General features: G+C 35.1%; 54 protein-coding genes and 2 riboswitches (2 of these 56 cut by a window edge). Of the genes, 29 read left to right on the top strand and 25 right to left on the bottom strand.

Annotation, left to right across the window (positions count from 1 at the left end):
- Window positions 1-91, top strand: a riboswitch (SAM riboswitch) (it extends 7 nt beyond the left edge of the window).
- A gap of 59 nt (window positions 92-150) precedes the next feature.
- Window positions 151-1,431, top strand: a complete 1,281-nt coding sequence (locus tag HMPREF3031_RS05525) for an O-acetylhomoserine aminocarboxypropyltransferase/cysteine synthase family protein (protein WP_002480873.1) — start codon at window positions 151-153, stop codon at window positions 1,429-1,431.
- Between the two features lies 1 nt (window position 1,432).
- Window positions 1,433-2,347: a homoserine O-acetyltransferase/O-succinyltransferase family protein gene (locus HMPREF3031_RS05530; RefSeq protein ID WP_002480874.1), complete on the top strand. Its 915-nt coding sequence runs from the start codon at window positions 1,433-1,435 to the stop codon at window positions 2,345-2,347.
- 65 nt (window positions 2,348-2,412) lie between these two features.
- Here HMPREF3031_RS05530 and msrA read toward each other — a convergent pair whose 3' ends face one another.
- Complete coding sequence (msrA, locus tag HMPREF3031_RS05535) at window positions 2,413-2,931, bottom strand: peptide-methionine (S)-S-oxide reductase MsrA (RefSeq protein WP_002480875.1); 519 nt, start codon at window positions 2,929-2,931, stop codon at window positions 2,413-2,415.
- 140 nt (window positions 2,932-3,071) lie between these two features.
- Between msrA and HMPREF3031_RS05540 the strand changes: the two genes are divergently transcribed.
- Window positions 3,072-4,088 (top strand): LCP family protein, encoded by a 1,017-nt coding sequence (locus tag HMPREF3031_RS05540; RefSeq protein ID WP_002480876.1) that lies wholly within the window; start codon window positions 3,072-3,074, stop codon window positions 4,086-4,088.
- 285 nt (window positions 4,089-4,373) lie between these two features.
- Here the strand turns inward: HMPREF3031_RS05540 and HMPREF3031_RS05545 are convergent, their stop codons facing one another.
- Window positions 4,374-4,559, bottom strand: coding sequence for a 2-hydroxymuconate tautomerase (locus tag HMPREF3031_RS05545; RefSeq protein ID WP_002480877.1), 186 nt, complete (start codon window positions 4,557-4,559; stop codon window positions 4,374-4,376).
- A 159-nt stretch (window positions 4,560-4,718) separates the two neighbouring features.
- Here HMPREF3031_RS05545 and HMPREF3031_RS05550 point away from each other — a divergent pair, with 159 nt between their 5' ends.
- On the top strand, window positions 4,719-5,981 hold the full coding sequence (locus tag HMPREF3031_RS05550; RefSeq protein WP_002480878.1) for a Y-family DNA polymerase: 1,263 nt from the start codon (window positions 4,719-4,721) through the stop codon (window positions 5,979-5,981).
- Between the two features lie 52 nt (window positions 5,982-6,033).
- On the opposite strand, the gene HMPREF3031_RS05555 is transcribed toward HMPREF3031_RS05550, so the two are convergent.
- On the bottom strand, window positions 6,034-7,128 hold the full coding sequence (locus tag HMPREF3031_RS05555; protein WP_002480879.1) for a prephenate dehydrogenase: 1,095 nt from the start codon (window positions 7,126-7,128) through the stop codon (window positions 6,034-6,036).
- 138 nt (window positions 7,129-7,266) lie between these two features.
- Here HMPREF3031_RS05555 and HMPREF3031_RS05560 point away from each other — a divergent pair, with 138 nt between their 5' ends.
- The 10 genes from HMPREF3031_RS05560 (at window position 7,267) to HMPREF3031_RS05605 (ending at window position 18,057) form a co-directional block, all read left to right on the top strand.
- On the top strand, window positions 7,267-8,307 hold the full coding sequence (locus HMPREF3031_RS05560) for a M42 family metallopeptidase (protein ID WP_002480880.1): 1,041 nt from the start codon (window positions 7,267-7,269) through the stop codon (window positions 8,305-8,307).
- A gap of 543 nt (window positions 8,308-8,850) precedes the next feature.
- The gene (locus HMPREF3031_RS05565; RefSeq protein ID WP_061054732.1) at window positions 8,851-10,260 is read left to right on the top strand and encodes an anthranilate synthase component I; all 1,410 of its coding nucleotides are present in this window, start codon (window positions 8,851-8,853) and stop codon (window positions 10,258-10,260) included.
- A complete protein-coding gene (locus HMPREF3031_RS05570) occupies window positions 10,257-10,880 on the top strand; it encodes an anthranilate synthase component II (RefSeq protein ID WP_070724691.1) in 624 nt (207 codons plus the stop codon). Before HMPREF3031_RS05565 ends, HMPREF3031_RS05570 begins: the two co-directional genes overlap by 4 nt.
- The gene (gene trpD / locus HMPREF3031_RS05575) at window positions 10,825-11,841 is read left to right on the top strand and encodes an anthranilate phosphoribosyltransferase (protein WP_002480884.1); all 1,017 of its coding nucleotides are present in this window, start codon (window positions 10,825-10,827) and stop codon (window positions 11,839-11,841) included. The genes HMPREF3031_RS05570 and trpD overlap by 56 nt, the downstream gene beginning before the upstream one ends.
- Window positions 11,825-12,604 (top strand): indole-3-glycerol phosphate synthase TrpC, encoded by a 780-nt coding sequence (trpC, locus tag HMPREF3031_RS05580; protein WP_070724692.1) that lies wholly within the window; start codon window positions 11,825-11,827, stop codon window positions 12,602-12,604. The genes trpD and trpC overlap by 17 nt, the downstream gene beginning before the upstream one ends.
- 1 nt (window position 12,605) lies before the next feature.
- On the top strand, window positions 12,606-13,265 hold the full coding sequence (locus HMPREF3031_RS05585; protein ID WP_002480886.1) for a phosphoribosylanthranilate isomerase: 660 nt from the start codon (window positions 12,606-12,608) through the stop codon (window positions 13,263-13,265).
- The gene (gene trpB, locus HMPREF3031_RS05590; protein WP_002480887.1) at window positions 13,231-14,460 is read left to right on the top strand and encodes a tryptophan synthase subunit beta; all 1,230 of its coding nucleotides are present in this window, start codon (window positions 13,231-13,233) and stop codon (window positions 14,458-14,460) included. The genes HMPREF3031_RS05585 and trpB overlap by 35 nt, the downstream gene beginning before the upstream one ends.
- On the top strand, window positions 14,453-15,205 hold the full coding sequence (gene trpA, locus HMPREF3031_RS05595; RefSeq protein WP_002480888.1) for a tryptophan synthase subunit alpha: 753 nt from the start codon (window positions 14,453-14,455) through the stop codon (window positions 15,203-15,205). The genes trpB and trpA overlap by 8 nt, the downstream gene beginning before the upstream one ends.
- Window positions 15,206-15,514: 309 nt before the next feature.
- Window positions 15,515-16,771: an aminoacyltransferase gene (locus HMPREF3031_RS05600; RefSeq protein WP_002480889.1), complete on the top strand. Its 1,257-nt coding sequence runs from the start codon at window positions 15,515-15,517 to the stop codon at window positions 16,769-16,771.
- 26 nt (window positions 16,772-16,797) lie between these two features.
- Window positions 16,798-18,057, top strand: a complete 1,260-nt coding sequence (locus tag HMPREF3031_RS05605; protein ID WP_002480890.1) for an aminoacyltransferase — start codon at window positions 16,798-16,800, stop codon at window positions 18,055-18,057.
- An 87-nt stretch (window positions 18,058-18,144) separates the two neighbouring features.
- Here the strand turns inward: HMPREF3031_RS05605 and HMPREF3031_RS05610 are convergent, their stop codons facing one another.
- From HMPREF3031_RS05610 to HMPREF3031_RS05640, 7 genes are all read right to left on the bottom strand, one after another.
- Complete coding sequence (locus HMPREF3031_RS05610) at window positions 18,145-18,666, bottom strand: HdeD family acid-resistance protein (RefSeq protein WP_002480891.1); 522 nt, start codon at window positions 18,664-18,666, stop codon at window positions 18,145-18,147.
- Between the two features lie 1,535 nt (window positions 18,667-20,201).
- Window positions 20,202-20,897, bottom strand: coding sequence for an ABC transporter ATP-binding protein (locus HMPREF3031_RS05615; protein WP_002480892.1), 696 nt, complete (start codon window positions 20,895-20,897; stop codon window positions 20,202-20,204).
- Window positions 20,890-21,675, bottom strand: coding sequence for an ATP-binding cassette domain-containing protein (locus tag HMPREF3031_RS05620; protein WP_061054730.1), 786 nt, complete (start codon window positions 21,673-21,675; stop codon window positions 20,890-20,892). The genes HMPREF3031_RS05615 and HMPREF3031_RS05620 overlap by 8 nt, the downstream gene beginning before the upstream one ends.
- Entirely contained in the window at window positions 21,668-22,486 is an 819-nt protein-coding gene (nikC, locus tag HMPREF3031_RS05625) for a nickel transporter permease (RefSeq protein WP_002480894.1), read from the bottom strand. The genes HMPREF3031_RS05620 and nikC overlap by 8 nt, the downstream gene beginning before the upstream one ends.
- Entirely contained in the window at window positions 22,483-23,466 is a 984-nt protein-coding gene (nikB, locus tag HMPREF3031_RS05630) for a nickel ABC transporter permease (RefSeq protein ID WP_373879096.1), read from the bottom strand. The genes nikC and nikB overlap by 4 nt, the downstream gene beginning before the upstream one ends.
- The gene (gene nikA, locus HMPREF3031_RS05635; protein WP_002480896.1) at window positions 23,466-24,947 is read right to left on the bottom strand and encodes a nickel ABC transporter substrate-binding protein; all 1,482 of its coding nucleotides are present in this window, start codon (window positions 24,945-24,947) and stop codon (window positions 23,466-23,468) included. The genes nikB and nikA overlap by 1 nt, the downstream gene beginning before the upstream one ends.
- A gap of 198 nt (window positions 24,948-25,145) precedes the next feature.
- Window positions 25,146-25,493, bottom strand: coding sequence for a hypothetical protein (locus tag HMPREF3031_RS05640; RefSeq protein ID WP_002480897.1), 348 nt, complete (start codon window positions 25,491-25,493; stop codon window positions 25,146-25,148).
- Between the two features lie 169 nt (window positions 25,494-25,662).
- Here HMPREF3031_RS05640 and pepF point away from each other — a divergent pair, with 169 nt between their 5' ends.
- Window positions 25,663-27,474: an oligoendopeptidase F gene (gene pepF, locus HMPREF3031_RS05645; protein WP_002480898.1), complete on the top strand. Its 1,812-nt coding sequence runs from the start codon at window positions 25,663-25,665 to the stop codon at window positions 27,472-27,474.
- A gap of 92 nt (window positions 27,475-27,566) precedes the next feature.
- Here the strand turns inward: pepF and phoU are convergent, their stop codons facing one another.
- The 6 genes from phoU to cvfB form a co-directional block, all read right to left on the bottom strand.
- Window positions 27,567-28,214: a phosphate signaling complex protein PhoU gene (phoU, locus tag HMPREF3031_RS05650; protein ID WP_002480899.1), complete on the bottom strand. Its 648-nt coding sequence runs from the start codon at window positions 28,212-28,214 to the stop codon at window positions 27,567-27,569.
- Window positions 28,214-29,107: a phosphate ABC transporter ATP-binding protein PstB gene (pstB, locus tag HMPREF3031_RS05655; RefSeq protein WP_002480900.1), complete on the bottom strand. Its 894-nt coding sequence runs from the start codon at window positions 29,105-29,107 to the stop codon at window positions 28,214-28,216. The genes phoU and pstB overlap by 1 nt, the downstream gene beginning before the upstream one ends.
- A 51-nt stretch (window positions 29,108-29,158) precedes the next feature.
- The gene (gene pstA / locus HMPREF3031_RS05660) at window positions 29,159-30,091 is read right to left on the bottom strand and encodes a phosphate ABC transporter permease PstA (protein ID WP_002480901.1); all 933 of its coding nucleotides are present in this window, start codon (window positions 30,089-30,091) and stop codon (window positions 29,159-29,161) included.
- 1 nt (window position 30,092) lies between these two features.
- Window positions 30,093-31,019, bottom strand: a complete 927-nt coding sequence (pstC, locus tag HMPREF3031_RS05665) for a phosphate ABC transporter permease subunit PstC (protein WP_002480902.1) — start codon at window positions 31,017-31,019, stop codon at window positions 30,093-30,095.
- A 176-nt stretch (window positions 31,020-31,195) separates the two neighbouring features.
- The gene (locus HMPREF3031_RS05670; RefSeq protein WP_070724694.1) at window positions 31,196-32,140 is read right to left on the bottom strand and encodes a phosphate ABC transporter substrate-binding protein PstS family protein; all 945 of its coding nucleotides are present in this window, start codon (window positions 32,138-32,140) and stop codon (window positions 31,196-31,198) included.
- 420 nt (window positions 32,141-32,560) lie between these two features.
- A complete protein-coding gene (gene cvfB / locus HMPREF3031_RS05675; protein ID WP_002480904.1) occupies window positions 32,561-33,472 on the bottom strand; it encodes an RNA-binding virulence regulatory protein CvfB in 912 nt (303 codons plus the stop codon).
- A gap of 185 nt (window positions 33,473-33,657) precedes the next feature.
- Between cvfB and HMPREF3031_RS05680 the strand changes: the two genes are divergently transcribed.
- From HMPREF3031_RS05680 to lysA, 9 genes are all read left to right on the top strand, one after another.
- Entirely contained in the window at window positions 33,658-35,259 is a 1,602-nt protein-coding gene (locus HMPREF3031_RS05680; protein ID WP_002480905.1) for an ABC-F family ATP-binding cassette domain-containing protein, read from the top strand.
- Window positions 35,260-35,511: 252 nt separating this feature from the next.
- A riboswitch (Lysine riboswitch) is annotated at window positions 35,512-35,688 on the top strand.
- Window positions 35,689-35,775: 87 nt separating this feature from the next.
- On the top strand, window positions 35,776-36,978 hold the full coding sequence (locus HMPREF3031_RS05685) for an aspartate kinase (protein WP_002480906.1): 1,203 nt from the start codon (window positions 35,776-35,778) through the stop codon (window positions 36,976-36,978).
- 79 nt (window positions 36,979-37,057) lie between these two features.
- Window positions 37,058-38,047, top strand: coding sequence for an aspartate-semialdehyde dehydrogenase (locus HMPREF3031_RS05690; protein ID WP_002480907.1), 990 nt, complete (start codon window positions 37,058-37,060; stop codon window positions 38,045-38,047).
- A gap of 1 nt (window position 38,048) precedes the next feature.
- A complete protein-coding gene (dapA, locus tag HMPREF3031_RS05695) occupies window positions 38,049-38,933 on the top strand; it encodes a 4-hydroxy-tetrahydrodipicolinate synthase (RefSeq protein WP_002480908.1) in 885 nt (294 codons plus the stop codon).
- A complete protein-coding gene (gene dapB / locus HMPREF3031_RS05700) occupies window positions 38,933-39,658 on the top strand; it encodes a 4-hydroxy-tetrahydrodipicolinate reductase (protein WP_002480909.1) in 726 nt (241 codons plus the stop codon). The genes dapA and dapB overlap by 1 nt, the downstream gene beginning before the upstream one ends.
- 24 nt (window positions 39,659-39,682) lie before the next feature.
- Entirely contained in the window at window positions 39,683-40,402 is a 720-nt protein-coding gene (dapD, locus tag HMPREF3031_RS05705; protein WP_002480910.1) for a 2,3,4,5-tetrahydropyridine-2,6-dicarboxylate N-acetyltransferase, read from the top strand.
- Between the two features lie 119 nt (window positions 40,403-40,521).
- Window positions 40,522-41,685 carry a M20 metallopeptidase family protein gene (locus HMPREF3031_RS05710; protein ID WP_002480911.1) on the top strand — a complete coding sequence of 388 codons (1,164 nt, stop codon included), beginning with the start codon at window positions 40,522-40,524 and terminating at the stop codon, window positions 41,683-41,685.
- Window positions 41,682-42,758: an alanine racemase gene (locus HMPREF3031_RS05715; RefSeq protein WP_002480912.1), complete on the top strand. Its 1,077-nt coding sequence runs from the start codon at window positions 41,682-41,684 to the stop codon at window positions 42,756-42,758. The genes HMPREF3031_RS05710 and HMPREF3031_RS05715 overlap by 4 nt, the downstream gene beginning before the upstream one ends.
- Before the next feature lies 1 nt (window position 42,759).
- On the top strand, window positions 42,760-44,028 hold the full coding sequence (gene lysA / locus HMPREF3031_RS05720; RefSeq protein ID WP_070724696.1) for a diaminopimelate decarboxylase: 1,269 nt from the start codon (window positions 42,760-42,762) through the stop codon (window positions 44,026-44,028).
- 62 nt (window positions 44,029-44,090) lie between these two features.
- Here lysA and HMPREF3031_RS05725 read toward each other — a convergent pair whose 3' ends face one another.
- The 3 genes from HMPREF3031_RS05725 to msaA form a co-directional block, all read right to left on the bottom strand.
- The gene (locus tag HMPREF3031_RS05725; protein WP_070724698.1) at window positions 44,091-46,163 is read right to left on the bottom strand and encodes an SdrD B-like domain-containing protein; all 2,073 of its coding nucleotides are present in this window, start codon (window positions 46,161-46,163) and stop codon (window positions 44,091-44,093) included.
- 225 nt (window positions 46,164-46,388) lie between these two features.
- On the bottom strand, window positions 46,389-46,589 hold the full coding sequence (cspA, locus tag HMPREF3031_RS05730; protein WP_001831260.1) for a cold shock protein CspA: 201 nt from the start codon (window positions 46,587-46,589) through the stop codon (window positions 46,389-46,391).
- Window positions 46,590-46,940: 351 nt separating this feature from the next.
- The gene (gene msaA / locus HMPREF3031_RS05735; protein WP_023015218.1) at window positions 46,941-47,249 is read right to left on the bottom strand and encodes a regulatory protein MsaA; all 309 of its coding nucleotides are present in this window, start codon (window positions 47,247-47,249) and stop codon (window positions 46,941-46,943) included.
- Window positions 47,250-47,407: 158 nt separating this feature from the next.
- On the opposite strand from msaA, the gene HMPREF3031_RS05740 reads away from it, so the two are divergent.
- From HMPREF3031_RS05740 to HMPREF3031_RS05755, 4 genes are all read left to right on the top strand, one after another.
- Entirely contained in the window at window positions 47,408-47,677 is a 270-nt protein-coding gene (locus tag HMPREF3031_RS05740) for an acylphosphatase (RefSeq protein ID WP_002480918.1), read from the top strand.
- 15 nt (window positions 47,678-47,692) lie between these two features.
- Entirely contained in the window at window positions 47,693-48,331 is a 639-nt protein-coding gene (locus HMPREF3031_RS05745; RefSeq protein ID WP_002480919.1) for a 5-bromo-4-chloroindolyl phosphate hydrolysis family protein, read from the top strand.
- Window positions 48,331-49,458 carry a toxic anion resistance protein gene (locus HMPREF3031_RS05750; RefSeq protein WP_002480920.1) on the top strand — a complete coding sequence of 376 codons (1,128 nt, stop codon included), beginning with the start codon at window positions 48,331-48,333 and terminating at the stop codon, window positions 49,456-49,458. Before HMPREF3031_RS05745 ends, HMPREF3031_RS05750 begins: the two co-directional genes overlap by 1 nt.
- Window positions 49,459-49,583: 125 nt before the next feature.
- Window positions 49,584-50,504 (top strand): diacylglycerol/lipid kinase family protein, encoded by a 921-nt coding sequence (locus HMPREF3031_RS05755; protein WP_002480921.1) that lies wholly within the window; start codon window positions 49,584-49,586, stop codon window positions 50,502-50,504.
- 57 nt (window positions 50,505-50,561) lie between these two features.
- On the opposite strand, the gene brnQ is transcribed toward HMPREF3031_RS05755, so the two are convergent.
- From brnQ to HMPREF3031_RS05780, 5 genes are all read right to left on the bottom strand, one after another.
- Window positions 50,562-51,905, bottom strand: coding sequence for a branched-chain amino acid-like transporter carrier protein BrnQ3 (brnQ, locus tag HMPREF3031_RS05760; protein WP_002480922.1), 1,344 nt, complete (start codon window positions 51,903-51,905; stop codon window positions 50,562-50,564).
- Between the two features lie 225 nt (window positions 51,906-52,130).
- On the bottom strand, window positions 52,131-54,023 hold the full coding sequence (locus HMPREF3031_RS05765; protein WP_070724700.1) for a vWA domain-containing protein: 1,893 nt from the start codon (window positions 54,021-54,023) through the stop codon (window positions 52,131-52,133).
- Window positions 54,024-54,035: 12 nt separating this feature from the next.
- Complete coding sequence (locus HMPREF3031_RS05770; RefSeq protein WP_002480924.1) at window positions 54,036-54,827, bottom strand: ATP-binding protein; 792 nt, start codon at window positions 54,825-54,827, stop codon at window positions 54,036-54,038.
- Between the two features lie 91 nt (window positions 54,828-54,918).
- Window positions 54,919-55,122: a DUF6501 family protein gene (locus HMPREF3031_RS05775; RefSeq protein WP_002480925.1), complete on the bottom strand. Its 204-nt coding sequence runs from the start codon at window positions 55,120-55,122 to the stop codon at window positions 54,919-54,921.
- Between the two features lie 25 nt (window positions 55,123-55,147).
- Entirely contained in the window at window positions 55,148-55,963 is an 816-nt protein-coding gene (locus tag HMPREF3031_RS05780; protein WP_002480926.1) for a VOC family protein, read from the bottom strand.
- 173 nt (window positions 55,964-56,136) lie between these two features.
- Between HMPREF3031_RS05780 and HMPREF3031_RS05785 the strand changes: the two genes are divergently transcribed.
- Entirely contained in the window at window positions 56,137-56,316 is a 180-nt protein-coding gene (locus HMPREF3031_RS05785; protein WP_002480927.1) for a hypothetical protein, read from the top strand.
- Between the two features lie 142 nt (window positions 56,317-56,458).
- Here HMPREF3031_RS05785 and sucB read toward each other — a convergent pair whose 3' ends face one another.
- On the bottom strand, window positions 56,459-57,671 hold the 3' portion of the coding sequence (gene sucB, locus HMPREF3031_RS05790; protein ID WP_002480928.1) for a dihydrolipoyllysine-residue succinyltransferase. 65 nt of this gene lie beyond the right edge of the window; the window shows 1,213 of its 1,278 coding nt (coding positions 66-1,278); the start codon falls outside the window, past its right edge — the gene reads right to left on this strand; its stop codon occupies window positions 56,459-56,461.

Here is a 57,671-nt window from a genome sequence, read left to right on the forward strand (position 1 = left end):
CAAGAATGGTGGAGGGACTGGCCCTACGATACCAGGCAACCTATTTAAGTTAGGTGCTAATTCCAGCAGGTGAAGACCTGAAAGATAAGCCCGTAGCGAGTCTATCTTTTTCAGGTAGGCTCGTTTTTTACATTTAAGGAGGAAATGAACATGACAAATGATTTTAAATTCGAAACGTTACAATTACACGCAGGACAAGAGGTAGATGAAGCATCGCATTCGAGAGCAGTACCGATTTATCAAACAACATCTTTCACATTTGATGATACACAACATGCGGCGAACTTATTCGGCTTAAAAGAATTAGGTAATATTTACTCACGTTTAACAAACCCGACAGTAGCAGTGTTTGAAACACGTGTAGCAGAACTTGAAGGCGGTGTCGCTGGGGTTGCGGTAGCTTCAGGTATGGCTGCAATCACATATGCGATTCAAACTGTTGCAGATGCAGGTGATCACATTGTCGCAAGCTCTACGTTATACGGTGGTACACATACATTATTTGCACATACGTTACCTAAATTCGGTATTGATGTTTCAATCGTAGACAGTAAAAACTTTGATGAAGTTAAAAATGCGATTAAAGAGAATACAAAAGCACTTTATATCGAAACAATCGGTAACCCTGAAGGTAATGTTGAAGATATCGAAAAATTAGCAGAAATTGCACATGAAGCGGGTATTCCATTAATTGTTGATAATACATTTGCTTCTCCATACTTAATCCAACCAATCAAATACGGTGCGAACATTGTGGTACATTCAGCGACTAAATTTATTGGTGGTCATGGTACTTCAATGGGTGGTGTTGTCGTTGATGGCGGTAACTTCGATTGGACACAAAACGATAAATTCCCAAGCTTAACAGAACCTGATCCATCTTATCATGATTTAGTGTTCACTGAAGCGTTCGGACCAGCTGCTTTAGCATTCAAAGTCAGAACAACATTATTACGTGATACAGGTGCAGCACTTTCTCCATTTAATGCTTTCTTATTACTACAAGGTTTAGAAACATTATCATTACGTGTTGAACGTCATGTTGAAAACGCAGAAAAAGTTGCGAAATTCTTAGAAAACCATGACAAAGTTGAATGGGTTAAATATGCAGGCTTACCATCAAGCGAATACTATGATTTAAAAGAAAAATATTTACCTAAAGGTGCAAGCTCTATTTTCACTTTCGGTGTCAAAGGCGGTTATGACGCAGGCATTAAATTTATCGAATCTTTAGAACTCTTCTCTTTACTTGCGAACGTCGGCGATGCGAAATCATTAGTGATTCATCCGGCTTCTACAACACACGCACAATTAAATGAAGAAGATCAATTGAAAGCAGGTATTACACCTGAAACAATCCGTGTGTCTATCGGTCTTGAACATATTGATGATATTATCGCTGACTTAGAAAAAGGATTAGACGCGATTTAAGATGTTGTTTATTGATAGCGTTCCGATTCTGCCTGTACTAAAAACAGAGCAAATCGAATTTAAAGAGAAGCGTATACCTGAAGGTTTGAATTTATTGATTGTTAATTTGATGCCGGTGAAACAAGATGCTGAAAGACAGTTGCTGAGACTGCTTGGTTTGACGAGCCACGCAATTAATGTTGACTTCATCTATCCGGTTACTCACAAATCGCAGTCTGCTTCTTATAATCATGCAGAACAGTATTATAAAACGTTTGAAGCTGTCAAACATCGCCATTACGATGGCATGATTATGACAGGGGCTCCTGTAGAACATCTTGATTTCTCTGAAGTCTATTACATCGAGGAATTAAGAAAGATTTTTGATTGGTCGAATACACATGTGAAACAACGTTTGTTTATTTGCTGGGGTGCGCAATTTGCTTTGAATTATCGCTACGGTATTCATAAGCGAATGTTTAAAAAGAAACTCACTGGAATTTATCGCTATCATATTTTACAAGCACATCCTGCGTTATCTGAAATACCAGAATACATTATTCCGCAATCTAGAGGTTCTTATATGGATCCAGGAGAAGTCATGGAAGAAGAAGACTTAAATGTGATTACGTATAGTCCGTATACGGGTATAGACTTTATCTCTAATCGCAATCAAACAGATTTATTTATCGGCGGTCATTTTGAATATGAGAATGATACGTTGTTAAATGAATTTAAACGTGATAGTGATAAGTCTAAAGAAACCGCAGTTAAACCTAAAAACTACTTCAGAGGAGATTCTCTAGACTTGTTGCCAGCCCATTGGATTTCTTATGCGCAACAATTATTCCAAAACTGGACGGATATGATGTATGCATCGCGTTGGTCAAATGCAGAGCAAACAGCAGAATCAATTCTAAAACAAAATAAAGCATAGAAAAAATGCGCAAGTCTGTCATCAATCATTATGATGAGCTTGCGCATTTTTATATGATAATCAGCTTATGAGTCTTTTCGTTGTTGTTTGATGGCTTCACGTTGTGCTTGTTCTTCTTGATAACGTTCTGGATTCTTTTTATAGAAGTCTTGATGATATGTTTCTGCTTCATAGAATGTCGCAACAGGTAAAACCTTCGTCGCAACAGCTTTATCTTTGTTGATAGTTGATTTTAATGACTCGATATATTGTTCAGCGGTTTCTTGTTGGTCTTCATTAGTATAGAATATAGCTGTACGGTACTGTGAGCCTCGATCTTGATATTGACCTTCAGCGTCGGTAGGATCGATGACTGAAAAGAAAATCTCAAGTAATTTATTGTATGAAATTAAGGCAACGTCGTACTCTATTTTAACGGTTTCTAAATGACCGGTTTGACCTGTTTTAACTTGTTCATACGTGGGATGATCAACAGTGCCTCCCATGTAGCCGGATGTAACTTTTTCAACACCATCAAAGGTATCGAAAGGTTTAGTCATGCACCAAAAGCATCCCCCGGCAAAATAAGCTGTATTGATATTCATTCAATCTATCCTTTCTTTTTATGGGACCTTAGTACCATTTGCTTAGAAAATACTTGATTTTTAAAAGAAAATTATATAACTTTAGTATGTATTAATTATATTACATAGGCTGTTAATTTTGAAGTATAAGGTTGGTTAAAATGACAAATGAAACGAATAATGACAATTATAAACGAAGCAGTGGCGAACAACCGCTTCCGAAACGCACCAAGAAACGCATGCGCAAACTTCCGTTTGTGATTTTAGGTATCTTAATTGTATTTATTATTATGGTTGTATATGCGGTGTCTGGGTATAGAAGCGGTATTAATTATGCGAAAAAACATAATTCAAATATGAAAGTAGAGAAGTTTAACGGTCCTGTTAAAAACGACGGTAAGATTTCTATTTTACTCTTAGGGGCAGACAAATCAGATGGCGGTAAATCTAGAACAGACTCTATCATGGTAGCACAATATGACTATATTCATAAAAAAATGAAAGTAGTCTCTGTGATGCGTGATACATACGCAAAAATTCCAGGATATAGAGACTATAAAATTAATGCAGCCTATTCATTAGGCGGTGCTGAGCTTTTAAGAAAAGCTTTGGTTGAAAACTATGGTATTAACCCTGAATACTATGCGGTCGTGGATTTCGAAGGTTTCGAGAAAATGGTCGATGAGTTAGCTCCTGATGGTGTTCCGATTGATGTAGAGAAAGATATGTCAGAATTAATTGGTGTCTCACTGAAAAAAGGGCATCATAATTTAAATGGTAAAGAGCTGTTAGGTTATGCACGTTTTCGTCATGACCCTGAAGGTGACTTTGGTCGTGTCAGACGACAACAACAAGTGATTCAAGCGTTAAAACAAGAAATGACAAAACCAGGTGCGATTTTCAAATTACCTAAAGTCGCAGGTATTTTACGTGGTTATTTGAATACAGATATTCCAGACTCTGCGTTAATTCAAACAGGTATGAACTTCGGTATCCGCGGTGATAAAGACGTGAAGACATTAACGGTTCCGATGAAAGGGACTTATCAAGATATTCAAACACCTGAAAGCGGCAGTGCGTTAGAAGTAGATAAGCCTGCGAATAAAAAGGCAATTGAAGAATTTTTAAATGACAATAGCAATGATAACAGCAACAAGAAAAAAGAAGGACAAAATTAACAGCGCAGTACTTTGGTTCATATTGATGGAATATATGGATTGAGTAGAAAGCAGTCGGCATATAGATGTCGGCTGTTTTTTACGTTTAAAGCGGTGTGGGTGGTCTGTATGTGTGTGTAAAGTGGATAGAGATGTGAAACGAAGGAAGTTAAGGTGAAGGAGAGGTAAGTAGTAAAGAGGATAGAAATAGATGAGAGGTAAAGGTGAAAGAGGAGATAGAGAGGTAAAATAAGAAAGGTGAGAAGCGGTTAGTGTTAATGATTAACTGCTGCTCACCTTTTTTTATTATTGGTCTGATTTTCTAACGCCGCCGACACCGTAATGTGTTGGTTTCATTTCTTCTAATACTACACTGATAGCGTTGCGATCAGCATTTGTAGTTTTTTCTACAGCATCTGTTACTTCTTTCACTAATGCTTTTAATTGTTCGTCTGTACGACCTTCGATTAATTTAATGTTTACTAATGGCATGAGAACGCCTCCCTTGTTTGATGTAAGTTTATTATACCACTAATGTATCGAAGAGATTAGGAATATAATAATTTTTAAAATAGAACATTTGTTCTCTTTAGTATTGAATAAGAACAAGTGTTCGTATATACTAAAAGTATCAGAAGCGGGGGTGTTACAATGTATGATTACCATTTATTAGAGGATAGAGATATTTTATGTATTGACCAAAAAAGCTTCTTTGCGAGTGTATCGTGTATCTCAAAAGGTTTAGATCCTTTAAAGACAAAGCTTGCGGTGGTCGCTGATACAAAACGACAAGGTTCTGTTGTATTAGCAGCAACACCACCATTAAAAGCCATCGGTATAACCACAGGTTCAAGATTGTTTGAAATTCCGCACCGCAATGATATTTATATTATTAATCCCAGTATGCGTAAATATCTGGACGTTTCGATTATGATTTCTAAAATTGCTTTGCAGTATGTACCACCTGAAGATTTGCATCAGTATAGTATTGATGAATTTTTTATGGATGTGACAGACAGTTATCATCGCTTCAGTAGTACCGTCCATTCATTTTGTATCAAATTGATGAAAGAAATTTATGAACAGACACAGATATACTGTACAATCGGTATCGGTTCAAATATGTTGCTGAGTAAACTTGCGATGGATATTGAAGCAAAACATAATGATAACCGTATTGCGGAATGGCGTTATCAAAATGTGCCAGAGAAGTTATGGAATATCCAACCGTTGCATAAGTTTTGGGGGATCAATACACGTACCGAAAAGAAATTGAATAAGCGTGGGATATTTACGATTGGTGATTTAGCACATTATCCTTATCAATACTTAAAACGAGATTTCGGAATTAAAGGGATTGATTTACATCTGCATGCACATGGGATTGATCAAAGTAAAATACGGGAGAAACATAAAATTACCAATCCATCGATTTGTAAGAGTCAGATATTAATGCACGACTATACGTATGAAGATGCGAAAGTCGTCATGCAAGAGTTAATTGAAGATGTAGCAATGCGCGTTAGATTACGTAAAATGCGTGCACGTACTATTCATTTTTCTTTTGGTTATAAAGATGGTGGAGGCGTGCATAAACAGTTCACATTAGACGAACCGACAAATTTGGAAAAAGAGATTTGGAAAGGCGTAGAAAAGTGGGCAAATCAATTATGCGAAAAAGAGCTGCTTTATCGCACGCTCAGTGTTTCATTAACACAATTTGTGCCTGAAGGTATCCAACAATTAAATCTGTTTGTAGATGAGTATGAAAGAAAACGAAGTGAAGCTTTAGCGAAAGCAATTGATCAACTACAAGAAAAATATGGTAAAGGTATTGTTTCAAAAGCCATATCTTATACAGATGCTGGTACGAAATACGGACGCTTAGGTCTTATGGCAGGCCATAAAATGTAAAGAAAGCTCCCTATAAAGCTTGATGTATGCTTTGAAGGGAGCTTTTAATGATTTATAGACTGTAAGTATCGAATTCATTTAAGGCTTTAATGCCAAGTTCACGATCTTCAGGTGTTTTGAAACTGATGCGTAATGCACCATAGATATCTTCTCTGACTTCCACAATATTAATGTTACTTATAGAAATATTATGTAAACTTAGGATGGATGTTACTTTGCTGATCATACCAGGTTCGTCAGGAATGTCGACGTATAATTCGTAGGAACTAGACACAGCACCTGGTTTTTTCGCTGGTAACTGATTACGGTACTCACGTGCTTGTTCGAAAAATTGATAAATACCTTCGTTATCGTCATTTTTGATTTGTGAAGCAAGTAGGGCGAGTTGTGTTTGCCATTCTTCGATACCAGATAAGATATATGCTTTATTCTCATGCATAATATCGCTCCACATTTCAGGACTGCTGCTGGCAATACGTGTGATATCTCGGAAACCACCAGCTGCTAACTGTTTAATTAACGGGGAATCTTGATCATGATTTAAACTTAAATTGACTAAAGATGCTGCAGCGATATGAGGAATATGACTGACAATACTCGTCACAAAATCATGTTCTTCAGGTGATGTAGCAATGACTTTTGCGCGTGTGGCTTGGAGTAACTGTTTAATTTCTTCTGAAGCTGCATCGTTGTCTTTTTCTGAATGCACCAGCATGTAGTAAGCATTTTCGAATAAATTCTTTTTAGCGTTTAAGATGCCTGATTTGTGGCTGCCGGCCATTGGATGTCCTCCGATCAAGTGAATGTTCTCTGCTAGTAATTGTTTTTCAAAGGCTTGAATTGTCCCTTTAGTGCTTCCAGTATCTGTAATGATCAACCCAGGTTTTGTAGACAAATTTGTAAGAGTCTTTAGATATTGAACGGTTTGTTGGACAGGTGTTGCATAAATGATAATGTCTGCTTTTGCTACTGCTGCTTCATAATCTAATACTTTTTCATCAATAATCCCAATAGATAGGGCTTTATCAAGTTGACTTGGATTAGAATCATAGGCGATGATATTGACATCATCATGAAAGTACTTGAAATTGGTAGCTAAACTGCCTCCGATTAAACCTAAACCAACAAATAAAATATTTTTAGTCAAAAGACTCACCTCTGTCTAAATTTTCAGAATAGCGATATTATAGTGTATATTTTCAAATGGTGCAAGGTCTTTCACTTATCTATTTCGATTTCTATTTGGAAAATTAATCGGTACAATAAGAGTAAGGAGGGGTCTTTTATGTCAAAAAATATTTTTGAAACTATTAAAACATTAACCGAAATTCCAAGCCCATCAGGTGATGCTTATCAAGCTATAGAGTATGTGCAATCTTTTGCGGAGGATTTAGGGTATCCGACTTATGTGACAAATAAAGGTGCATTGATGATTACAGTTAAAGGTGAAAATGATGTAGATCATCGTTGTATTACTGCACATGTAGATACTTTAGGCGCAATGGTCAAAGAAATTAAAGAAGATGGTCGCTTAGGTATTGAGTTGATTGGCGGTTATGCGTTCAACGCAATTGAAGGTGAATACTGTACGATTCATACAGATTCAGGTAAAAACTATACAGGCACTATTTGTTTACATGAAACTTCAGTTCATGTTTATAAAGACAACCATAATATTCCACGAGATAAAGAACATATGGAAATCAGAATTGATGCGGTAACACATAATGAAGAAAATACACGCCAATTAGGTATTGAAGTAGGGGACTTTGTAAGTTTAGATCCTAGAACAATCATTACAGAGAATGACTTTATTAAATCCCGTCACTTAGATGACAAGGCAAGTGTTGCGATGATTATGGATTTCTTAGAAGACTATAGCAACAATGATAAAACATTGCCTTATACGACACACTTCTTTATTTCAAATAATGAAGAAATTGGTTATGGTGCGAATGCGTCAATTCCAGGTAAAGTGAATGAATACATTGCATTTGATATGGGTGCGTTAGGTGATGGTCAAACGTCAGACGAATATACAGTGTCGATTTGTGCTAAAGATGCATCAGGACCATATCATAAAAAATTACGCCAACATCTTACACAATTGGCGAAAGAAAATAATATTCCATACAAAGTTGATATTTATCCTTACTATGGCTCAGATGCTTCAGCTGCGTTACGCGCAGGAGCAGATATAAAACACGGTTTATTTGGTGCGGGTATCGAATCTTCACATGCGTTAGAGCGTACGCATCTTGATTCAATCAAAGCGACACAACGTTTACTTGAAGTCTATCTTTATTCAGAAATGGTTGAAGATTAATTCGAAATAGTTAGAATTTTTGAATTTATGTGTTGACAACCCAAAAAAGAGCGTGTATTATTCAAAGTACATTGCAAACGACGTTAGAAGTAAACGTAGCTTATATGATTTGTAGCACACAGAAAACTGATGGTTGATGTAAATCAGTACAACATATAATGTGAATTGGGCTTTTAATGTGCAAGATCAACAATTTAAATAATGAATAAGAACATGAAAATGTTGAACTAAGGTGGCACCACGGTAACGCGTCCTTATCGGAAGAGCGTTATTGTGGTGTTTTTATATTGAGTTAAAAAGAAAAAGAGAAATACAGTGAAGAGATAAAATGAAGTAGTTAAGCAGTTAGAGTAAATTCAGAAAGTTAGTGGTTGATGCAAACTAACCTCGATGCCTAATGAATTGGGTTTTGTTGGAAGCTGACAATTCAATCAAGTATGAGTGGGTCATCAAACTGATGGCTAATAAAGGTGGTACCGCGCCAAAAGCGTCCTTGTTACAACAAACAAGGACGCTTTTTATTATGGGAGGAGAATTAACATAATGGATGTAGTATACAAGAGATTAAATGCTGATATTACCCCTGAAGCATTAGCACAATTAGCAAAGCGAAAAATTATTTTAGAAAGTGCAAGTCAAAATAAAACTAAAGGTCGTTATTCAGTCGTTGCCTTTGATATATACGGTGAGGTGATATTGACTGAAGATGAACTTACAATAAAAACACCAGAACAAACAATCACAGAAACGAAACAACCTTATCAAAGACTTAAAGATTATGTTCAAAGCTATTACGCAGAGATTGAAGAGGACTTATTAAAAGATCTACCATTTATTTCAGGATTTATCGGCTCATGTAGTTTTGATTTAGTCAGACATGAATTTCCAGTACTAAAGAAAAGACAAGTTGCTGATAAACCAAATCAAACTGATGTTCATTTATACATGATTGAAAATGTATATGTATTTGATCATTATAAAGAATACTTGTATGTGATATCTACAAACTTATTCTCGAATGAGCCGCCTGAAGCGATTGAAAAAAGAGTAAGCCAACAAATAGATGCTTTACAAAATGTTAAATTGTATCAGCCGGATACTTCTTTTGTGCCAAGTCAAAAAGATATTATTCCTAATATTCAAGATAATCAATTTATTCAAAATATTTCGAAATTTAAACAGTTGATTACTGAGGGGGATATGTTCCAAGTTGTTCCTTCAAGAATTTATCGTTATAAACATGAGTTCGGCGATAAATTACATGACTTATCTTATCAACTGTATCGTAAGTTGAAACGTCAAAATCCAAGTCCATATATGTATTACTTAAATATCGATGAACCGATTATCGTCGGAAGTTCACCTGAAAGTTTCGTCAAAGTTAAAGGTAATGAAGTTGTAACTAATCCAATTGCCGGAACAATCAAAAGGGGACAAACACCTGAAGAAGACGAAGCTAATGCACAGCAATTGTTAAGTGATGAAAAAGAGTTAAGTGAACATCGTATGTTAGTAGATTTAGGAAGAAATGATATTCATCGTGTCAGTAAGACAGGAACATCTAAAATTGAACGTTTAATGGAAATTGAAAAATATGAACACGTGATGCATATCGTCAGTGTCGTAACTGGGCAGCTAAATGAAAAAATGTCACCTATGGACATTATCGCAAGCTTATTACCAACAGGCACGGTATCAGGTGCACCAAAACTCAGAGCAATTGAACGTATCTATGAAGCACATCCGTATAAACGTGGCGTTTACAGCGGTGGTGTCGGTTATATCAACTGCAATCACGATTTAGATTTCGCTTTAGCGATTCGTACGATGTTAATTGATGAGACGTATGTAGATGTAGAGGCAGGATGTGGTGTTGTATATGATTCAATACCTGAAAAAGAATTAGAAGAAACGAAACTTAAAGCGAAAAGCTTATTGGAGGTTACACCATGATATTAATCGTAGATAATTATGACTCATTTACTTATAACTTAGTGAATATCGTAGCAGGTTACACAGATGTCGTGGTGAAATACCCTGATGATCCGACAGTCTTTGACTTACAACCAGATGCGGTGATTATTTCACCGGGACCTGGTCATCCTGAAGATACAGACGACTTAAATCGTATTATTAAACATTTTGAAGACTTGCCGATTTTAGGTATCTGCTTAGGTGCACAGGCTTTGACATGTTACTACAAAGGCCATGTTATCCAAGGTGCCAGTGTCTTGCATGGCAAGATTGATACGATGCACCAATTAAAACCGACAGTCTTATACGAAGGGTTGCCTGAAGCATTTAAAATCATGCGTTACCATTCGCTCATCAGCGATCCAGAAACATCCCCAGAATCATTAGTTATTACAGGAGAAACAACGGATTGTATTCAATCTTTCGAACATCAAGATAAACCACATTATGGTATCCAGTATCATCCAGAATCTTTTGCGACTGAACATGGAACTGAGATTATTCATAACTTTATTAAACTCGTTGAGAAAGGGGCTAGCAGCCATGACACTTATTCAAAAAATCCAAACACAACCGAACTTAACGCAACAAGACATTAATATATTTATCCAAACGTTAATAAACCCGGATATTGATAATGAAACAAAAGCAGAATTGTTACGTGATTATACTGCTCGCCCATTAAATCAAACAGAAGTCACTTATTTAGTAGCAGCAATGATTCAAACGATGTATCCTGTACAACCGGTTTACCCTGGTGCTATGTGTGTATGTGGTACAGGTGGCGATAAATCAAATAGCTTCAATATTTCAACAACCGCTTCTTTCATCGTCGCTGCAGCAGGTGTCAACGTACTAAAACACGGCAACCGCAGTATCACATCCGCTTCAGGCAGCAGTGACTTACTCAATAAAATGGGAATCGCTAGTTCGCAAGTTGCTGATGTTGAAACAAGAATGCAAGAAACAGGTTTAGCCTTTTTAAATGCGACAGACACGTATCCGGTCATGAAATATATCCAACCGATTCGCAAAATGTTAGAAGGTCCAACCATCTTTAACATCTTAGGACCTATGATTCATCCATTCAAATTAGAGTATCAAGTCGTAGGGGTTTACAATCCAGAGTTTGTGAAACCAATGGCTGAAACACTCTATGACTTAGGTCGAAAACGTGCCATCGTGTTACACGGCGCAAACGGAATGGACGAAGCGACATTGTCTGGAGAAAACATTATTTATGAAGTGAACCAAGAAACAGGTATTACGTCTTATCATTTAAATGCTGAAGATGTGGGCTTAACACCAGCAAGTAATGAAACATTAAAAGGCGGGACACCTGCAGAAAACTTAGAAATTACCTTAAATATTTTAACTGGCAAAGATCATTCAAGTAAACGTGATGTCGTGGTATTAAATGCTGGTATCGCATTGTATGTCGCAGAAAAAGCAGATTCGATTCAAGAAGGTGTGACATTAGCACAACAATTAATCGATGAAGGTAAAGCTTTTGCTCAATATAAAAAAACAGGAGGGCAAGTGTATGACTATATTGGATGACATTGTTGAATATAAGAAATCGTTATTAGAAGAAGGGTACTATGATCGTTTATTACGTACACTTCCAGTAACCAATGTTAAATATAAAAAGAAATTAAGTGAACGTTTAAAAGAACGCAGTCATTTATCAGTCATCGCAGAAATTAAATCTAAAAGTCCTTCAGTTAAGAAATTACCTGATCGAGATTTGACACAACAAGTTAAAGATTATGAAGCATACGGTGCACAAGCAATTTCTATCCTGACTGATGAATATTATTTCGGCGGCAGTTATGAACGCTTAAATAAACTTACAAAAGAAACGACATTACCTGTATTATGTAAAGACTTTATGATAGAACCGATTCAAATTGATGTGGCATATCGTGCAGGTGCATCCATCATTTTACTCATCGTCAATATTTTAGATGATCAACAAATGCATGAACTTTATCAATATGCGAAGTCTTTAGATTTAGATGTGTTAGTAGAAGTACACAGTAAGCAAGAATTAGCGAGAGCTTATCAACTTGCGCCAGATATTATTGGTGTAAACAACCGTGATTTAACACGTTTTGTGACGAATGTCAAACACACTAATGAAATACTAGAGAATAAAAAAGATGGTTATTACTATATTTCAGAAAGCGGCATTCATACACAAGAAGACGTCGAAAAAATTGTGGGTTCAGGTATAGATGGCATCTTAGTTGGTGAATCACTTATGAAGTGTGATGATTTATCCCAATTCTTACCAAGCTTACAGCTAAAAAAGGAGCAGTAAGATGTTCTTAAAATATTGCGGCTTTCAATCAGAAGACGATGTTACACGAGCCATAGAGAATGATATAGATGCGATAGGCTTTATCCACTATCCCAAAAGTAAACGTCATCAAAGTATAGAAGACATTGCACAATTAACAAAACTTGTACCAGAAAAGATTCATAAAGTAGTAGTGGTCGTTAATCCAACAAAGGAAATTGTTGCAAAACTTATAGAAGAAACAAATATTGATACGATTCAATTTCACGGAGATGAAGATGTTGCACTATTACGATGGTGCAACTCACAATATCCTGACATTCAAATATACAAAGCACTTCCAGCAAGTTCTGAACTAGTTGAAGCCATTGAAACTTATCGAAACGAAGTAGATTTATTTATTATCGATACACCTTCCATCCATTATGGCGGCACTGGTCAATCATTTGATTGGCAATTACTGAAACAACTCTCAGATGTTCCGTATTTAGTGGCAGGCGGTATGGATTTAGAGAAGATTCAACAATTCGAACAACTCGATATTCAAACAACAGGATTCGACATCGCAAGTGGCATTGAAGTAGAAGGTCGAAAAGATCCACAAGCAATGAAACAAATTTCAAATTATATTAAGGAGAGAGATAAAAATGACGAACGAAACAACACAACCCATTCAAACTGAAGTAGATGAACTTGGATTCTTTGGTAATTATGGCGGACGCTATGTCCCAGAAACATTAATGCCAGCGATTCAAGAATTAAAACAGGCTTATGATGAAGCTAAAAATGATCCCGAATTCCAACAAGAATTAGATTACTATTTAAAAGATTATGTAGGACGTGAAACACCTTTAACTTATGCGAAATCCTATACAGAAGAGTTAGGTGGCGCAAAAATTTATTTAAAACGCGAAGACTTAAACCATACAGGCGCACATAAAATTAATAATGCTTTAGGTCAAGCCTTACTAGCTAAACGTATGGGCAAACGTAAATTGGTTGCTGAAACAGGTGCAGGCCAACATGGTGTAGCCAGTGCAACCGTAGCAGCACTCTTTGATATGGAACTTGTGGTTTTCATGGGTGAAGAAGATATCCAACGTCAAGCATTGAACGTATTCAGAATGGAATTATTAGGTGCCAAAGTAGTGTCTGTGACAGATGGTCAAGGTACATTATCGGATGCGGTAAACAAGGCGTTACAATATTGGGTCAGCCACGTTGACGATACACACTATTTATTAGGTTCAGCATTAGGACCAGATCCGTTCCCAACAATGGTTCGTGATTTCCAAAGTGTTATCGGCAATGAAATCAAATCACAAATTTTAGAAAAAGAAGGTCGTTTACCTGACGCAGTAGTTGCATGTGTAGGCGGCGGTTCTAACTCAATTGGTACGTTCTATCCTTTTGTACAAGATAAAGACGTAAAATTGTATGGTGTAGAAGCTGCAGGTGAAGGTGAAGACACAGAAAAACATGCTTTAGCAATCGGTAAAGGCTCTGTTGGTGTCTTACATGGTACGAAAATGTATCTATTACAAGATGACAACGGTCAAATCGGTTTAGCACACTCTATTTCAGCGGGTCTAGATTATCCAGGTATTGGACCTGAGCATAGTTACTACCATGATATTGGTCGTGCGGAATACCCAAGTGCATCAGATGAAGAAGCGATGGAAGCTTTAATCAGATTTACGAAAGCAGAAGGCATTATTCCAGCAATTGAAAGTGCACATGCCTTAAGTTATGTAGAAAAATTAGCACCGACAATGGGCAAAGATGAAATTATTGTTGTTACTGTTTCAGGTCGAGGAGATAAAGACATGGATACAATTCGTAAATATACACAAGAACGAGGTGAAGGTCATGAGTAAACTATTTATTCCTTATATTATGGGTAATAAAAAATTTATTGATAATTTAAAAGTCTTACAAGAAGAAGGGGCTGATATTGTTGAAATCGGCCTACCATTCTCAGATCCTGTCGCAGATGGTCCAACAATTATGGATGCAGGCAGTAAGGCGATTAAAGAAGGTATGAGTGCACGCGTGATTTTAGATGAGCTTAAAGCACATAAAAATGAATTACAAGGGTCTAAATATGTCTTAATGACTTACTATAATGTGATTTTACATTATGGAGAAGCAGCATTTCTAGAAGACTGTGAGGCAGCAGGTGTATACGGTTTAATTATTCCGGATTTACCATTTGAACTTGCAGAACAACTCAAAGCACGTTTCCCTGATCGCAAAGTCAATATCATCTCATTAATTGCTATGACCGCTTCAAACGAACGTATTGAACACATCGCAGCACATGCTGAAGGTTTTATCTATACTGTAACAATGAATGCGACAACTGGAGATAATGGAGCGTTCCACCCAGAATTACAACAAAAAATTGCATTCATTCAAGAAAAAGCAAATGTTCCTGTTGTAGCAGGATTCGGTATCAGAACACCAGAACAAGTCGCAGAAGTGACACGTTTCGCTGATGGTGCAGTCATTGGCAGTGAAATCGTCAAACGTTTCGCAAATGACGAAGAAGCAACAACAAGAGGTTACTTACAAAGTATTCGTAAAGCATTAGATGAAAATAAAACAACTGCACAATCATAAAATGTTTTTTTAAATCAGGGTCTGTCTCAGACTCTGATTTTCGCTTTATATATAGTGGTTTTGATAACGGTTTGACACGTGTGCGTGTTATGATAGATAAGCAAGGTTATTACACAAGGTACTTACTTAAAGGCGAACCAGAATAGTTGTAAGAAGTTGAATTCTTGCTTAACATACATAATAAAACAACAGAAATGAAAGGTTTCAATTTTAGTTTTCCTTTTGGGTATTGTATAATAATGAAGATTGAAAATTGATACCAATAAGAAATTAAAAGATAGAGAATACGAATTAGGAGTTATTGAAATTATGAAGTTTACCAATTTAACTACAGCTGAATTTGGAGATTTTACAGATAAAATGCCGTATAGCCATTTTACACAAATGGTAGGCAACTATGAGTTGAAAGTTGCAGAAGGTACAGAAACACATCTTGTCGGGGTGAAAGACAAAGATGACAATGTCATTGCAGCATGTTTACTTACAGCTGTGCCAGTAATGAAATTCTTTAAATATTTCTATTCAAACCGTGGGCCGGTCATTGATTATGATAATAAAGAATTAGTCCATTACTTCTTTAGAGAATTAAAGGCATATGTTAAACAATACAATGCATTATACTTAAGAGTAGATCCATATTTACCATATCAATACCGTAACCATGATGGTGAGATTACAGGAAATGCCGGTCATGATTGGATATTTGATAAAATGGAACAACTGGGTTATATCCATCAAGGCTTTACAACTGGCTTTGATCCGATTATTCAAATTCGTTTCCATTCAGTATTAGATTTAAAAGATAAAACACCACAAGATGTTTTAAAAGGGATGGATAGTCTACGTAAACGTAATACGAAAAAAGTAAAACGTAATGGTGTAAAAGTCCGCTTCTTAGGTGAAGATGAAATGCATATTTTCCGTAAATTTATGGAAGATACTGCAGAAGCGAAAGACTTTGATGATCGTGAAGACGACTTCTATTATCACAGACTAAAACACTATAAAGATCGTGTCTTAGTACCGATGGCTTACATTGATTTTGAAGATTATATTAATGAATTGAACGCTGAACAAAAGAATTTAGAAAAAGAAATCAATAAAGCTGAGAAAGACTTGAATAAGAATCCTGAGAACCAAAAAGCTGCACGCAAAAAAGAAAACCTTGAACAACAATTAGAAGCACATCATCAAAAAGTTGCTGAAGCACGCGACTTACAACAAAAACATGGTAATGAACTACCGATTTCAGCTGGATTCTTTATTATTAATCCATTTGAAGTTGTTTATTATGCAGGTGGTACTGCGAATGAATACCGTCACTTTGCGGGAAGTTATGCAGTGCAATGGGAAATGATCAACTATGCGATCAACCATGGTATCGATCGTTATAACTTCTATGGTATCAGCGGCCACTTTACTGAAGACGCTGAGGATGCAGGCGTTGTGAAGTTCAAAAAAGGATTTAACGCAGATGTAATTGAATATGTTGTAGACTTTATTGCACCGATTAATAAGCCGATGTATAAACTTTATACAACGCTTAAGAAAATCAAAGATAGATAAACATAAGGTAGAAGGGAAATAAAGAAATGAAATTTACAGAGTTGACAGTTAAAGAATATGACAATTTTGTGCAGAATCCATCGCTAGAAAGCCATTATTTTCAAACGAAAGAAAATATCGGCACAAGAGAAGCAGACGGTTTTGAAGTTGTATTATTAGGGATTAAAGACATCGACAACCGTGTGATTGCAGCAAGTTTATTCTCTAAAATTCCTACAATGGGAAGTTATGTTTATTATTCAAACCGTGGTCCGGTCATGGACTATAGCGATTTAGGTCTTGTAGAGTTTTATTTACGTGAGTTAGAGAAATACTTACGTCAGCATAATTGCTTATATGTGAAATTAGATCCATATTGGATTTACCAAATTTATGATAAAGACGTAAACCCATTCCCAAGTCGTGAACAAAATGATGCGCTTGTGAACTTATTTAAATCACACGGTTACCATCACCATGGCTTCACAACAAAATACGACACTTCAAGCCAAGTGCGTTGGATGGGTGTCTTAGATCTTAAAGACGAAACACCAGCCTCTCTTAAAAAACAATTTGATAGCCAACGTAAACGTAATATCAATAAGTCAATTAATTATGGGGTAAAAGTTCGTTTCTTAGGTGAAGACGAACTAGATAAATTCTTCAAGTTATATCGTGAAACTGAAGAACGTGCTGGTTTCGTTTCAAAAACAGATGAGTACTTCAAAAACTTCATTGAGCACTATGGTGATAAAGTATTAATCCCATTAGCTTATATTGATTTAGATGAGTACATCACATCGCTACAAGAGTCATTAAATGATAAAGAAGGCCGTCGTGATCAAATGATGGCGAAAGAAAATAAATCTGATAAACAATTGAAGAAAATCTCAGAGTTGGATAAACAAATTGAACATGACCAAAAAGAATTGCTGAAAGCGAGCGAATTGCGTCAAACAGATGGTTCAATTTTAGATTTAGCTGCAGGGGTTTATTTCGCAAATGCCTATGAAGTGAACTACTTCTCTGGTGGTTCTTCAGAGAAATATAATCAATACATGGGACCTTATATGATGCATTGGTTCATGATTAACTATTGCTTCGAACATGGTTATGATCGTTATAATTTCTATGGTTTATCAGGTGATTTCACTGAAGATAGTGAAGACTACGGTGTGTACCGCTTCAAACGCGGCTTCAATGTACAAATTGAAGAATTAATCGGAGATTTCTATAAACCAATTCAAAAAGTGAAATATTGGATTTTCAATACGTTGAATAACATCCGTCAAAAAGTAAAAAAATAAAGGTTATGCTTTTAAGAAGTAACTTAACATAATAAAAAACGTGCTTTCCTCATCAAATTTTGAAGAAAGCACGTTTTTTTGATTTAATTAGTGCGCAAATGCGTCAAATACATAGTTTAAACCGATTAATAGGAAAGTGAAACCAACAAAGAAAGCGATTAAAAATGCACCTATTAATGGATTGAACAATAAAATGATACCTGCGATAATACCAATGATATTAACAAGTAATGAGAAAAAGTGATATACCTTATTCGTACGCTCTACTGGTGTCACAGTAAAGACACCTAATGCAGATGAAAAGATAAACCAAAATGCAAGCATATAAATAATTGCGACTTGGCCTACATTAGTAAAAACAATAAATAAAATACCGAAAATAATATTAAGAATACCAAGTATCATTAACCAGCCGCTAGAAACGCCGACAAAGGCTTTCGTTAAACGTCTGAAGAATAATTCAGCAATACCATTAAATATGAAGAAAATCCCGAATAACCAAGTGATGACTGTTAAGTTTTCGACAGGGAAGCTCACGCTTAAAATTCCAATCAATGCGAATAATAAACCGATGATTAAACTTGACCATCTAATGTGATTAGTAGACAATTTTAACACCTCTTTCATGAAATATATACATTAGTATATACCCTTTAATGAAAAATTACATGTTAAAAAATTCATAAACAGTTAAAATAAGATGATAATCAACAAAAGAAGTAAATTGTATAATTAAATGGTGTTTAAAGTGAAGTTAAATAGAATACTCTTTACTTAAATTGGTAAGAAGGTATGCAAATATACATAAATGCATAAGGAGAGGAGTTATAAATAAGTAATACCAGGGGATTAAAAGACTTAAAATAAGCCTCAAAATACAAAAAGATGTTATATAAAGTAAGTCGATACACCAAAAACTATTAGAATCATGCTGAGCATAGTTGTCATTAACCATTGAACTGAGTATTTGAGCTTTTTTGGAAACCGTCAAACTTTGTATCAAGTTTAACAATTCTACCATCTAATGCACTAAATTTATCATCAATTTTTTGATCCAGCATGTTAAACCGTTTATCGATTTTAGCATCAAGTGATTAATGTATACAGTTATTTAGCGATAAATAGCTAAAAATTAAGAGGTTTAGTTGTTTGGAAAGCTAAATGACTGTAAAAGATAGAATTAAATATATTTATGTTATGTAAACTAGTTAGTGTTATTGTATTTAAAATATTGCATATAAGGATTGACTGAGTATGTTTAGATATTGGTGTTTAAGCATTATAAATACTGTTATTAGAAAATTTGAATGCTGAGAGAGCTTCTGTATTGCATCGAGAATTAACATTACGGATAATCATACAGATGACGCAAAGTAGTTATAATTAAAATGGTATGATTAACGATGTTTAAACTGGATTGATTTAAGTAATGTCAAAGATGGATATTGTGAACATAAATAAGGTATTTATCATAAAATAAGATGCTGAGAGACGCTCTGAGCTGCAATGAGAATTAGATATGATGGATAAATACCAATGGCGTTTCATAATAGCAATTAGAAATGACTAAGCTGATTTATAATAATGAGATATGCGATTTGAACTTAGATTTGTAGTTTGAATAAATTAATATGAAGATCCACGGTAATTAAGATAAGTCAGTTCAGCTGACTGTATGCAGAAAATAACATAAGTTAGCAAAACTGAATATATGGTAAATATGACCATAAAAGCGAGGTAGCTGTATGTAACTATTCTTTTTGTTCTTTTAGTTTACATAATATATATTATAGGAAGTTATGTATTGAGCAGAAGAAGTGGTTTTACCTATACTCTATTGTGTATGTATTGATACTTTTGTTGTTATGTTTATGTTGCTTGGTCATGATTTGTAACTTGTGTTTGAGTCTTTGTTTGCTTTAGTTTGAACTTCCTCAAATTCTAAACCAAAAAAGCTGTTTTTATGTATTTTAATTTAGGTAAATTCGTACATATAGCAAGTTATGGATTTAAGTATGTAAAAAGCTTTGATTAAGCATTGGTCATTAATTGAATCAGCTGATCTATCTCTAGTTTACATAATCTAAGATATTACATAAATAGTATCCAGATACCTTTTTGTACCTGGATACTATATGAGTAATTTAATCTTCATTATAAGCAGCTATGAGTTCTTTAGTATATGAATGACGTGATTCATCAAATAATTGTTTTGTTTTGAAGTCATCTACAATTTGACCGTTTTGAATGACAATCATTCGTTCAACAATTTGATTTAACATTGCTATATCATGAGAAATAATGATCATTGTTGTTTGTTGTTGATTATGGATGGCTTTAAGCTTTTCGACTAATTTTTGTTCAGCAACAACATCTAAACTTGATGTGATTTCATCGCAAATTAAAACATCAGGCTGCAACATAACCGTTCTTAATACATTAAATCGTTGTAATTGCCCCCCACTGACTTGATCTGGATAACGCGTTAAGAGTTGGCTATCTAAGTCTAATTGTGACATTAAAGGTAATACAACTTGGTCAAATGAGTGTTCAGCATTCGCATAGTATTTTAAAGGTTCTATTAATGATGCTTTAATCGTTAACTTTGGATTGAAACTCTGTGTCGCTTGTTGAAAAATTGGCAAGATACGAGGCGAATTAATATCTATTGTGCCTTGAACAGGCGTTAATTCACCTAGAATCAAGTTCATTAATGTCGTTTTACCAGAGCCTGATTCACCGATAATCCCTACTAATTCGCCCTTTTGAATATTGAGGTTAATGTTATGAAGAATATCTGCTTTGTCATACGCAAAACTGAGATGTTTAATTTTAATCATGCGTATCTTCCTTTCGTATTAAGCGACTTCTCGCATTTAACAAGTGCTTTGTATATCCAGCAATATTACCTTCTTTAAATTGCGATATAGGTCCACTTTCAATGATGGTTCCATCTTTAATAACATTAATTTCATCCGCATATTGAATCACATGTGTTAAGTTATGTGTGATTAACAGTAAAGTTGTATTGTGAGCTTCAGCTAAGTGCTTAATCAGCTTCATAATACGTTGGCCATTTAATACATCTAACGATGCGACAGGTTCATCCGCAATAATTAAATCGGGTTCTAACATTAAAACACTCGCGATGTACAATCGTTCTAACTGTCCACCTGATAACATGAAACGATATTTAGATAAGATATTATTGCTGTCTAAATTCACCCAATTCAAGGCGCGTTCAATATGTTCTAATGCTTCTTGTTTAGAAACAGCATAATGCGTACGATATATGGCACTTAATTGTTTGCCAAGACGGGTGTGATTATTAAAACTATGCGCATAATCTTGTGAGATATACCCAATTTGTTTACCTAATAATGGTTTAATAGATTGAATGGGTTGGTTCTCAAAATAGAATTGATTATAAGATACTTTTAATTCTCTAGGCGTTTGACCGATTAATGCACTTGCGGTTAAGCTTTTGCCTGAACCACTTTCACCGATTAATACATTCACTTTACCTTCTATAATAGACAAGTTTAAGTCCTTTATTAGGGGACGTTTCTGTTGATCAGTGATATTCAAATTATTCAATTGCATCAAGGTTTTAGTCATGAATATCCCTTCTTTCTGAGATACGGTCTCGCAATGCATCCCCTGCCAAATTAAAGAGCAAAATAGTAATGGAAATCAATGTTGCAGGTGCTAATAACATAATCGGATGTTCAGTAAAGAAATCTCTACCAGCCGCTAACATCGCACCCCATTCTGGTGAAGGTGGTTGTGCGCCTAACCCTAAGAATGAAAGTGATGAAATATATAGGATGATTTTACCAATATCTACAATCATCAAGACGATTAATGAAGGAAGCACTTGCGGTAATAAGTGCTTAAAGATAATTACATAGCCTGGCACATGGAAATAACGAGCTAGTTTAATATAATTTTTGTCCATCTCTGTATTTACAATCGTACGCGTTACTCTCGTATAAGTCATCCAGTTAATGATTGTAATGGCAATGACTAAATTCCAAATACTTGGTTTAAAGAAACTCGCAAATGCAATCATTAAGACAAAGTCAGGGATACCTAAACCAATATCAATGATTCTCATAATAATGGTGTCTAAGATACCTTTGCGATAACCCGCAATCAAACCTAGCGGTACACCTATTATTACGATTAAAGCAATTGTTAGCAGTGTAATCGCAAGTGTATAACGTGCACCTATCACGAGTCGCGCAAATAAATCTCTGCCATAATCATCAGTCCCAAGCCAGTGTTGTAGGCTTGGATTTTGTAATGCATCGTTTAAATGTACCGTTAATGCTTGGTTACTTGTTACTGTAAATTGAAGAAGAATGAGTAAAAGCAAATAGATAGCGAAAATATAAAAAATGATATTATGTTTCGTCAGTTTCATCATTGTTTCACTCGCCCTTCTCTTCTGCGTGACCATAAAGATTTAGGTTTCAAATGTTTATAGCGTTGTGTCGGGTCTAAGAATAAGATAATGATATCCGCAATCGCATTTCCAATCACCACAAAGGCGCCTATCATTAATACAGCGCCTTGAACGACAGGATAATCTCTCGAACGAATGCTTTCAACTAAGAAATAACCGATACCCGGTATATCGAATAAATTCTCGATTACAACAGTACTTCCGATTAAACCGCTAATAGACATACCGATAATAGAAATCACGGGTATCAAAGCAGGTTTGAAGATGTCTTTAAATAGAATATAACTTTCTGACATGCCACGTGCACGTGACGCTTTCACTTCCCTGCTTCGATATAAATCGATTAAAGTCGAACGCATTAAGCGAATGTGATACGCACTTAAACCGATACTTAACGCGATAATAGGCAAAATATAACCAGCAGGCGTATCAATACCAGCTGCTGGTAATAGCTCTAATTTTTGTGCTACGAAATAAATCAGTAACATTCCTAAAAAGAATGAAGGAATTGAAACAAAAGCTGAAGTTAACACACGAATGGTACGATCAATCCAAGTGTGATAATAAACAGCAGCTAACGTTCCAAGTGTTAAAGATAATAACAACGTAATCAGTAATGTACCAAATGCGATAGTGAGTGTGGGTGGTGTGAAGAATAATAGTTCATTCAGTACTGGCTCCTGTGTTTGAATACTCGTGCCGAAGTCCAAACGTAACATATGTGTAAACCACTCCCACCACTGCACAATTATCGGTTGATTTAATCCTAATTGTGCTCTGGCTTGTTCAATTTTGTCATGAGATACATTTGCAACATCTAAATGCAGCATTTTATTGACTGGATCACCAGGCGAAAGTTTCATCAATATAAATGTAATAGTAGAAAGGACAAATAATACTAAGATCATTTGTCCTATTCTAGAGAGTAAGTGTTTAATTATCATTTTCGTTTATCTACCTTTTCATCAATCAGGTAAATACCTTCTGGTGTCGTTTGAACATTTTCGACGTTTTGGTTCATCGCATTGATTTGGTCATTATAAAGGATATAACTATTTGGAATATCTTGCTTTGATACTTCTAATATTTCATTTGTTAAGTGATGACGCTCATTTTTATCTACAGTATGATTCAATTGTTCAATCAATTGATCTACTTTGTGATTATGATAAGCGCCCTTATTCACTGCACCATCTTTTTTATATGCCATATTAAAGAAGTAACCTGTATCTCCTCTAGGAATCGTACCGAAACTATACATAGAGGCATCCCAATCTTTTTTGTTTTTCAAGAAGCCTTCAATATCATCTACGTTTTGAATTTTAATTTGAATATGTGCTTTTTTCGCATCAGATTGAATGACTTGTAAGATTTTAGTCAGTTCAGGTCTGCCTGAATAAGATGAAACATTCAATTTTAATGGATGTTTCTCTGAATAGCCTGCTTTTTCCATTAGTGCTTTGGCTTTAGAGATATCTTGTTTCGGAATGGCTTTATCTTTAATAAAATCTAGTTTTGTATTGAACGGACCATTGGCTGGTGCTGCATAATGATCAGCGACTTTATCACTGATTTGTTGGCGATTAATCACAGCATCTAATGCTTCTCGCACGTCTTTAGTCATTTTAGGACTTGTGTGGTTGTAAAGTAATAGTGATGTTCTGAAACCTGAAGTATTTTCTAATTTTGCTTTATCTGATTTTTTGACGCTGTTGATTTTATCTACAGGTACATTAGTAGTGACATCCGTACGGCCAGAGAGTACATGTTCTGTTCTTGAACTGCCATCTTCATTAAAGGTAACTTTCATAGATTTTAATTCTGGTTTACCATGCCAATAATCTTTATTTTGACTTAAATTGATTTGTTGTGTTCGTTTGAAATCTTTAATGGCATATGGGCCTGTACCGACAGGTGTTTGTTTGATATCTGTTTTGGATTTTGTATCATAAATAGCGGTAAAAGGACTCGCAAGTTCGGAAATCAACTCTGGATACGCACCTTTAGTCTTAATCGTTACTTTTTGGCCTTCAGCTTTAATAGATTCAATAGGTAATGTTGCTTTCAGCAGGTCACTTTTTTTCAAACCTTGCTCTAAGCTATCTTTGACAGCTTGTCCTGTTAAGGCATGTCCATTTTGGAATTTAATGCCGTCTTTTAAGGTGAAAGTTAATGTATCATCAGATGGTTGGTCGTATGATTTAACGAGGTGTGGTTTAATTTCACCTTTCGTTGTTGTTTTAAATAATGTTTCAGCCGCTCCAATTGTTACAGGAACATCTGTATCATACGGTGCAAGTGTTGTCGTTTTTAGAGGGAGTTCGACTTTTAATTGATTATCAGCTGATGAGGAACCTCCGTTATTACTGCATCCAGCAAGTATGACTGCACCTGCAGCAAGTGATGTAAGTAATCGTTTCATGAAAGACATCTCAGTTAAAGTTATGTAAGTTTAAACATCATCTTTTGAGATGCTGTTCACTTCCTTTCTATCTATAGGCATTATTGTTTAATTATAATACGTAAATATTCATTTTAAAAGAAGAGTGCGTTGGCGCTATAGTATAAACAAAATAAAACAAGACTGCTTAGAAAACAGCCTTGTTTGTTATAAATATATTTATTTATTTCTGCGGAAACCATGTATGCGTGAACGTCTGCCTTCATGTTCATGCAGCTCTTTTTGAAGACGTTTTTCTAAACGGCGACGTCTGAAGTCGCGTGTGAAATACCAGACTAAGAAACTTTCAATTAAACTGATAATTGCCATAAACGCAGCATACCCTAATAATGGCTGATAGGTGATATCAAAAAAGTTTGGCAAGAAGAATGCAAGCACGCCTAGTACTACAAATGTTAATACTGCAGGTGCTACCCATTTACTTAAAGCGAGTCCGAAAAAGACAGTTACGATTAATACTGCTACAATCGTAATCCATAAATAATTCGGCATATCAAAAATCGTCATATACTTACTCCTCTCATTTCTATGAGAATTTAATCGTTTGCTTTATACATATTGTACAGTAAAGTGATTAAAACATGAAATAAATCAAAGCTTGTGCTAGATGCTTTCATGAATCGCTTGATGTATAATTTACTCATAACAATTATTAAGATTGCAGGAGGAATTCTATATGAGCCAAGGATTACCATTAAGAAAAGATATTCCTAAGCAAGAGAAATGGGACTTATCGGATTTATTTGAAAGTGATGAAGCATTTTATCAAACATTAGAAGAAGTATTAAGTGATACACTTGCGTTCAATAAGACGTTTGAAAATCATTTAGATTCAGTAGAACAAGTGAAAGCAGCATTACCTCGATTTGTAGATTTATTAGTTCAAATTGATCGTTTAGGTAATTACGCGGAAATGTATCACAGCGTAGATACTACTGACCCAAATCGTCAAAAATTGAGTGCTAAACTTAGTACATCATACGGAAAAATTGCGAGTCAACTTGCTTTTGTTGAGTCAGAAATTCTCGCATTATCTGATGCTCAAATCGACGAATTGATTGCTGATACACCTTATCCACATTATTTAAAACAATTGAAACGTCGTAAACCACACCAATTGTCATTCGAGGTGGAAAAAACATTAGCAGCTTTATCACCGACATTCAGTGCAGCTTATGATATGTACGGTATCACTAAAATGTTGGATATTCATTTTGAGCCATTTGAAGTAGATGGTAAAACATATCCATTAGACTACCCTACTTTCGAAAATGAATATGAAGATAATCCTGATACAACATTCAGACGTAAAAGTTTTAAACATTTCAGTGAAGCTTTACGTAAATATCAACATACGACAGCTGCGATTTATAATACGCATGTACAACAAGAGAAAATTGAAGCGGATTTAAGAGGCTATGATTCAGTCATTGACTACTTGTTGGAAGAACAAGAAGTGACAAGGGAAATGTATGACCGTCAAATTGATGTCATTATGAGTGAATTAGCACCTGTCATGCAACGATATGCGAAATTACTTCAAAAAGTACATGGTTTTGATCATATGAAATTTGAAGACTTGAAAGTCTCTATTGATCCATCATACGATCCAGAAATCTCAATTGAAGATTCTAAAAACTATATCTATAATGCATTAGGTATTTTAGGCGATGACTACTTGAACATGGTACAAGCTGCTTATGATGATCGTTGGATAGATTTTGCGCAAAATAAAGGTAAAGAAACAGGTGCTTATTGTGCAAGTCCATATGCTTCTCATAGCTATGTCTTTATCTCATGGACTGGTAAAATGAATGAAGCCTTTGTATTAGCACATGAATTAGGACATGCAGGTCATTTCAATCTTGCACAAAGTCATCAAAACTTCTTAGAATCAGAAGCGTCTATGTACTTTGTAGAAGCACCATCTACTACCAATGAAATGTTAATGTCGAACTATCTCTTTGAAAGCAGTAATGACCCTAAATTTAAACGTTGGGTAATCGGTTCTATTATTTCAAGAACATACTATCACAATATGGTGACGCACTTATTAGAAGCAACGTATCAAAGAGAAGTTTATCGCTTAGTAGATGCAGGTGAAACATTAACAGCCTCTACACTTAATGATATTACACGCAAAGTTTATCAAGACTTCTTTGGTGATGCAGTTGAAATTTCTGAAGGAGCAGAGTTGACTTGGATGCGTCAACCACACTACTATATGGGACTCTATTCTTATACGTATTCTGCTGGTTTAACAATAGGTACAGTGATGTCACAACGTATTAAAAACGAAGGACAACCTGCAGTAGAAGATTGGTTGAATACCTTGAAAGCTGGCGGCAGTTTATCACCTGTAGACTTAGCAAAAACAGCAGGTATTGATATTACAACAGATGCCCCACTGCGTGAGACAATCAGTTATATCAGCAGTCTTGTAGATGAACTTGAAGAATTAACAGAAGAAATTAACCAACAATCATAAGAAAAGTTCATATCAAGCTTTATATATTGTTGAAATACACAAATAAAACAGGGAGAACGCTCGCATTGAGTGTTCTCCCTGTTTTTATATTTTTAGACCATTGATTCGTAAGCTTCGCCAGTAATATAGTAGTAAATATTTTCAGCGATATTTGCGATATGGTCTCCCATACGTTCTAAATGTCTTGCGGCTAAATGGGCTTGCCCTGCCACAAATGGATCATTATCGATTAAATAAGTTGTATTTACGATGTCTTTATATAAATCGTCAATATCTTTATCTCGTTCGATAATTTCAAGAATTAAAGTTACGTCTTTATTTTTAAATGCTGTATCTAAATCTTTCAGCATAAGCAACCCTAAATCACCCATTGTTTTTAAACGCGTTAAAATGTAATGATCAGTGATTTTTACACGTTTACGGATTTTCGCAATGCTTGCGGCATTATCACCGATTCGTTCAAATTCTGATGCGATTTTTAATGCAGCAATCATCATACGTAAATCTGTCGCAATCGGTTGTTGTTTTGTGATTAACATCACAACTTTTTCATTGATTTCATCTTCTAATTGGTTAATATCCAAATCACCTTTAATGATTTGGCGAGCGAAATTTCGATCTTCTTTATTTAAAGATTGAACCGCTTTTTCGATACTGAAGTAGACTTTAATACCCAAAGCACGTAAATCTTTGATTAAGTCTTTTAGTTGCTCTTCATAATGCTGACGGATAACAGTCATTAACCGAAACGTCCTGAAATGTAGTCTTCTGTTTGTTTGTCAGAAGGATTAGAGAAGAGCTTATCAGTATCATCGTACTCGTTTACGTAACCATTTAAGAAGAATGCTGTTTTGTCTGAAATACGTGCTGCCTGTTGCATGTTATGCGTTACCATGATGATAGAATATTTTTGTTTTAATTCTTGAACCAATTCTTCAACTTTTAATGTTGAAATCGGGTCAAGTGCTGATGTAGGTTCATCCATTAAGATTACATCAGGTTCGATTGCTAAACATCTAGCGATACATACACGCTGTTGCTGTCCACCTGATAAACCATATGCGTTTTGGTTTAATCTGTCTTTTAATTCATCCCAGATTGCTGCGCCGCGTAATGATTTTTCAACGATTTCATCTAAGACTTTCTTGTCTTTGATGCCGTGGATTTTTGGACCATATGTGATGTTATCATAAATTGATTTCGGGAATGGGTTCGGTTGTTGGAACACCATACCTACGTTTGTACGTAATTTTTCAACAGATTGTTTATTGCTGAAAATATCGTTGCCGCGGTAAAGAATTTTACCTGCTGTTTTAACACTTGGTACAAGTTCTACCATTCTGTTTAATGTTTTGATATACGTTGATTTACCGCAACCTGAAGGTCCGATAATCGCTGTGACATTGTTTTCTAAAATATCTAAGTTAATATTTTTTAATGCGTGGTTTTCACCGTACCATAAGTCTAAATTTTGAGTTGAGTAAACAATTTCTTTGTTTGTATCTGTTTCAATTTTAGACGATTCATTAGAGTATGATTCTACTTTAATTGTACGTTCTGACGCGTGGCTTTGTAACTCTTCATTTAGCTTTGCCTTGTCTTGTCCTTGTTTTCTGTCTTGAACTTTTTCCATTCTGTCAAAACTCCTTTGATCAATTATTATTCGTGAGCTTCAATTTATCAATTAGTATTTTTTACTGAATTTATTTCTTAAGAATATCGCTAAACCATTCATCGCTAGTAACAATACAAGTAAAACGATGATGCCGGCTGATGCGACATGTTGGAATGCTTCTTGCGGCATTTTTGCCCAGTTGTAAATTTGAATCGGCATTGCTTGGAACATATCGAAGATACCAGTTGGTAAGCGTAATAAGATTGTTGGGATACCGATTAAGATTAATGGTGCTGTTTCACCTAATGCACGTGATAACGATAAGATGAATCCTGTTAAGATACCAGGTAATGCAGCTGGTAAAACAATTTTGTAAATTGTTTGCCATTTGTTGCCGCCTAATCCATAACTTGCTTCTCGTACTGATTTAGGTACAGCACGAATTGCTTCTTGGCTTGATACAATGATTACTGGCAAAATCAGTAATGACATTGTTAAAGCGGCTGCAATGACTGATTTACCTAGTGATAAAGATTCAATTCCCATACCACGAACGAAAATCGTAAGTCCTAATAAACCGAATACAACTGAAGGTACACCAGCTAAGTTTGAAATACTGATTTTAACGAAACTTGTGAATGCATTATCTTTCGCATATTCTTCAAGATAAATCGCTGTACCTACACCTAAAATAATTGAGATAGGAATGATTGTAATCATTAACCATAATGTACCAACTAATGCACCTTTAATCCCTGCCATTGAAGGCATTGAAGATGAGAAGTTCGTAAAGAATGATGGTTTTAAATAAGGAACCCCTTTGATTAATGTATCGATTAATAATGCTGCTAGCACAATAAGTCCGATTAAAGTACAAGCGAAGAATACCCACTTCAACACTTTGTTTTTAGTTAAACGAGATGATAATTTCTTTTCAACTTGTTGTTGGTTAACCAGCGCTCTGCTGCTGCCACTTTGGTTTGTAGTTGTTGTAGTCGCCATCTTAATACTCCTCTCTGAAACGTTTTGCAATCCATTGAGAGATTAAATTCATTACAAGTGTGAAAAGGAAAAGCGTAAATCCTACAGCGTAAATACTGTAATACGTATCAGATCCGAATGTTGCATCACCTGTTGCAACTTGTACGATATAACCTGTCATAGTCTGAATTGAACCAGTTAAATTAAATGTTGCATCTGGTGTACTACCTGCTGCTAAAGATACAATCATTGTTTCACCGATGGCTCTTGAGATTGCTAAAACAATTGAAGCAACAATCCCTGAAATGGCTGCTGGTAAAACAACTTTTGTCGCAACTTCAAATTTTGTTGCGCCTAATCCTAATGCACCTTCACGAATTTTGTTCGGTACTGATGCCATCGCATCTTCACTTAAACTTGTGATTAATGGGATGATCATAACCCCTACGACTAAACCTGGTGAAATTGAGTTGAAGCTTCCTAATTCAGGGAAGATACTACGTAACATTGGTGTTACGAATGTTAATGCGAAGAAACCAAACACAATTGTTGGGATCCCTGCTAAAATTTCAAGTACAGGTTTAATAATTTTACGCATTCTGTCTGATGCATATTCGCTCAAATAAATCGCTGCGCCTAATCCGATAGGTACCGCAAAGAGTGTCGCAATGACAGTAACTTTCAACGTACCAAATATTAATGCCCAAATACCGTATTTCGGGTCGCTAGAGAATGGGTTCCACTCTCTTGTAAACAAGAATTCTACGATAGATACACGTGTGAAGAATGTAATAGTTTCTGTTAATAGAGTAAATAAGATACCAATTGTTGTAAGAATCGATATCACTGCGATAACCGCTAAAACAATAGGAACAAGTTTGTCACTGACACCTTTTTTGTTTCTTTGGTTATGAGCAATCATTTCTCTAACGTTGTGTTGAGATTTCATAATTCCCTTCTTCCTTCCCTTGGAAAAATAATAAGTGTTAAACAATTTGATTGTGTGAATAAGTCTTAAAACAAGCGCACCCGAGACACAGCTCGGGTGGACAAGTGCTTATGAGATGCGAAACTTAAGTTGAAGGTTTCACTGCTAATGGAAGTTTAACTTGAGTACTGCTGTGATTATTTAGTTGAATCTTCTAGTTTTTTAAGTTGATCTTTGTAGTCTTTTTCAGGTAATGCTACATAGCCAGCTTTTTCTGCTGATTTACCTTTATCTTCTAAGATAAATTTGATGAATGTGTTAAGACCTTTATTGTCTTTAAGTTTTTTGTCGTTAGTGTATACATATAAGTCACGGCTTAATGCGTAAGAACCATCTTGGATAGATTTCTTAGTTGGTTCGATTGCTTTACCGTCTTTACCTTTGATTTTAACTTCTTTTAATGAATCTTTGTTTTGCTCGTAGAAGTTGTAACCAAAGTAACCTACACCGTTTTTGTTATTTTTAACTGATTGTACGATAACGTTTGTATCTGCGTTTTTCTCAGCTTTGATATCTTCTTTGTTCATAACTTCTTCACTGAAGAAATCGTAAGTACCATGTGATTGGTCTGGTGAGAATGCTTTGATTTCTTTAGCTGGGAATTTAGGGTTAACATCTTTCCAAGTTTTAGCTTGACCAGAGTAGATTTTTTTCAACTCATCAACTGTTAACTCTTTAACGAAATCGTTGTCTTTGTTGACTGCGATTGTTACACCGTCTTTAGCGATCTTCCATTCAGAGTATTTGATGCCTTTTTCTTCTAATTTCTTTTTCTCTTCATCTTTGATTGGACGTGAAGCGTTTGAGAAATCAGTTTCGTTATTGATGAATTTTTCAAAACCGCCACCTGTACCAGAAGTACCTGATGAAACCGTAACGTTCGGATATTTTTGAGCAAATTTCTCATTTAAAATTTCAATAATTGGTCCTACAGTTGAAGAACCGTCACCTTTAACTTCGCCTTTGACTTCTTTATCCTTGCTATCTCCGCTGTCGTTGCTACCGCCGCCGCTGTTTCCACATGCGCCTAATAATAATGAAGCACCAATTACTGTAGTTCCTAAAACTTGCCATTTTTTCATGATAAGAAATCCTCCTAAAATAAACATTTGAGCGTTATGATTTTTTTGTTTGCTCAAGCTGTATGTAATTACTTTCAACACCTATATTACAGACGGATTGTTAATTACAAATAGAGGAATTGTAAATATACAGTGAATGAGAAATCAGATTAAATTTACAATCTTTACAAAGTTTACAAACGCACAATAAACCGCGTCATATCAACGTTTTAATATTGCGTTAATATGATCTTCATAATTGCTCAATGGAAATTAGATTGAAAATTTCTGTAAAAAAATTTGAAAAAAGGAGAAATAAATTGCGTGGCTTTGATTTTGAATGTAAAAATCGCTCTTTTAGGTGCTTTTTTTACAGTGAGATTACAAAAAATAGAAAAAACTAGGATGCAGTGCACCCTAGTTTCAATGTTTTTCATATTATTAAGATTGGTTTTCTGATTCAGCAATCGCTTCCCCTTTTTTGGTTAAGCTGATTTTGCCTGTTTCAATGTTAATGATTTTCTTCTTATATAAATGACCGATTGCACGTTTGAATGACCCTTTACTCATATTGAACACTTCTTTGATTGCTTCTGGACTTGATTTATCCCAAAACGGCAGTTCTCCATCATATTCTACAAGTAAATCAAAAATTACTTGGCCATCATCATCAAGACGTTCATGAGCCAATGGTAAGAATGTACCATTCAACTCGCCTTTTTCATTATGACCAATAATTCTCACATTGACTGCTTCCCCTAGTCTAGGTTCTGATTTTCTTTCGCTTTCATGTACAAAGATTTTATAACCATCTTTAGATAGTAAGAAACTTCCAATCTTTAATACACGATAGGCACGTGCTTCGATAATATTGTTTTGAAGTGAATCATCATGTACAGGTGTGTACATTTGACTGACGATCGTTTCTGAAGCGAGACGCGCAAACATTTGTCTCTCACTATCGATTCTTAATGTCGCAAGCACTTCATCGCCGTTTTGCGGCCATAATGATTTAACTTTTGGTAAATCTTCCCATGGGATTAAAACTTCACGAGGAAGTCCTGCATCTACTTTCGCACCATCGCGATCTGTTTTTAGTACTTTAACATAGTCATATTTGGTTGTTGTGATGTCTGGCATATTTTGAGTCGCAAATAATTCGCCAGAACGGTTTGGGTAAATAAAGAAACTATATTCTTCACCTATTTCCAGGTCATCCTCTTCATTTACTTCTGATTGATTGAGTTTCACTTCTTCGCCATTTGGGCCTGCTAATTGGTATGTTGAACCATTCAAACCGACTACTTTGAGAAATTCAATTGTACCGATAATATCGTTATCTTTTAAAGCCATAATAACTCCTTCCACTTTCTGTATTAGGCATATTATAACACGGTTAACATTTTTATAGACATAACTTCTATTGATTCTTTCTATAATATAGGTGAATTATGTTTGTTTAACCGCCATATATCGAAAGAAACGTATTTGTGTGGTATAATTCATGCGTTAGAAATATCAATTAATGGAGGAAATTCATGTTACAAGTTACTGATGTAAGTTTGCGATTTGGCGATCGTAAATTGTTTGAAGATGTAAATATCAAATTTACAGAAGGTAATTGCTATGGTTTGATTGGCGCAAACGGTGCAGGTAAATCTACTTTCTTAAAAATACTTTCTGGTGAATTAGATTCACAAACAGGTCATGTTTCAATGGGTAAAAACGAAAGACTTGCGATTTTAAAACAGGATCACTTTGCTTATGAAGACGAGCGCGTATTAGATGTTGTGATTCAAGGTCACGAGCGTTTATATGAAGTGATGAAAGAAAAAGACGAAATCTATATGAAACCAGACTTCAGTGATGAAGATGGTATTCGTGCTGCAGAATTAGAAGGCGAATTCGCAGAAATGAATGGTTGGAATGCTGAAGCAGATGCAGCAACATTATTATCAGGTCTAGGCATCCCTGCTGATTTACATGATAAAAAGATGTCTGAATTAGAAAACAACCAAAAAGTAAAAGTATTATTAGCTCAAAGTTTATTCGGTGAACCTGATGTTCTTTTACTTGATGAGCCTACCAACGGTTTAGATATCCCTGCAATCAGCTGGTTAGAAGATTTCTTAATCAACTTTGAAAATACAGTTATTGTAGTTTCCCACGACCGTCACTTCTTAAATAACGTATGTACACATATTGCTGATTTAGACTTCGGTAAAATCAAAGTGTATGTCGGAAACTATGACTTCTGGTATCAATCAAGTCAACTTGCTCAAAAAATGGCGCAAGAACAAAACAAGAAAAAAGAAGAAAAAATTAAAGAATTACAAGACTTCATTGCACGTTTCTCTGCGAACGCTTCTAAATCTAAACAAGCAACAAGCCGTAAGAAACAATTGGAAAAAATCGAGTTAGATGATATTCAACCATCATCTCGTCGTTATCCTTTCGTGAAGTTTTCACCAGAACGTGAAATCGGTAATGACTTATTATTTGTAGAAAACGTATCAAAAACAATTGACGGTGAAAAAGTCTTAGATAACATTTCATTTACAATGTTCCCTAACGATAAAGCTGTACTTGTTGGAGATAGCGAAATTGCGAAAACAACATTACTTAAAATTTTAGCTGGAGAAATGGAACCAGATGAAGGTACAGTTAAATGGGGTGTGACAACTTCACGTACGTACTTCCCTAAAGATAACTCAGAATTCTTCGATGGTGTGAATATGACATTAGTCGACTGGTTAAGACAATATGCACCTGAAGATGAACAAACTGAGACATTCTTACGTGGTTTCTTAGGTCGTATGTTATTCAGCGGTGAAGAAGTGAAGAAGAAAGCAAGTGTCCTTTCAGGTGGAGAGAAAGTACGTTGCATGTTAAGTAAAATGATGCTTTCAAGTGCGAATGTTCTCTTAATGGATGAACCAACAAACCACTTAGACTTAGAAAGTATTACTGCAGTCAACGATGGTTTGAAATCATTCAAAGGTTCAATCATCTTCACATCACATGACTTTGAGTTTATTAACACAATCGCAAACCGTGTGATCGACTTAAATCCACAAGGTGCCCTTTCTAAAGAAATCAGTTACGAAGAGTACCTAAAAGAAACTGGTGTATTAAGCTAGAAATTATGCAGAGGTTAGGTGAAAAATCCTAACCTCTTTTTCTATGTTTAATCCCTACAGTTCAGTCTATATAGAGTATATAGCTAAAAAATTGATAATAGACGATGAAAAAAACAAAGTATAAATTACACTTAATTAGTAAATACTTTCGGAATTTAGGCTTTTTTCAGTAAATTTCCAAAAATCATATATTTCTGGTTTACATCTCAATGGTAACTATGTATAATGTGATACATACTAATTAATTGAATAGTTTTTTGATGAGGCGCATCAATCATAAGTACTTGCCACGCCTACTGTCTGTTGCAGTTGGTAAGGAAAGGGTGAGATGCCGAAATAATCATAAATGCAGAGTTATGATTGTTGGACTTTCAGGTTAAGAGCTAAGGGTCTGTCATTATTATCAAATAATGGAGTGCATCACTTGTATATAAATTTACGAGCAAGTTCGCATTCCGGACTTGCTCTTTTTATATATGTGATTCTCCCCTACTATCGAGGAGGATATGTAAAGCAATGAAGAGAAGTGTTTTAAAATTCGGCGGTTCGTCTGTCAGCGATTTTACGAAAATTAGGAATATTGCTGAAATGCTGAAAAATAGAATTGAAAATGACGAACAACTTATTGTCGTGGTCAGTGCAATGGGAAAAACAACTGACCAATTAATGGAAAATGTAGCTGCGCTGACCAGCGAACCAAAACAACAAGAGCTTGCCCTCTTATTAACAACTGGTGAACAGCAAACTGTTTCCTACTTGTCTATGGTGCTAAACGATATAGGCGTTCAAGCAAGAGCCATGACAGGATATCAAGCCGGAATTAAAACAGTTGGACATCATCTCAAAAGCAGGATTGCAGAAATCAACCCTGATACTTTTGATAAAGCATTTGAAACGCATGATGTACTTGTTGTAGCCGGGTTCCAAGGTATCAATGATGAACTTGAATTGACTACGCTTGGCCGAGGTGGTTCGGATACGACAGCAGTTGCATTAGCAGCAGCCAATCAAACACCATGTGAAATTTATACAGACGTTGACGGTGTCTATGCGACTGACCCTCGTATTTATAAAGATGCCAAACGTTTAAGTGTAGTTTCTTACGAAGAAATGATGGAAATGAGCGCACTGGGTGCTGGGGTTTTAGAAACACGCAGTGTCGAACTCGCAAATAACTATAACATTCCATTGTATTTAGGAAGAACGTTATCAAATGTGGAAGGAACGTGGATTATGTCACAAACAGAAATACTAGAGAAAAAAGCAGTAACGGGCGTAGCTTTAGATAGCAAAATGATGCATGTCACTATCAGCTATCCCCTATCTGATAATAAACTCTTAACAGATTTATTTACTTTACTTGAAGAAGGACAAGTCAATGTTGATATGATTTCTCAAATCGTCAACCTTGAAGGGTTACAGCTCTCATTTACAATTAAAGATACTGATTTGACACAAATCAAAGGTATTTTTAACAAATTGTCAGAAAGTTATCAAGCTTTAGATTATAATTTAAATGATGCCTACGCAAAGATTTCCTTGATTGGATCAGGTATGAGAGATATGTCAGGTGTCGCATCGAAAGCTTTCATCAGTTTAATTAATGCAGGTATTCCGTTCTATCAAACAACGACATCTGAAATCAGTATCTCTTATGTTATCGATGCTGATAACGGAGAACGTGCAGTCAAACAACTTTATGAAACATTTGATATTTAAAAGTTGGAAAGCAGCAAGAATCAGAAACTCAAGAAAGAATTAACGACTTTCTTAAATAATAATATGGAGTGAATTGAATATGACAAAATTAGCAATCGCAGGTGCAACAGGTTTAGTAGGAAGCAAAATGTTAGAGACAATCGATCGTAAAAATATTCCATTTGATGAGCTTGTAATATTTTCTTCAGCAAGATCAGCAGGAAAAGAAATCGAGTTTCAAGGTAAAACATATACAGTTCAAGAACTAACAGAAGACGCTGCAAGCGAACATTTTGATTATGTATTGATGAGTGCTGGGGGCGCTACAAGTGAACACTTCTCACCTATTTTTGAAGAAGCGGGAGCCATTGTTATCGACAACTCAAGTCAATGGAGAATGCACGATGATATCGATTTAGTCGTACCAGAAGTCAATGAACCTATATTTACAAGAGGTATCATCGCAAACCCTAACTGTTCAACAATCCAATCAGTGGTACCTTTAAAACCATTACAAGATAAATATGGTTTAAAACGTGTTGCTTATACAACATATCAAGCAGTATCAGGTTCAGGTTACGCTGGCCGTGAAGATTTATTAAATGGAGAAAAAGGAGAAGAACCAAAAACTTATCCTCATCCTATTTATAACAACGTGTTACCTCACATTGATGTCTTCTTAGAAAATGGTTATACAAAAGAAGAACAAAAAATGATTGATGAGACACGTAAAATTTTAAACTTACCAGACTTAAAAGTAACAGCAACTTGTGTGCGTGTACCTGTACAAGACAGCCACAGTGTTGAAATGGACGTTACTTTAGATAAACCAGCGACAGTAAAAGAAATTCAAGAACTATTTGAAAACGATGATCGTGTTGTCTTAGTAGACAATCCAGAAAATAATGAATATCCATTGGCTGTTTATTCTACTGGTAAAGATGAAGTCTTTGTCGGTCGTATCCGTAAAGACGATTCATTAGATAATACATTCCATATTTGGGTAACATCAGATAACTTACTTAAAGGCGCAGCATTGAATACAGTCCAAATTTTAGAACAAGTTTTATCAATGAAAGGAGTTTCTTAATATGAGTTGTTTATTTGAAGGAGTTGGGGTAGCTCTTACGACCCCATTCACAAATAATGAAGTCGATTATCAAGCATTAGAGAAACATGTTAATTATTTATTAGACAATAATATCCAAGCGATTATTGTAAATGGTACAACTGCAGAGAACCCTACTTTAACTGAAGATGAAAAAGAAAAAGTATTAGAAGCAGTTATTAAACAAGTGAATGGCAGAGCAACTGTTATTGCTGGTACAGGTACAAACTCAACTAAAAAATCTTTAGATGCTTCATTACGTGCTAAAGAATTAGGTGCAGATGCAATTATGCTGATTACACCTTACTACAATAAAACAAGCCAACGTGGTTTAATCGCCCACTTCACTACAGTGGCAGATGCAGTAGAACTACCTGTTGTTTTATATGATGTACCATCAAGAACAAATATGAGAATTGATGTAGAAACAATGGTTGAGTTAGCGAAAAATCCTTATATTGTAGCATTGAAAGATGCGACTAATGATTTTGAACATCACCGTGCGTTAAAAGAACGCTTAGACTTATCTGAGTTCTCATTATATAGCGGTAACGATGATAATGTTGTACGTTATTACGCTGAAGGCGGCCATGGTGTAATTTCAGTTGTCGCAAACGCGATTCCTGGTGATTTCCAAGCACTTTATGAAAAAGCAAAACGTGGCGAATCTATTGATAAAGATTTCGAACCAATTAACCGTTTGTTAAATGCGTTATCAGTAGATGTTAACCCTATCCCAATCAAAGCACTTACTGCTGTTGAAGGATTCGGTAACTACGAAGTACGTTTACCGTTAGTGACTTTAGAAGAATCAGACCGTAAACAACTTGAAGAAGCATATGCCAAATATAAAGCAGGTGAACTTTAATGAAAATTTTGTTAATCGGATATGGTGCAATGAACAAACGTGTGGCACGTTTGGCTGAAGAGCAAGGACATGAAATTGTAGGTGTTATCGTTCCAGATCCTGAAAATGACTATCCCTACCCTACTTATTCACAAATCAGTGAAGCAAAAGATGCTGAAGTAGCGATTGATTTCTCTAATCCGGAATTATTATTACCGTTATTAGACCAAGATTTCAAATTACCAGTTGTTGTAGCTACAACGGGTGAAAAAGAAAAAATTCAAGAAAAACTACAAGCATTAAGTAAAGACATGCCAGTCTTCTTTAGTGCAAATATGAGTTATGGTATCCATGTCATGACAAAATTATTAGAAGTTGCCGTACCACTTTTACAAGGTTACGATATCGAATTAATCGAAGCACATCATAATAAAAAAGTAGATGCACCAAGCGGTACATTGATTAAATTGTTAGATGTTATCAAAGATATTAAAGAAGTAAATCCTGTCTATGATCGCTCACAAACAACTGAACGTAGAAAACCTGAAGATATCGGAATTAGTGCTGTTCGTGGCGGTACAATTGTTGGTGAACATGAAGTATTGTTTGCTGGTGTCGATGAAACGATTGAATTAACACATCGTGCACAATCAAAAGATATCTTTGCGAACGGTGCAATTACAGCCGCTGAGCGATTGGTTTCTAAACCAAATGGGTATTATACATTTGATAATTTAAATAATTAATTAAACAAAGGAGAGGTTTTTACCATGGCAAAAGATTTAACAGCTGAGGAGATTATTCAATATATTAGTGATGCGAAAAAATCAACACCACTAAAAGTTTATATTAACGGAGCGTTCAAAAACGTAGAATTCCCTGAATCATTTAAAGTATTCGGCGGAGAAGATTCTAAAGTGATTTTCTGTGAAGCAGATGACTGGGATAAATTCTATGACGAATATCAAAACTACATTGAAGATGTAGAAATTGAAATGGATCGTCGCAACTCTGCGATTCCACTAAAAGATTTACGTCATACAAACGCGCGTATTGAACCAGGTTCATTCATTCGTGAACAAGCGATTATCGAAGATGGTGCAGTTGTGATGATGGGCGCAACAATCAATATCGGTGCGGTAGTCGGCGAAGGTACAATGATCGACATGGGTGCGACATTAGGTGGTCGTGCAACAACAGGTAAAAATGTACATGTCGGTGCAGGTGCTGTATTAGCAGGTGTTATCGAACCACCAAGTGCATCCCCTGTTGTAATTGAAGATGATGTATTAATCGGTGCCAATGCAGTTATCTTAGAAGGCGTTCGTGTTGGTAAAGGCGCAATTGTTGCTGCAGGTGCAATTGTGACACAAGACGTTCCAGCCGGTACTGTAGTTGCAGGTACACCAGCGAAAGTAATCAAACAAACTTCTGAAGTTGAAGATTCTAAACGCGAAATCGTATCTGCTTTACGTAAATTAAATGACTAATCAAAAACCAGACGTTAACAACTATTAAATAAATCAAAAAAGGCGTATCGTGTGCGTTTTGCAGAGCCTCACATACGCCTTTTATACATATTATTAAGTAAGACAAAAGGAAGGATATTATGACACAAACTGAATTAGAATTTGTAACACAACATCGTCGCCATTTACATCAAAACCCAGAACTAAGTTTGGAAGAATACGAAACAACGAATCATATCATTGCTTTTTTAGAATCTATCGGCGTACCTTATGAACGTCCTTTAGAAACAGGTGTCGTTGCACACTTAAAAGGTAACGGTAATCATACAATTGCGTTTAGAGCCGATATTGATGCTTTACCGATTGATGAAGAAAATGACATCGACTTTAAAAGTTCAAAAGCAAATGTGATGCATGCGTGTGGACATGATGGCCATACAACTGCCCTACTCTTATTTGTCAGACGATGCAAAGCTTTATTTGACAAAGGCGAATTACCGCAAAATGTAGTGTTTATTTTTCAACCTGCTGAAGAAACAGGCGCAGGTGCTAACCGTTTGATCAAAGCTGGTTCATTTGATCATCATCCAATCGAAGCGGTTTTTGGTATCCATGTTATGCCATTTAATGATGAAGGCACTGTAACAATTATGAATGAAGAAATTACTGCGAGTGCCACAGAATATCGATTCTTCTTAAAAGGACAATCTAGCCATGTTGCGAATAAAGAACAAGGACGCTCATGTGGTGAAGGTTTAATCCATGTATTAAACCAAGTGAGTCAAATTCAACAATATCATTTGAATGGTTTACAAAGAAATATAGTTCATATTGGTCGTTTTAATGCTGGTGAAGCGATTAACACAGTTCCTAGTCAAGGTTACTTAGAAGGTACAATTCGTACGTATGACACAAATGATCTACAAGCAGTAAAAGATCAAATGTCTAAAATTGCGCAAAGTGTACAATTATTATTTGGTGTTAATTGCGAAGTGAAGTTTGAAGAAGGTTACCCACCTACTTTTAATGACCCTACTTTACATGATGGTGTCGTTAAAGCTTTAAAAGATGCGGACTTTAATGTAGTAGAATTAGAAAAACCTTATTTATTCGGTGAAGATTTCAGTTTCTATAGCCAAATTGCGCCAAGTTACTTTGCTTTTGTCGGTATTCGTAATGAAGCAAATGACTGGGTACATGGTTTGCATACACCGAAACTTAACTTCGACGAAGCACAATTAATCCGTATTGCGGATTATTATGAAAATCTATTATTCCAATATGGCAAGGAGGTTTCTTCATGACAGCGATTTGGTCGGTAAACCGTCAACAATTTATAGATAATGCGAAAAAAGTACGTCATAACCAAAATTTAATGGCCGTTGTGAAGAACAATGCTTATAACTATGGGTTAGAATTTTCTGTAGAAGCCTTTTTAGAAGCTGGCATTGATACATTCAGCACAACTTCACTTGCTGAAGCTATTCGTGTCAGAAAAATTGCACCAAATGCGACGATTTTTTTAATGAACGCTGTTTATGATTTTGATGCGGTAAGAGATAATCATATTCACATGACCCTGCCCTCTTTAACTTATTACTATCAATATAAAGAAGAGTTACAAGGTATCCATGTTCACTTAGAATTTGAGAACTTACTTCATCGTTCTGGGCTTAAAACCATACAAGAAATTAAAGAAGTACTTGAAGATCATGCGAATAACCAAAATGAAGATCAGATGATTATCAGTGGTTTATGGACACATTTTGGTTACGCAGATGAATTTGATGTTCCTGAATATGGTATTGAAAAACAAGCGTGGGTTGACGTTGTCGATGCATTACTTTCTGAGGGGTATCATTTTGATTTAATTCATGCACAAAACAGTGCTTCATTTTATCGAGAAGAACAACAACTTTTACCGCATCACACGCATGCACGTGTCGGTATTGCTTTATATGGCTCAAGACCTTACAGCAGCTTATCAGAAGACGTTATCAGTCAATCACTTACTGTTAAAGGTAATGTGATTCAAGTCAGAGATGTAAATAAAGGTGACTATTGCGGTTATAGCTTTGCGTATGAAGTCGAACAAGATCATACAAAACTTGCGGTTGTTGATATGGGTTACGGTGACGGTATTTTAAGAACCAGAGCTAAACACGAAGCCATTATTAATGGTAAACGTTACCCTATCAAAGCTTTGATGATGAGTCATATGTTCGTTGCGGTTGATGAAACCGTTACTGCACAAGATGAAGTGATACTATATAATGAAGATATGCGTATTGATGAATATACGTTTAAAGGTGTCGGCGCGAACTCTGAACAATTAAGTGCGCTAAACCATGATTCTTTGATAAAGGAGATTCGATAAAATGGTTGTAGAATATAAAAATGGTAAATTAACAATGGGTGGCACAAGTTTAGAAATGATTGCTCAAAGCTTCGGTACCCCACTGATTGTTTATGATGAGGACCAAATCCGTAATCAAATGCACAGATATAAAGAAGCATTTGAAGCTAGCGGCCTTGATTATAATATTTCATATGCTTCAAAAGCATTTACTTGCCTACAAATGGTTAAGCTTGTACAAGAAGAAGGATTAAGCTTAGATGTTGTATCTGAAGGTGAACTTTATACTGCTTTAGAAGCCGGTTACGACCCAGCAAACATCCACTTCCATGGTAATAACAAAACAAAACACGAAATTCGTTATGCATTAGAAAGTAAAATCGGTTATTTCGTGATTGATTCTTTAGATGAAATCGAATTAATTAATAGATATGCATCAGAAACAGCTGATGTTGTACTACGTGTAAATCCTGGTGTAGAAGCACATACCCATGTATTTATTCAAACGGGCCAAGAAGATAGTAAATTTGGTTTATCTATTCGCTATGGTTTAGCAGATCAAGCGATTGAAAAAATTCAAAATAGCGATAAATTAAACTTAAAAGGTATTCATTTCCATATTGGTTCTCAAATTGAAGGCACAGAAGCAATGATTGAAACAGCTAAAATTGTGATTAAATGGTTAAAAGATTTGAATTTAGAAGTGGATTTACTAAATATTGGTGGCGGCTTCGGTATCCGTTATGTTGAAGGTGATGTCAGCTTCCCTATCGAGTCAGGTATCAAAGAAATTACAGATGCTTTAAAAGATATTGCGAAAGAAGCAGATTATCCACTACCAACAATTGGTATTGAACCAGGACGTTCTATTGTGGGAGAAGCTGGTGTAACGCTTTATGAAGTCGGTACAATTAAAGAAATTCCTGGTATTAACAAATATGTATCTATTGACGGTGGTATGAGTGATCACATCCGTACAGCATTATATGGTGCGAAGTATGATGCCTTATTAGTTAATCGTGATGAAGAAGCGGACGATACAGTCACTATCTCTGGTAAATTATGTGAGTCTGGCGATATTATTGCGCGAGATGTGAAATTACCTTCATCTGTTCATCGTGGCGATTACCTTGCGATATTATCAACAGGTGCATATCACTACTCTATGTCATCTAACTATAACCAAATGCAGAAACCTGCAGTGTTATTTGTGAAAGATGGTAAAGCAAGAGAAGTTATCAAACGTCAATCACTACGTCAATTAATTATTAATGATACAAAAGTAAAATAAATCATAAATGTAAAAAACGAACTGAGATGAGATCAGTTCGTTTTTTTGTTTCGAATTATATTTTAAAGATTGTAAGCAGTATTGCCCTGTTCTAGCAGTAATGTGGAATAATCCGTGTAATCTTCAGTACTTGTTTCTTTATAAGTAGCATTTGTTTTTTCTAATAATAATGAAGAATAATCTGTGTAATCCTCTTCGTAATTGATATTACTTAGTTGTTCTAGGATTAATGTAGAAACGTCCATATCATATTCAGATTCCTGATCTGCTTTGTTACTTTGCTCTAATAACAAAGTTGAGTAGTCTGTGTAGTCTTCATATTCTGGTGTTACTTTTTCTAAAAGAGTAACTTCATTCATATTGTCATCCATATATTGATTTGGTTGTTCAAGTAGTTGAGTTGAATAATCAATTTCTTCTTCAGTAATTTGAGGCGGGTTGTTATTTATTTCATCTACTTTAGATTCATCTTTTTTCGGTTGTTCAACTTCTTTTTTATAGAAACCACTATCTACAAATTCATTATAAGCATCAGCGATTTCTACATCAGTTGTAACCCCATTAGAATCGACATCTAAGTCGCCTTGACCAGTTAAAGTCGGTTCAAAGCCAACAGGCGTTGCGAAAGCAACTTTATATTTACCATTAGGCAAATCTTTAAATTCATAGTTACCGTTATCGTTCGTAGTTGTAGTTTGAGTTGAAGTATCAGGTTTTGTAAGTGTGACTTGTATATCTTTTAAACCAGGTTCACCTTTATCTTGAATACCATTATGATTCAAGTCGTTCCATACAAAGTTTCCTAGATTATATTTTGCGACAGGTGCTGGTATATCTACTAAATAACCGATATCTACTGTTAAATCATCCGCATTATTAATTGTGACATCTACAGGTGTACCATTAGAATCTTTTGTTACATCATCTTCAGCTTGAACTTGTGTAGGTGAGTAACCATCAGGCACACTGAAAGCAACTTGATATGTTCCGTTTGCGACGTTATCAAATTGATAATGTCCTTTTTCATCTGTTTGAGTTGATGCGATGATTTGATCGTTTTGTATTAATTCTACTGTAACACCAGCAAGGCCTTTTTCCAATTCTCCTTGTACACCATCACCATCTGCGTCAATCCACGCTAAATCGCCTAATTTAAATGAAGTAGGCTTTTTATAGAAACCACTATCTACAAATTCATTATAAGCATCAGCGATTTCTACATCAGTTGTAACCCCATTAGAATCGACATCTAAGTCGCCTTGACCAGTTAAAGTCGGTTCAAAGCCAACAGGCGTTGCGAAAGCAACTTTATATTTACCATTAGGCAAATCTTTAAATTCATAGTTACCGTTATCGTTCGTAGTTGTAGTTTGAGTTGAAGTATCAGGTTTTGTAAGTGTGACTTGTACATCTTTTAAACCAGGTTCGTCTTGGTCTTGAATACCGTTACGATTCAGATCGTTCCACACAAAGTTTCCTAAATTATATTTTGCGACCGGTGTCAGTTCATCTTGTAAATAACCGACATCTACTGTTAAATCGTCCTCATTATTAATTATGACTTCATCAGGAATATTATTTGAGTCAACAGTAATGTCTTCACCGGCTTGAGATTGTGTAGGTGTATAGCCTTCTGGGCTTTCATAATTAAGTTCGTATGCACCATTCGCTACATTAGTGAATAGGTATTTACCATTGGCATCAGTCGTAGTAGTAGCAATAGTTTTACCATTTTGAGACAACTCAATTTTTACATTTGCTAAAGGTTGTTCTTGCTCACCTTGAATACCATCCGCATCTGCGTCGACCCATGCATAATCACCAATTTTATAACAGTTGCTTGTTGCATTTATTACGGGGGCAGTCACTGGTTCGGACGATGCAGTTGGAGTGATAGTTGTCGGCGTAGTTGGATTTGAAGCAGATAGTGCTTGACTTTGCTCTGCTGTAAGGGGTGATGATGGACTAGGTGTTTGTGCTTTTTCAGTAACTCCTTGGTAAGATGTTGTAGTTTCTGCAGCATCTGCATTGTGGGAGATACTAAAGAATATACCAGTACCCAATAAAATAGAGGCGGTTCCTATTGTGAATTTACGAATTGAATAGTTTTGATTGATATGTGCTTTCTTGTGCATTGATGATGCTCCTCTCTAAGGTGTCAGGCTCTCTGTCTATCATGCCATTTGAATAAATAAAATATAGCATAATATCAATCAAATGATATTTAATTTACAAGAAATTCAAGTTAATTTTACAAAATCTTTTCATTATATGGATGAAATATTTAACGGAAAAACGCAAAGAAAAAAACACTTTACAAAGTGTAAAGTGTTTAATAATCAATAAAAGCCATCTATTAATTATAGTTTAACAACGTTTGCAGCTTGAGGACCGCGGTCGCCTTCAACTACTTCAAATTCTACTGATTGACCTTCTTCTAATGATTTGTAACCTTCTTGGTTAATTGCTGAGAAGTGTACGAATACATCGTTTTCTCCTTCAACTTCGATAAAACCGAATCCTTTTTCAGCGTTGAACCATTTAACTGTACCTTGTTTCATAATTTGTGAAACCTCCAAGACTAAAATTCAATATGCTTATTCGCATATTACAAAAAATACTTACGATAATTAGAGTATTGTAAAACCACAAAAGTAAATCTTGATATCTATATCATTCTAATCACTTTTCAACAGTCTTATGTATATGCTGCAGGTGGGTTAATAACTGTTCATGACTCAATATAAATCTTACGATACCACCCTTAGTTGCAGATCACGCAAAAGCAATGTTATCGGTATGTTCTATATGTGTTTGAGCTAAATATTCTTTGCAATATGGAATAAAACTATTGCTTAAAACCCATTATAGTGCATTCCCCATATCATTGCAATACAAATAGTAAAAAATAATTAGTCAATAATTGGGAGGTCGTAATATACTTCGTTATTATATAATACGATAAAGCTATAAAATATTTGCATATCTTCATCGCAATCTTCACAAAACCCCATATCACAATTATTGTAGAATGCATAAATGTTGTACTTACCTTTTATGAAATTATCAAACTTCATTTTAGACAAACAAATCAGTTCTCTGTATTTTTTAAGCATATCCTCATATTGTTCAAATTGAAATTGTTCATAGATATTATCGCGCCAATCATCGAACAACCACCATCCCTCATAGTCAGCTCTGATTATATTGACTGTCCACACTTTAAAATCCCCTTTTTAGAAAATCATTTCTCTTTATATTCTTAACTATTGAAGAGATAATTTCAAGAAATGTGTTTGTATTTTTAGATATTGGGTTGTGTAGTAAATATTAGTTTTTTGCCCTGAAAATTCGTATAATAAAACAAAGAGGTGATCTTATGCAACGTAGAAAAATTCAAGTATTTGGACAAGTACAAGGTGTCGGATTCCGTTATTTTACTGAACGCCTTGCACAAAAATATCATATTACAGGAACAGTACAAAATGTTGAGCAATATGTAGAAATATATGCCCAAGGTGAAGAACAAGAACTCGAACAATTCACACAAGCGATAATCGAGGGTGCTTCCCCTGCTTCCAATGTCACAGACTACAACATTGAACATCTAGATACAGATTCATCTTTAGAAAGATTTAGAACTATTTAAAAAGGAAGATGTAAATTGAGATATTATATTTCTCGAATTTATGGAACACTTGTAGGTGTTCCAGCTGCTATTGTCGCTTGGCTCACAAGTATTTATGCATTCGATATATTATTTGTATATGATTTAGGAATCGGTATTGCAGCATTCTTTGCTTTTTACCTTCCTACTCAATTTTTCACATCCAAAAAATATTTAAATGAAATAGGATTAACACGAAGAGACTTTAGATTTGTGCGTCACCATTTAAATAATGCGCAAACAAAAGTTAGAAAACTACTAAAATCCTTTATCAACGTGCGATCAATAAAAGATTTCAAGCAAGTTAACGAAATTCATAGGTTAGCACGAACGATATATTTTACGGTGAGACAGCAACCACAAAAGTTCTTTATTGTTGATAGCTTTTTCTATTCGCACTTAGACAATGCGTTGAACTTGATTGAAAGCTATACAAGATTGGCAAAAATGCCAGCAAAATCTAAAGAAGAAAAACAAAAGTTAGAACAAACACGTATTACCTTAGATGAAGTTAAAAGAACTCTAGTTGCAGATTTAAAGCGATTAAATGAAGAAGACTATACACGTCTTGATGTTGAAATGGAAATGAATAAAATAGAGCAACAACGTCACTTACAAAGAAAGGAGCATGATTAATGGCTAACGAAAATGAAATGCCGACACATCCAGAGTTACAGAGCCAGATTTCAAATGACCAGACACTCATGGAGGCTAATAAAGATTTCACGCCAGAACAACAAAAGAAAATTCAAGAATTGGCAAATCAGATTGAACCGATGAATTATGACTCACTGATGAAATTCGGTTCTAATGCACAATCTAGTATGTCGACTTTCGCACATAAAATGCTGACTGAAGTAAAGTCTAAAGATACAGGCCCTATCGGAGATACATTAAATCAATTAATGGTAAAACTTAAAGAAGTACAACCCGATGACTTTAAACAAGAAAAAGATTCTTTCATAAAGAAAATTTTTAAACGCGCTAAAGCTTCTGCGAATGAAATTTTCTCAAGAATGCAATCAGTTGGCTCTCAAGTAGACCGTATTTCTGTTGAATTAAAAAATCATAAAGATGGATTGAACAGAGATATTCAATTATTAAACGGTCTATATGATCAAAATAAAGACTACTTTGAAGAACTTAATCTTTATATTGCAGCGGCACAAGAAAAGAAACAAGCAATCTTAGAACAAGAATTACCTGAGAAAAGACAAAAGGCATATGAATCAGGCAATCAAATGGATATTCAAGAAGTAGCTGATTTAGAACAATTTGCGGATCGTTTAGATAAACGTATCTACGATTTACAGTTATCTAGACAAATATCACTACAAACTGCACCACAAATTCGTATGATTCAAAATGTGAACCAAACACTTGCCGAAAAAATTCAAAGCTCCATTTTGACAAGTATTCCATTGTGGAAAAACCAAATGGCTATTGCGTTAACATTGATGCGTCAACGACAAGCAATGTCAGCACAACGTGCAGTTACTGATACTACCAATGACCTGTTAACTGCGAACTCAGAGTTGTTAAAACAAAATGCAGTGGATACAGCTGTTGAAAATGAACGTGGAATTGTTGATATTGAAACATTAAAATCAACACACGAGAATATTATTGAAACAGTTGAACAAACATTGCAAATTCAAGCTGAAGGTCGTGAAAAACGTCAACAAGCTGAACAAGAATTGCAACATTTAGAAGCGGATATGAAAGAACGCTTATTAACAATGAAAGAAAATAAAGTACAATAACAAACAAAAACGATTATCTCCCCTACCGTTTTGGTGAAAGATAATCGTTTTTTCTTTTGTATGATTGAACAATATTAATTTTTGGGTAAGTATAACGAGATAAGTTCAAAGGAGTCTGGTAACTAATGACACAACACTTCAATAAAGGTGTTTTGTTTTATCATCAAGCTGCAGGTCAAGGCAATCTGTATAAATCTATTGGACAAGTAACAGAAAGCTTAGTTCAAATGTGTGATGATTTAACAATTAAATTAAGTAAAGAAGAAGGAGATATTAAAAAGTTTTGTGATACTGTAGCTCAAAATGATGACCATTCATATGATATCTTCTTTATCTTAGGCGGCGATGGTACAGTTAATGAGTTAGTAAACGGCGTCGTAAAAAATGAGTTGAATATTCCTATCGGCATTATTCCAGGCGGAACGTTTAATGATTTTGCTAAAACATTAAATTTGGCTGCTAGACCTGTACAAGCAGCACAACAATTGCTTGAAGCTAAAGTGAAATCTTTTGATGTATTAGATATTAATGGTCATATTGCGTTAAACTTTGCCGGAATCGGTATGATGGTAGAAAATGCAGAAAATGTAGATTCAAACAGTAAGAAAGTTTTTGGTAAGTTAAGTTATATCTTTACTACTTTAAAAGTAATTGCTGATCCTGAAACCTATAAATATGAAGTTAAAGCAAATGGTGAAAGTTATTCAGGAGAAACATCCATGATCCTCATCGCTAATGGTAATTTTGTCGGTGGAAGCAGAATTCCTTTAGAAGACTTATCCCCTTGCGATGGTAAAATGAATATCTTCCTATTCAAAAATCATAATATGAGTTTAATTAAGGATTTCTTCCACGTGAAAGACAGTATGAATTGGAATGATATCACTGAGAATATCACATTAGTATCCACTGATGAAGCAACTTTAGAAACGACTCCAAATACTAAAATGGACATTGATGGAGAAATATTATTTGATACGCCTGCAGAAATTAAATTGTTAAAAGACAAAGTAAAACTATTGTATGTAGATATAGAAAACGAATAAGAATAGAAAACGGGAGTGTACGTATGATTTGTACACTCCCGTTCTAGATTTATAGAATTATTCTTTTTCGTAAACGATTGGTTTTTGATTTTTTGCGCCTAAGCTGATTAAGTACCCGATAATTACAGCTGCAATCGCAATTGGGAACCATTCTAGGCTGTTGCTAGCAAGTGGTAATTTGCTCCAAGCTCCAAAATGAATCCATTCTTTAGCAACCGCTACACTAATTAATGATGTAATTGTAATCACAATAATTGTAAATTGTTGGACGATTGGTTTCATTGGAACAAATCGTGCCATCAAAATTAATAATACAGTTGTAATTCCGATTGGATATAAAATCATCAATACTGGAATTGAAAGTTGAATAACTTGGTTTAAACCTAAGTTAGCAAGTACTAAACTGATACCAGTAAAGACTAATACATAAGCTTTGTAAGAGATTTTAGGGAAAATACTATTAAAGTATTGACTTACTGATACTACAAGTCCACATGCTGTTGTTAAACAAGCAAGTGCAACGATGATACCTAATAAGTATTTACCAAACTCACCATAACCAGTTCCGGCAATTGTAGTCAGTAAGTATGTACCGACGTTTTGGTCATGTGCTGCTAAATCTTTTAATTTCTCTGGAGATACAACCATATGGTTACCGATATAACCTAGAGAAATATAAATGAACATTAAACCAGCTGCTGCAATTACACCTGCCATTGCTGTTTGTTTGAAGATTGTATCAGCATGTGTCACTCCTGTTGCTTTAACTGCATTTACTACAATCATAGAGAAAGCAATTGCGGCAATTGCATCCATTGTAAGGTAACCTTGTGTAAAACCTTGAGAGAAACCAGTTAATGTTGATGTATATGCTTCTGTACCATGGCTAGATGGATTACCACCGAAGTCCATAAATCCTTTGATAATCATAGCAATGATTGTAATCAACAATGCTGGCGTTAATAATGAACCGATACGGTCTACCATTTTACCAGGACTCAAACAAAGATATAATACTACTGCGAAATAAATAACTGAGAAAATAAATAACGCAATTGGGCTGCTTGTATTAATGATCGGTGTAACAGTCATTTCAAATGATGTTGACGCTGTACGCGGAATTGCGAACAACGGTCCGATTGTTAAATAAATAGCCACTAGGAATACTACTGAGAAAATAGGTGATATTTTATTAAATGATCCAATATAACCTTGTTTATCTAAAGCACCTACTACCACACCTAATAACGGAAGCCCGATTCCCGTTAATACAAATGCGAGAATAGCTGGCCAGAAATAATGACCGCTATCTAGTCCTAAGTTTGGTGGGAAGATAAGGTTTCCGGCGCCAAAGAAGATGGCAAACAAGGTAAACCCGATAATCCATGTGTTTTTATTCATTTTGATGTGCTCCTTCTGTTACTATAAATCTTAAATATTGCTTTATTTTAGCATAATGCACTAGGAATTGCCATATAAACTTTCAGAAAATTTAAAAAGTATCACGCGAAATTTGTTACATAATCAGTGAAATATGTCATTTTACTAATTTTAAAACAAAATAATACGCATACAATCAACAAGATAATGTCTTATTGTGTTTTGTATGCGTATTGTATAAGGTCTTTAAACAGACTTTAATAATAGTTTTTTCAATAAAGGTGAAAGTTGACTCGGTAAGTTCTCAACACCTTCTACAAATAAAGCGTATTGTCCATAAATATTATGGATGGTACGTTCAATATCTTCAGTAATTTCTTCTTGACTTAAGAATACGTTAAATATCTCAATACCATATTTTCTAGCTTCTTCAACAGCTTCGTACGTGTCAATAATACCATCTTGATCATAATTATATGCTGAAGGTTCACCATCAGAAAAGATGATTAAAAATTGTTGGTGATGCGGTCTGCTTAATAAGCGTTCACTTGCAATTCTGATTGCGACACCATCCCTATTATCATCTTGTGGCGTTAATTCCATTATTCTAGCGCTGTCTTTTGAACCGATAGAATAATTATAATTGATAATTTCATCAATAATATTAGGTTGCGTTTTGTCATCAGCATCAAATGCATCCTCATTAAATGCTAAAACTTCATGTTTTACATTCAGTTTTTTCAAGGTTTCATGGAATAATACGACACCTTTGATAGTTTCTTCCATTTTATCAATCATACTTGCTGATGCATCAACAAGTAATGTGAATGTCGCATCGAAGGAACGACTTAAATCTTGTTTTTTATAGAACATTTTATATTGGTCATCAATAAACCAATTGATTAAGTCTCTTTGTAAACGTCCTTTAGTAAGGTTATGACGTTCATCAACTTGTTCACGTTCTATCGTTTTTTCAATGATTTGTGTTAAATCCTTGATTTCGTATTGTACTTCTCGTTCTACTTCGTGATATGCTGCACGATCCTCAGCTGTTATTTCCGGCACATTCCATTTAATTTCCACATTTTCATTGATACCTTTTAAGGCAAAAGGTTGTGATGAAGCACCTGTTTGGCCACCCGACTCATTATCTATGGTCTCATTTGATCCTTTACCCTTTTTAGTCATCATATCTGTCATATCATCAGAAGCATCACCTTCACGTGCGTTGTCATTATCACTGACAGCTTCACTGTTCTCGCCTTCATGGAGTTCCATTTCTAGGTAAGAACCACCTTGCGATTTAGAGTCTTGTGCTTTGGTGTCAGCTTCAGCTGTCTCGATGTCATCATCTTCATCTGTGTCATCTTTACCGTCAACATTTGCTGCATCCACACGTTTAAGGTCATCGAAAGTTTCAGCTTGGATTTCTTTATAAACTTTACGTGGAATGTAATAATACTCATTTAGCATGTCTTCATCTAATAAGTCATCAAGCTGATACATAATACGTTCAGCTAAGAACTTATTGTCTTCTGATGTGTAGTTCATAAAGAAATTAGGCAGATACATATACATACTTTGTAAGATTGGATCTAAATCAGGTCTAATACTAGGCACTTCATAAAAGTCTTCAGTTAATAGTGATTTCTCTAAATATAAGAAGATTAAATCAGTATAAGTTGTTTTTGTACGATAAACACTGATTTGTGACTCAGTATAGTTAAGACGAATTTGTTTGCGCAAAGCGATTGCATCTTTCATACTTGGGCGAATTTTAACAATCGCATTTAGCACACGCATATCTTCTAATAATTTGAAGACTTGTTTAAAGAAGCTTGGATGTTTAAATTCTTGATTATCTAGTACTTCATTCACAATAAATTCATCCATTAATCGATAACCATAGGTCGCAAGTAAAACATCTGTCTTTAGTCCAGTAATTTCAATATGACTTGGACGGTGTGTCCAGAAGACACTAGCGATTAATTCATTTTCGATCGGATCATAATAAGGGAATTTTTGAATTTTGACATGCGTTTGATTATTTTCTAAAAGTAAACGTGCAAGGTCTTGCAACATCATCACTTTTTTAGCGTCTAAGATTTCATCATTAAACTTGATAAATCGATTGGTCATAAAAATCCCTCACTAAAAGTTCAATTCTATTGCATTAATAATCGCTTGTTGTTCACGTTCATCTTCTAACTTGTCAATAATCGCACGTTGGATTGCACGTTCAATCGGCATGACTGTTGCTAAATCACTCATATCAATCAATGCACGGATACTTGCAGCTTCTTCAGAAATTTGCCCTTGTTTTGTCATAGTACGTAAGTCTTCATTAAATGCGACAATTTTTGAAATAAGTGCATCATCGTCTAAGCGGCTTTGTTCTTTAATAACTGTTTTTAATGTTTCGCCATCAATATAGTCGACGTGAATAACAACGAAACGGTTTTTTAATGCTTCGTTCATCGGTAATGTACCTACATAACCTTCGTTAATTGCTGCAATGACATTAAAACCAGGTTTTGCTTTAATAATTTCACCAGTAAACGGATTTGTAAGACTGCGACGATAGTCTAGCACACCGTTTAAGATAGGAAGTGTTTCAGGTTTCGCCATATTGATTTCATCAATGTATAGAATGTGTCCTTCTTTCATCGCTTGGATAACAGGCCCATCAATAAAGACAATTTCTTGATTGCCATCTGGACTTGTTTGGATAGTTTTGAAACCTAGTAAACTTTCAGCGTCTAAATCAACAGAACAATTGACTTGATGCATTGGAATATTAATATCTTCACTTAATGATTCTGCGAGTTTCGTTTTACCTGACCCTGTTGGTCCTTTTAATAAAATGTTTTTATTTAAGCGCATCATTGCATATGCGTCACCAAATACTGTTTTATCGGCATTAATATACTGATGTTGTGCCATTTAAAATTTCTCCTTTTCATACATCAAAAAATAGACCGAGGCACATCATTGTGCCCAAGTCCCTAATCGAATATTTAATTCAAATTGCTTATTAAACTTCTTTAAAATACTCTTTATAATAACCGCCAACTTTACCTGAGTTATCAATGATTTGATAATATTCTTCAGTTTCGTTAACGACATCGTATTGTTTTCCAATAGTCAACATATCAGATACTGTAAATTTTTTAGCGTCTGTATGCAGTACTTCTACCTTTTTAATTGGTTGTTTGTCTTTCCATTCTTCGTGTAACATATGTTCACAATCCTTTCTGTGCAGGTTATGCTTTTTCTAAAGTTAAGATGAATGACAATCCACTATTTTCTGTAATACGAACTGATTCTGAATCTTGTTGTTCAAGTGTTTGATATGGAATGCCAATTGTTTCTAGCTGTTGGACCGCATTGCGGTATTCTTGTTTAGATTGCGTACTAAATTCGATTTGTTCGACCGAACCATATTCTGGTAAATTAATTGGTTCTGTAGCTTGGAAGATGTGTAATTCTCCACCTAAGCCGCCTTCTCCAATTCGAAATACTTGTACTTTAAAGTCATCATCTGTAGTCGGTGTGTATTCAGCAAAATGATCAAGGCCGAATACTTTAGATAAAATCGATGAAGTCAGCAACATTTCGTTAACTTGAACAATCACTGGTCCAAGTCCTTGGATTTGGTGAAGCGGATTCACCGTACCTTCATCGGTAGGCATACCTAATGGTACACCACTATTATTTTCATTAGAATAGATATCAAAGAATTGTCCGTTACCGTCTTTAAATTCAAAATGTTTATTATTATTCATTTCAGTAACGTCACCATATTTGATTTCATTTTGGTCTAAAATTGATTGATACTCTTCTAATCCTAAATCTGATGGTGTTCTTAAACCGACACTTAAGACATGATTATTTTCTGTCGAATAGTTTGGTACTTCAATAAAGTGTATTCTTGTACCCGGACTTAAAAATGCATCACCAAAACGTACTGCATTTTTTGAACCTTGTCTTTCATAATTCAATCCTAAAATATCATGAAATAAATAAATTGATTGTTCTAGATTTCGAGTACCTATTGTGACACTTCGTAAACCTGCCATTTTACCCACACCTTCTTTTGTGATTTCTCATTCATTATAACTTAAATGAAGTGGTTTTTGTATGATGAAGTGTTCAATGAATGAATTCAGTCAAAATAAGGTATAGTAATAGTATATAGGATTAGAAAAGGCATGTTTGATCTGAAAATTTGGATCAAAGGAGATGATTAATAATGCTTACTTTCTGGATATTATTCGCTTTAACGATACTTGTAGCAGCGTACTCCGGTATTAACTACTTCACAGGTCGAATTAAAGAAAATGCGAAGTTTAAAAAGCAACATTTCGGAGTTTTATGTATCGTATTTGTCATCCTTGCGATTATAGAACTTGTCGTTTTCAATATGTTATAGAATTAAAAGCAGCGATGATTGATTTTAATGAGTTAAATCAATCACGCTGCTTATTTTTGTTTCTAAATTCAAAAATCAACATAAAAATACGACGGCAAAACTGCCGTCGTATCAAGGTTTGTAATATGATTTACTTTATAGATTAAGATTCTAATAATAAATCTTCAGGGCTTTCGATAAGCTCTTTGATTGTTTTCAAGAATCCTACTGCCTCTTTACCATCAATAATTCTGTGGTCGTAGCTTAAAGCAAGGTACATCATAGGACGGTTCTCAATTGTATCTTTATCAATCGCGATAGGACGCGTGATGATTGAGTGCATACCTAAAATAGCTGCTTGGCTTCCGTTAATGATTGGTGTAGACATCATTGAACCGAAGATACCACCGTTTGTGATAGTGAATGAACCGTTCATTAAATCACCAAGTGATAATTTGTTGTCGCGTGCTTTAACTGCTAAGTCTGCGATTGAACTTTCGATTTCTGCGAAGTTTTTCTTATCACAGTCACGTACGAATGGCACGATTAAACCATTATCTGTAGATACCGCAATACCAATATCATAGAATTGTTTAGTAATCATGTCTTGTCCATCAATTTCAGCATTCACTGCAGGGTATTTTTTCAATGCTGCAACGGCTGCTTTTGTGAAGAATGACATGAAACCTAATTTTGTTCCGTCATGATCTTTGATAAATTGTTCTTTTTTACGTTTACGTAAGTTCATCACATTTGTCATGTCAACTTCGTTGAATGTAGTCAGCATTGCTGTGTTATTAGATACTTCTAATAATTTTTTAGCTGCTGTTTGTTTACGACGAGACATTTTTTCACGAATCACTGGTTTGTTTGGTGTGCTGCTTTGTGGTTTAGCTGGTGCTTCTGATTTCGCTGGCTCAGCTTGTTTTTGGTTACCTTGTTGTTGACGATCAATGTCATCTTTACGTACAACATCGTTACCTTTAGAAGCAACTTCTGCTAAGTCGATACCTTTTTCACGCGCATATTTACGTGCAGATGGTGTTGCATTGACGCGTTGGTCACTAGAAGCACTTTCTTTTTCTTCTGATTTGTCAGCTTCTGCTGGTTCAGATTTTGATTCTGATTTTTCTTCTGATTTGTCTTCAGATTTTGGTGCTTCTTCTTTTTTGTCATCAGATGAAGCTGAAGATGATGAACTGCCGCTGCCTTCCCCTACAGTTGCGATTGCTTGTCCTACTTCAACAGTATCACCAGGTTCTGCTAAGTGTTCTTGTAAAACACCTGCTTCTTCAGATACAACTTCAACGTTGACTTTATCTGTTTCTAATTCGACAACAGCTTCACCTTTGTCTACTGAATCACCTGGATTCTTC

Origin of the sequence: Staphylococcus sp. HMSC072B07, from assembly GCF_001815505.1 — a bacterium.
In the GTDB taxonomy this organism is placed as follows: domain Bacteria; phylum Bacillota; class Bacilli; order Staphylococcales; family Staphylococcaceae; genus Staphylococcus; species Staphylococcus simulans.

Excerpts from the sequence above, each read along its gene's own strand:
- HMPREF3031_RS05525 (WP_002480873.1), top strand. The coding sequence starts at position 151 with ATGACAAATGATTTTAAATTCGAAACGTTACAATTACACGCAGGACAA.
- HMPREF3031_RS05530 (WP_002480874.1), top strand. The coding sequence starts at position 1,433 with ATGTTGTTTATTGATAGCGTTCCGATTCTGCCTGTACTAAAAACAGAG.
- msrA (WP_002480875.1), bottom strand. The coding sequence starts at position 2,931 with ATGAATATCAATACAGCTTATTTTGCCGGGGGATGCTTTTGGTGCATG.
- HMPREF3031_RS05540 (WP_002480876.1), top strand. The coding sequence starts at position 3,072 with ATGACAAATGAAACGAATAATGACAATTATAAACGAAGCAGTGGCGAA.
- HMPREF3031_RS05545 (WP_002480877.1), bottom strand. The coding sequence starts at position 4,559 with ATGCCATTAGTAAACATTAAATTAATCGAAGGTCGTACAGACGAACAA.
- HMPREF3031_RS05550 (WP_002480878.1), top strand. The coding sequence starts at position 4,719 with ATGTATGATTACCATTTATTAGAGGATAGAGATATTTTATGTATTGAC.
- HMPREF3031_RS05560 (WP_002480880.1), top strand. The coding sequence starts at position 7,267 with ATGTCAAAAAATATTTTTGAAACTATTAAAACATTAACCGAAATTCCA.
- HMPREF3031_RS05565 (WP_061054732.1), top strand. The coding sequence starts at position 8,851 with ATGGATGTAGTATACAAGAGATTAAATGCTGATATTACCCCTGAAGCA.
- HMPREF3031_RS05570 (WP_070724691.1), top strand. The coding sequence starts at position 10,257 with ATGATATTAATCGTAGATAATTATGACTCATTTACTTATAACTTAGTG.
- trpD (WP_002480884.1), top strand. The coding sequence starts at position 10,825 with ATGACACTTATTCAAAAAATCCAAACACAACCGAACTTAACGCAACAA.
- trpC (WP_070724692.1), top strand. The coding sequence starts at position 11,825 with ATGACTATATTGGATGACATTGTTGAATATAAGAAATCGTTATTAGAA.
- HMPREF3031_RS05585 (WP_002480886.1), top strand. The coding sequence starts at position 12,606 with ATGTTCTTAAAATATTGCGGCTTTCAATCAGAAGACGATGTTACACGA.
- trpB (WP_002480887.1), top strand. The coding sequence starts at position 13,231 with ATGACGAACGAAACAACACAACCCATTCAAACTGAAGTAGATGAACTT.
- trpA (WP_002480888.1), top strand. The coding sequence starts at position 14,453 with ATGAGTAAACTATTTATTCCTTATATTATGGGTAATAAAAAATTTATT.
- HMPREF3031_RS05600 (WP_002480889.1), top strand. The coding sequence starts at position 15,515 with ATGAAGTTTACCAATTTAACTACAGCTGAATTTGGAGATTTTACAGAT.
- HMPREF3031_RS05605 (WP_002480890.1), top strand. The coding sequence starts at position 16,798 with ATGAAATTTACAGAGTTGACAGTTAAAGAATATGACAATTTTGTGCAG.
- HMPREF3031_RS05615 (WP_002480892.1), bottom strand. The coding sequence starts at position 20,897 with ATGATTAAAATTAAACATCTCAGTTTTGCGTATGACAAAGCAGATATT.
- HMPREF3031_RS05620 (WP_061054730.1), bottom strand. The coding sequence starts at position 21,675 with ATGACTAAAACCTTGATGCAATTGAATAATTTGAATATCACTGATCAA.
- nikC (WP_002480894.1), bottom strand. The coding sequence starts at position 22,486 with ATGATGAAACTGACGAAACATAATATCATTTTTTATATTTTCGCTATC.
- nikA (WP_002480896.1), bottom strand. The coding sequence starts at position 24,947 with ATGAAACGATTACTTACATCACTTGCTGCAGGTGCAGTCATACTTGCT.
- HMPREF3031_RS05640 (WP_002480897.1), bottom strand. The coding sequence starts at position 25,493 with ATGACGATTTTTGATATGCCGAATTATTTATGGATTACGATTGTAGCA.
- pepF (WP_002480898.1), top strand. The coding sequence starts at position 25,663 with ATGAGCCAAGGATTACCATTAAGAAAAGATATTCCTAAGCAAGAGAAA.
- phoU (WP_002480899.1), bottom strand. The coding sequence starts at position 28,214 with ATGACTGTTATCCGTCAGCATTATGAAGAGCAACTAAAAGACTTAATC.
- pstB (WP_002480900.1), bottom strand. The coding sequence starts at position 29,107 with ATGGAAAAAGTTCAAGACAGAAAACAAGGACAAGACAAGGCAAAGCTA.
- pstA (WP_002480901.1), bottom strand. The coding sequence starts at position 30,091 with ATGGCGACTACAACAACTACAAACCAAAGTGGCAGCAGCAGAGCGCTG.
- pstC (WP_002480902.1), bottom strand. The coding sequence starts at position 31,019 with ATGAAATCTCAACACAACGTTAGAGAAATGATTGCTCATAACCAAAGA.
- HMPREF3031_RS05670 (WP_070724694.1), bottom strand. The coding sequence starts at position 32,140 with ATGAAAAAATGGCAAGTTTTAGGAACTACAGTAATTGGTGCTTCATTA.
- cvfB (WP_002480904.1), bottom strand. The coding sequence starts at position 33,472 with ATGGCTTTAAAAGATAACGATATTATCGGTACAATTGAATTTCTCAAA.
- HMPREF3031_RS05680 (WP_002480905.1), top strand. The coding sequence starts at position 33,658 with ATGTTACAAGTTACTGATGTAAGTTTGCGATTTGGCGATCGTAAATTG.
- HMPREF3031_RS05685 (WP_002480906.1), top strand. The coding sequence starts at position 35,776 with ATGAAGAGAAGTGTTTTAAAATTCGGCGGTTCGTCTGTCAGCGATTTT.
- HMPREF3031_RS05690 (WP_002480907.1), top strand. The coding sequence starts at position 37,058 with ATGACAAAATTAGCAATCGCAGGTGCAACAGGTTTAGTAGGAAGCAAA.
- dapA (WP_002480908.1), top strand. The coding sequence starts at position 38,049 with ATGAGTTGTTTATTTGAAGGAGTTGGGGTAGCTCTTACGACCCCATTC.
- dapB (WP_002480909.1), top strand. The coding sequence starts at position 38,933 with ATGAAAATTTTGTTAATCGGATATGGTGCAATGAACAAACGTGTGGCA.
- dapD (WP_002480910.1), top strand. The coding sequence starts at position 39,683 with ATGGCAAAAGATTTAACAGCTGAGGAGATTATTCAATATATTAGTGAT.
- HMPREF3031_RS05710 (WP_002480911.1), top strand. The coding sequence starts at position 40,522 with ATGACACAAACTGAATTAGAATTTGTAACACAACATCGTCGCCATTTA.
- HMPREF3031_RS05715 (WP_002480912.1), top strand. The coding sequence starts at position 41,682 with ATGACAGCGATTTGGTCGGTAAACCGTCAACAATTTATAGATAATGCG.
- lysA (WP_070724696.1), top strand. The coding sequence starts at position 42,760 with ATGGTTGTAGAATATAAAAATGGTAAATTAACAATGGGTGGCACAAGT.
- HMPREF3031_RS05725 (WP_070724698.1), bottom strand. The coding sequence starts at position 46,163 with ATGCACAAGAAAGCACATATCAATCAAAACTATTCAATTCGTAAATTC.
- cspA (WP_001831260.1), bottom strand. The coding sequence starts at position 46,589 with ATGAAACAAGGTACAGTTAAATGGTTCAACGCTGAAAAAGGATTCGGT.
- HMPREF3031_RS05740 (WP_002480918.1), top strand. The coding sequence starts at position 47,408 with ATGCAACGTAGAAAAATTCAAGTATTTGGACAAGTACAAGGTGTCGGA.
- HMPREF3031_RS05750 (WP_002480920.1), top strand. The coding sequence starts at position 48,331 with ATGGCTAACGAAAATGAAATGCCGACACATCCAGAGTTACAGAGCCAG.
- HMPREF3031_RS05755 (WP_002480921.1), top strand. The coding sequence starts at position 49,584 with ATGACACAACACTTCAATAAAGGTGTTTTGTTTTATCATCAAGCTGCA.
- brnQ (WP_002480922.1), bottom strand. The coding sequence starts at position 51,905 with ATGAATAAAAACACATGGATTATCGGGTTTACCTTGTTTGCCATCTTC.
- HMPREF3031_RS05765 (WP_070724700.1), bottom strand. The coding sequence starts at position 54,023 with ATGACCAATCGATTTATCAAGTTTAATGATGAAATCTTAGACGCTAAA.
- HMPREF3031_RS05770 (WP_002480924.1), bottom strand. The coding sequence starts at position 54,827 with ATGGCACAACATCAGTATATTAATGCCGATAAAACAGTATTTGGTGAC.
- HMPREF3031_RS05775 (WP_002480925.1), bottom strand. The coding sequence starts at position 55,122 with ATGTTACACGAAGAATGGAAAGACAAACAACCAATTAAAAAGGTAGAA.
- HMPREF3031_RS05780 (WP_002480926.1), bottom strand. The coding sequence starts at position 55,963 with ATGGCAGGTTTACGAAGTGTCACAATAGGTACTCGAAATCTAGAACAA.
- HMPREF3031_RS05785 (WP_002480927.1), top strand. The coding sequence starts at position 56,137 with ATGCTTACTTTCTGGATATTATTCGCTTTAACGATACTTGTAGCAGCG.